Raw genomic sequence first — 56,991 nt, 5'->3', positions numbered from 1 at the left:
GGTGGTACTGGTGTGGTCAGAATTGCATGAATCGGTCAATATTATGCCGCGGCGTGAATTTCGCGGCTAATGCGTCAGGCGGCAATTCGTGGTAACAATGCTCATCGCCGGACTTCACAGGGAGCGCTGTTATGTCAGCCAGGCATCCAGTCATAGCCGTTACCGGTTCCAGCGGCGCCGGAACCACCACCACCAGTCTCGCCTTCCGTAAAATTTTCCAGCAGCTGGATCTGCACGCGGCGGAAGTAGAAGGCGACAGTTTCCATCGCTATACCCGTCCGGAAATGGACATGGCGATTCGTAAGGCGCGCGACCTCGGGCGTCACATCAGCTACTTTGGCCCGGAAGCCAACGACTTCGGCCTGCTGGAGCAGACTTTCCGCGACTATGGCCAGAGCGGACTCGGCCAGTCGCGCAAATATCTGCACACCTACGATGAAGCGGTGCCGTGGAATCAGGTGCCGGGCACGTTTACACCCTGGCAGCCGCTGCCGGAAAACACCGATGTGCTGTTCTATGAAGGCCTGCACGGCGGCGTGGTGACACAGCAACATAACGTGGCGGAACACGTCGATCTGCTGGTTGGCGTGGTACCGATTGTTAATCTGGAGTGGATTCAGAAACTGGTGCGCGACACCAGTGAGCGCGGCCATTCGCGCGAAGCGGTGATGGATTCGGTGGTGCGTTCGATGGAAGACTACATCAACTACATCACGCCGCAGTTTTCCCGCACGCACCTCAACTTCCAGCGCGTGCCGACCGTGGATACCTCGAACCCGTTTGCCGCGCGTGAGATCCCGTCGCTGGATGAGAGCTTTGTGGTGATCCATTTTCGCGGCCTGGAGGGCATCGCTTTTCCTTATCTACTGGCGATGATCCAGGGCTCGTTTATTTCCCACATGAATACGCTGGTGGTGCCGGGCGGCAAGATGGGACTGGCGATGGAGTTGATCATGACGCCGCTGGTGCAGCGGTTGATTGAAGGAAAACGTATTGAATAGCGCAGGCTAACGCGCCAGTTTCGCCGGGAGGAGCTGAGATCGGGAGCGCAGGGCCGCGCTCCCGGCTGGATTACAGCTCCACCACTTCGTAGCTGTGCGTTATCTCGACGCCCTTGCCCAACATGATCGCGACCGAGCAGTACTTCTCCGCGGACAGATCCACCGCGCGCGCCACCGCTTTATCGCTCAGCGCTTTGCCGCTGACAATAAAATGCAGATTGATATGCGTAAAAATGCGTGGCGCTTCTTCGCGGCGTTCTGAGGTCAGTTTGACTTCACAATCGGCGACATCGTTGCGCCCCTTTTGCAGAATCGACACCACGTCAATCGCGCTGCAGCCGCCCGCAGCCATCAACACCATCTCCATCGGGCTGGGCGCTTTATCACCGGAATTGCCGTCCATTAATACCTGATGACCGGATGAGGATTCTCCGAGAAAGGTCAGCCCTTCCACCCATTTCACTCGTGCCTGCATTATTCTTTCTCCTGAAGCGGCGGTTTTGCCGCCAGAGTACGCTTTCACCTGACAAACAGCAATGCAGACGCATCCCTCACCTGCTGAAGCGAGACAACAGGAGACAGGTTGCAAAAGCTATGCTACAAACAGTGCTGAAAATATTTTCGTCACGAAAGACGAAAGCGGGACGAATCAAAAGCATCGCTTACGAATCCACCCCCGAATAACTGTCCCTCACGGGAAACGCTGGACGATTTCACCGCCTGACAGGGAAAACTGCCCCCTGTATTTTGGGCACGATTACAACAGAGGATAATAGCGAATGGTTCTCGGCAAACCGCAAACAGACCCTACACTCGAATGGTTCCTGTCCCATTGCCATATTCACAAATATCCATCCAAAAGCACCCTCATCCATCAGGGTGAGAAAGCGGAAACGCTGTACTACATCGTGAAAGGTTCCGTCGCGGTACTGATTAAAGATGAAGAAGGCAAAGAGATGATTCTCTCCTACCTCAATCAGGGGGATTTCATCGGTGAGCTCGGCCTGTTTGAAGAGGGCCAGGAGCGTAGCGCCTGGGTACGTGCGAAAACCGCCTGCGAAGTGGCTGAAATTTCCTACAAAAAATTCCGTCAGCTGATTCAGGTCAATCCGGATATTTTAATGCGCCTGTCGGCGCAGATGGCGCGTCGCCTGCAGGTTACATCTGAAAAAGTCGGCAACCTTGCCTTCCTCGATGTGACCGGCCGTATCGCGCAAACGCTGCTCAACCTGGCGAAACAGCCTGATGCCATGACGCACCCGGACGGTATGCAGATCAAAATCACCCGTCAGGAGATTGGTCAGATCGTGGGCTGCTCACGCGAAACCGTGGGTCGTATCCTGAAAATGCTGGAAGATCAGAACCTGATCTCCGCACACGGCAAAACCATCGTCGTTTACGGCACCCGCTGATTTCTTCTCACCCACGGCGTGATGGCAACATCACGCCGTTTCTGTTTACGATGAGCTGATGTGGCGTCGAATCATCTATCATCCGGAAGTTAACTATGCGCTGCGGCAAACGCTGGTGCTGTGCCTGCCTGTGGCGCTCGGCTGGCTGTTTGGCGATCTGCAAAAAGGGCTGCTGTTCTCCCTGGTGCCGGCCTGCTGCAACATCGCCGGTCTGGATACGCCACACAAGCGGTTCTTCAAACGGCTGATTGTCGGCGGCGCACTGTTCGCCAGCGGCAGTTTTCTGATTCAGTACCTCACGGCTTACGCTGTGCCGCTGCCGCTGATTCTGCTGGTGTTGCCGCTGCTGGTGGGCGTGACCGGTGAAATCAGCCCGCTGCATGGTCGTTTGCTGCCCGGCACGCTGATCGCCGCCATCTTTACCTTAAGCCTCGTCGGCCGTATGCCGATGTGGGTCCCGCCGCTGCTGTATATCGGCGGGACGCTGTGGTACGGGCTGTTTAACTGGTTCTGGTTCTGGCTGTGGAAAGAGCAGCCGATGCGCGAGACCCTCAGCCTGCTGTACCGCGAGCTGGCCGATTACTGCGACGCCAAATACACCCTGCTGACGCAGCTGACCGATCCGGAAAAAGCGCTGCCGCCGCTACTGGCGCGCCAGCAGAAAGCGGTCGATCTGATCACCACCTGCTACCAGCAAATGCATATGCTGTCCGCCAGCCGTGATAACAGTCATAAACGCCTGACGCGCGCCTTTCAGGTTGCGCTCGATCTGCAGGAGCACATCTCGGTCAGCCTGCACCAGCCGGAAGAGGTGCAAAAGCTGGTGGAGCAGAGCCACGCCGAGGCGGTGATCCGCTGGAACGCGAAAATCATTTCGGCACGGCTGCGCGTGTTGGCCGATGCCATTCTCTATCACCAGCTGCCGGAACGCTTCCACATGGAGAAGCCGCTCGGCGCGCTGGAGAAAATTGCCCGGCAGCATCCGGATAATCCGGTCGGTAATTTCTGCCTCTACCATTTCAGCCGCATTGCGCGCGTGCTGCGCACGCAGAAGCCGCTATACACCCGCGACCTGATGGCCGATCGCCAGCGCCGCCTGCCGCTGTTGCCGGCGCTGCGCAGCTACCTGTCGCTGAAATCTGCCGCGCTGCGGACGGCGGCGCGCTTCGCGGTAATGCTGATGTTCGGCAGCGCGCTGGCGCTGTTTTTCAATATTCCCAAGCCTTACTGGATTCTGATGACCATCATGTTTGTCAGCCAGAACGGCTACAGCGCCACGCGCGTGCGCATTCAGCACCGCGCGCTCGGCACTTTCGCCGGCTTGCTGATCGCCGCGGCGTCGCTGCGCTTTGCCGTACCGGAGTCGATTGCCCTGCTGACCATGCTGGTCATCACGCTCGCCAGCTATCTGATCACGCGTAAATATTATGGCTGGTCGATGATTGGCTTTACGGTGACGGCGGTGTATTCGCTGCAGCTGCTGTCGCTGAACGGCGCGCAGTTTCTGCTGCCGCGCATGATGGATACGCTGATGGGCTGCCTGATTGCCTTCGCGGGCATGATCTGGCTATGGCCGCAGTGGCAGAGCGGGCTGCTGCGCAATAACGCGCACGACGCGCTGGAGGCGTATCAGGAGGCGCTGCGCCTGCTGCTCGGTCCGGAGCAGGCGCCGGAGAAGCTGGCGTATCAGCGCGTCAAGGTTAACCAGGCGCACAACGCGCTGTTTAACTCGCTCAACCAGGCGTCTACCGAACCGGGCTTTAACTTCCAGTATCTGAAAGATATGCGCCTGTGGGTGACTCACAGCCAGTTTATCGTCGAGCACATCAACGCCATGACCATTCTGGCGCGCGAGCACACCATGCTGACGCCAAAGCTGGCAGAGCGCTATTTGCAGTCCTGTGAAATTGCGCTGCAGCGCTGTCAGCAGCGGCTGGCTTACGACGGGCCGGGCAACGACAGCAATATTCTGGAAGCGCCGGAGAATCTGAATGAGGGGCCGGTGACGATTGTCGAACAGCATGTGAAGCGCATTCTGCAGCACCTCAATGTGATGCACACCATTTCTTCACTGGCGTGGAGCCAGCGCCCACATCACGGCCGCTGGCTCAGCGTGCTGAAGCCGAAAGGTTAGTTCAGGACTTTCGCGATCGCCCGGGCGAAGCGCGCCATGCCTTCTGCGATATCGGTCGGCTCAATCACCAGCGACGGCACAAAGCGAATCACATTGCTGCCGGCGGTCAGTACCATCAGGCCTTCAGCGGCGGAAGCGTTGAGGATATCGCGCGCTTTGCTGGCGTGCTGCGCGTTGAGTACGGCACCCAGCAGCAGCCCTTTGCCCCGAATTTCACTGAAGATGTCAAACTGCTCATTGATTTTCTGCAGCGCCGAGACAAACTGCTCACGGCGCGCGTCGACGCCGTTCAGTACCTCGGGCGTATTGATGATATCCAGCGCGGTTTCGGCAATCGCACAGGCCAGCGGGTTGCCGCCGTAGGTGGTGCCGTGCACGCCCGGCGCCATCACCGAGGCGATTTCATGGGTGGTCAGCATCGCGCTCACCGGGAAACCGCCGCCCAGCGCTTTAGCGGTGGTGATGATATCTGGCTTGATACCATAGTGTTCGTAAGCAAACAGCTTACCGCTGCGGCCCATGCCGCTCTGCACTTCATCCAGCACCAGCAGCGCGTTGTGCTGATCGCACAGCGCACGCAATCCCTGCATGAATTCCGGCGTTGCTGGCATCACGCCGCCTTCCCCCTGAATCGGCTCCACCACAATCGCGCAGGTGTGGTCGTCAATCACCGCTTTCACCGCTGCCAGATCGTTAAACGGCACATGGACGATATCCGCCGGCTTCGGACCAAAGCCATCGGAGTATTTCGGCTGACCGCCCACCGAGACGGTGAACAGCGTGCGGCCGTGGAAGGCGTTGTGGAAAGCGATAATTTTGCTTTTGAACGGGCTGTGCTTTTTGCAGGCGTAGTAGCGCGCCAGTTTGAACGCCGCTTCGTTCGCTTCGGCACCGGAGTTACCGAAGAATACCCGCTCGGCGAAGGTCGCCGCGATCAGTTTACTGGCGAGGCGCAGTGCCGGCTCATTGGTGAACACGTTACTGGTGTGCCACAGGGTTTCGCCCTGACTTTTCAGCGTTTCCACCAGCGCCGGATGGCAATGGCCAAGCGCGGTGACCGCGATACCACCGGAGAAGTCGATATACTCTTTGCCCTGTTGATCCCACACGCGGCTGCCTTTGCCTTTGACCGGCACAAACTGCGCAGGTGCATAAACAGGCAAAATAACGTTATCGAACGTTTCCCGGCTTACCGCTAGATTTTCCGCTGCCATTGATGACCTCATCGGGTTATTTGTTGAGCTGACGTGAAATTATAATCACAAAATATGCATAAAAAATCATGCAATGGCAAACGGAAGTTACATATTGAGGAAATTCGCCAGCAGCTGATGCCCCTGCTCGCTGAGAATGCTCTCCGGATGGAACTGCACGCCCTCGAGCGGCAGCGTACGATGGCGGAAGCCCATGATCTCATCGGCAACGCCATCGCGCAGGCTCCAGGCGGTGACTTCAAACTCCGGCGGCAGCGTGTCGCGCGCCACAATCAGCGAGTGATAGCGCGTGACGGTTAGCGGATTATTCAGGTTGCGGAACACGCCCTGGCCGGTGTGCTGCACCGCAGAGGTTTTGCCGTGCATCACCTGGCGCGCGCGCACCACCTGTGCGCCGAAGGCCTGGGCGATGGCCTGATGGCCCAGGCATACCCCGAGAACCGGCAACCGTCCGGCAAAGTGGCGAATGGCTTCGAGCGAAATGCCGGACTGATCCGGCGTACAGGGGCCCGGCGAGATCACCAGATGACTCAGCGGCAGCGCCGTCATCTCTTCCAGCGTCATCGCATCGTTGCGCACCACGCGCACCTGCGCGCCCAGTTCACAGAAGTACTGGTAGAGATTCCAGGTAAAGGAGTCGTAGTTATCAATTAGCAGCAGCATAATGCCCTCAGGCCAGTAAAACCGCCGCTATTCTACGCATTTTAACGCGCCGGACTCACCACTTTCGCAAACTGCGCATTGAGCGGCGCGAGATCGCCGCCGACGCCGGCGATGATGGCCTGGTGCCAGCTTTCAGGCTCCAGCGTATCCCAGTTCAGCAGATAGCCCGCGTGCAGCGCCAGCTGTTCGAAAAAGATGCGCTGTGCCCGCCCGTTACCGGCACGGAACGGATGCAGGACGTAGATTTCACAGTAGTAATGCGCGATGCGTGCCACGAAGGTCTGCGGGTCGAGGTCGCACAGGCCCTCTTCCTCTTCCAGTGCGCTCATCAGCGCATTGCCCTCGTTCTCGATGTACTCGCAGTGGCAATAGGGCGTGTCGTCGCGCCAGATGTCGATGGTACGCAGTTCGCCGGCCCAGCTGTAGATATCCTGAAACAGCGTGCGGTGAATATGGCGCAGGTGCGGCAGGCCAGGCGTGGCCGGTCCGAGCGCCAGCGTGGCCAGCCGCGCCGCGCTGAATGCCAGCTCGGCTTTACGCAATTGCGCCACGTCGTGAATTTCCAGCAGGTTTTTCAGCACGTCATCGTTGTGCCACAAATAGGGATCGCGCACCGCCAGGCTGTTATCCGCCATATTGCCTCCTCAGCGATGCCAGACGATCGTCCGCCTGGGCGCTCTCGACGGCAGGTTCATTCAGCGTATAACCGGCCAGTTTGCAGCTGGCCTGATAATTGGCCGCACGGGTTTGCTGCCACAACGTGATTTTCTGTTTTTCGGTGAGTTTGCTGCTCATAGCGCCTCCGGCAAGCAGGATGTGCCCTAAGTATAAGAGCAAATTTCAGCTTTGCCGGAGCGCGGCAGACGGCGCCACCCAGGGGTGGCGCGCAGAGGGATTACGGCAGGACTTTCGCGGAAGTGATAACAATCGGTTTTGACGGCACATTCTGGTATGGCCCGACATCTTTGGTCGGCACCTGGGCGATCTTGTCGATCACATCCATGCCTTTCACTACTTTACCAAACACCGCATAGCCGAAGTCGCGCTGGCCATGGTCAAGAAAAGCGTTGTCCGCCACGTTCAGGAAGAACTGGCTGGTGGCACTGTCTTTCTCAGCGGTACGCGCCATGGAAATGGTGCCACGCAGGTTGCGCAGGCCGTTATCCGCTTCGTTTTTGATCGGCGCGTTGGTCTGCTTCTGCTGCATATCCGCAGTGAAGCCGCCGCCCTGAATCATGAAACCCGGGATCACACGATGGAAAATGGTGTTGTTGTAGAAGCCGTTATTCACGTAATCCACAAAGTTTTTTACTGAAACCGGGGCTTTCTGATTATCCAGTTCAAGTTCGATATTGCCCGCAGAGGTGGTGAGCAGCACGTGCGTATCCCCTTTCGCCGCCAGAGCCGAAGCAGATACAGAAGAGAGCGCTAACAGGGCAACCGCCGCTGTCAAAGTACGTTTAAGCATGAAAGATTCCTTACCTTGGAGAGCAAGCTCAAAAACGAGATTGATTGTAAAGAGCATGTAATACAAGAGCCAGCGTTTTACCTATATTTACGCTGATGTTGCTATCGTCATACTTTTCCCGTCGCGCAATCATTTGCGTGACGAAAATCACACTATTAATGAAATATTTCTCGCACGTTTCACTGCTTGTTTATTACGATCACAGATCCATTTACAATTCATGACACTTTTTGCCACGTCGGCGCATCACAGGTTCAGAACATGACAAACCGTAATCGCATTGGCCTTACCTGGATCAGCTTTTTCTCCTATGCGCTCACCGGCGCACTGGTGATCGTTACCGGTATGGTGCTGGATAATATTGCCCAGTATTTCCAGCTGCCCATCTCAGAGATGAGCAACACCTTCACTTTCCTTAACGCCGGTATTCTGGCGGCGGTGTTCCTGAACGCCTGGCTGATGGTGATTGTGCCACTCAAGCGCCAGCTGATCTTTGGCTTTGTGCTGATGATCCTCGCCGTGGCCGGGCTGATGACCAGCCATAACCTCACGGTGTTCTCGCTGTGCATGTTCGTGCTCGGCGTGGTCAGCGGTATCACCATGTCGATCGGCACCTTCCTGATTACCCATCTGTACGATGGTCGCCAGCGCGGTTCCCGTCTGCTGTTTACCGACTCGTTCTTTAGCATGGCCGGCACCATCTTCCCGATTATCGCGGGCATTCTGCTGGCGCGCGCGCTGCCGTGGTACTGGGTTTACGCCTGCATTGGCGTGATCTATGTGGCGATCTTCATCCTGACGCTGATGGTCGAGTTCCCGGTACTGAAGAGCGAAGCCGCGGTGCAGGGCGGCGAAAAAGAGAAGTGGGGCATCGGCGTGCTGTTCCTGTCGATCGCGGCACTGTGTTACATCCTCGGCCAGCTCGGCTTCATCTCCTGGGTACCGGAATACGCCACCAAATCAATGGGCATGGATATCGCCGCCGCCGGTCAGCTGGTCGGTAACTTCTGGACCGCCTATATGGTCGGCATGTGGGCGTTCAGCTTCCTGCTGCGCTTCTTCGACCTGCAACGCATTCTGGTGGTGCTGGCGCTGCTGGCCACCGGCCTGATGTTCTGGTTCGTGAAAACCACTGATGCCAGCATGCTGCACTGGATCATTATGTCGCTTGGCTTCTTCTCCAGCGCCATTTACACCACCATCATCACGCTGGGCTCGCTGCAGACCAAAGCGTCATCGCCGAAGCTGGTGAACTTCATCCTCACCTGCGGCACCGTCGGCACCATGCTGACCTTTGTGGTCACCGGCCCGATCGTGGCCAAAGGCGGTGCGCACGCGGCGCTGTCCACCGCGAACGCGCTGTACGCGGTGGTGTTTGTGATGTGTGTGCTGCTCGGCTTTGTCACCAAACATCGCCAGCACGCTCACCAGACTGCCTGATCCCCAAGCGGCGCGAAGCCTCGCGCCGCTATTCCCCTTCCCGCTCCCTTAACGCCGGAATGTCACCGCTTCGCTAGCACCGAGATAAATTTCACTGCTTGCCGGCTGTGTGGCCGCCACCAGCACGCCCTTACGCAGCGAATAGCGCACCGGCACCTGACGGCGCAGCGCATCGAACCCGTTATCGGCAGGCAGAATGATCAGGCTGGCCGCGTTGCCCACCTGCACGCCATAATCCGCCAGCTGCATGGTTTTGGCACTGTTGTGCGTGATGAGTTGCAGACCGCTGTCGATCTGCTCATAGCCCATCAGCTGACAAACGTGCAGCCCCATATGTAGCACCTGCAGCATGCTGGCGGTGCCGAGCGGATACCAGGGATCGAACACATCATCATGGCCGAAGCAGACGTTGATACCCGCCTCCAGCAGCTCTTTCACCCGCGTCACGCCGCGCCGTTTCGGGTAGCTGTCAAAGCGTCCCTGCAGATGAATATTCACCAGCGGATTGGCGACAAAGTTAATCTGCGACAGCTTCAGCAGGCGGAACAGCCGCGAGGTATACGCGTTATTATACGAATGCATCGCCGTGGTGTGGCTGGCGGTAACGCGCGCGCCCATGCCCTCGCGGTGCGCCAGCGCCGCCACGGTTTCGACAAAGCGTGACTGCTCATCATCAATCTCGTCACAGTGCACGTCCACCAGCCGGTCATAGCGCTGCGCCAGCGCAAACGCCTTGTGCAGCGATTCGACGCCATATTCGCGGGTAAATTCATAATGCGGGATCGCGCCCACCACGTCAGCACCGAGGCGCAGCGCCTCTTCCAGCAGCGCTTCGCCGTTGGGATAAGAGAGAATGCCCTCCTGCGGAAAGGCCACGATCTGGATATCGATCCACGGCGCCATCTCCGCTTTCACCTCCAGCATCGCGGTTAAGGCGGTCAGCGTGGGATCGGACACATCCACGTGGGTACGCACGTGCTGAATGCCGTTGGCAATTTGCCACTTCAGCGTCTGCCGCGCGCGCTGCTTCACATCCTCATGGCTGAGCAGTGCCTTGCGTTCAGCCCAGCGCTCAATGCCTTCAAACAGCGTGCCGGACTGATTCCACGCCGGTTCGCCAGCGGTTTGCGTGGTGTCGAGATGAATATGCGGCTCGATAAACGGCGCGCTCGCCAGGCCACCGGCGGCATCCAGCGCATCCGGCTGGGCGGCCGCGTGCGGCGGCTGCGGAATAATGGCGCTGATGTTGCCGTGGCGAATTTCGATCTGCCATAAACCCGGTTGGCCTGCCAGGCGCAGGTTGTTTATCCACTTAAACGCTTGCTGGGTCATATCCTTCTCCGCTGAAAACGCAACATCTTAAGCTAGCACGAAAAACGGCCGCGCCGCTGGCAACTTTTCTGCCGCCATTGGGTAATTTTCAACCAAATAAAAGACTTAGATAAAAACGCGTAAAATCAGCAACATACCTCTAAATGGGTATATAAAGCCGCAGTTGATGTACGTCAATAAGCGCCAGAAACAGCGCGCTAAGGTAGGCGCAGATCCCGCAAATTTTGAGGCAAGCATGAGCAAGCACAGTGTCGTTATTATTGGCAACGGCATGGTTGGCCACCGCTTTATCGAAGAACTGATCGACAAAGCCGCCCCTGAGCAGTTCGCAATAACCGTTTTCTGTGAAGAGCCCCGCGTCGCCTATGACCGCGTCCATCTCTCCGCCTATTTTTCCCACCACACCGCCGAAGAACTCTCACTGGTGCGCGAAGGCTACTACGAAAAGCATCAGGTCAATCTGCTGCTCGGCGAGCGCGCCATTACCCTCAACCGTGAGGAAAAGCTGATTCACTCCAACACCGGTCGTGCGGTGCATTACGACACGCTGATTCTGGCCACCGGTTCTTATCCGTGGATCCCGCCGATCGCCGGCGCGGAGGGCAGCGACTGCTTTGTCTATCGCACCATCGAAGATCTCAACGCCATTGAAGCCTGCGCGCGCCGCAGCAAACGCGGTGCGGTGATTGGCGGCGGTCTGCTCGGACTGGAAGCGGCGGGCGCGCTGAAAAATCTCGGCATTGAAACGCACGTGATTGAGTTTGCGCCGGTGCTGATGGCGGAACAACTGGATACGCAGGGCGGCGAACAGCTGCGGCGTAAGATCGAACAGATGGGCGTGCAGGTCCATACCGGCAAAAATACCCGGCAGATTGTGCATCACGCTAAGGGCGGTAAAACGCTGGAGTTCGCCGATGGCAGCGCGCTCGACGTCGACTTCATCGTGTTCTCCACCGGCATTCGTCCGCAGGATAAGCTGGCGCAACAATGCGGCCTGGCGCTCGGCCAGCGCGGTGGCGTTGCCATCAACGATCGCTGCCAGACCAGCGATGCGGCGATCTACGCGATTGGGGAATGCGCCGCCTGGCAGGATCGGATTTACGGTCTGGTGGCGCCGGGCTACAAAATGGCGCAGGTCGCCAGCGATGCGCTGGTCGGGCGTGACAGCGTCTTTGCCGGTGCCGATATGAGCGCCAAACTCAAGCTGCTGGGCGTGGACGTCGGCGGCATTGGCGATGCGCACGGCCGCACGCCGGGCGCGCGCAGTTACATCTGGCTCGATGAACAGCAGCACGTGTATAAGCGCCTGATCGTCAGCGAAGACAACAAAACTCTGCTCGGCGCGGTGCTGGTGGGCGACACCAGCGACTACGGCAATCTGCTGCAGCTGGCGCTCAATCACATCGCCTTACCGGAAAACCCGGCGCTGCTGATTCTGCCGGCGGGCAGCGGCGAAAAACCGGCGCTGGGCGTCGATTCGCTGCCGGACAGCGCGCAAATCTGCTCCTGCTTTGACGTCAGCAAAGGCGATATCGTTAACGCGGTGCAGGCGGGTTGCCACACCGTGGCGGCGCTGAAAGCCGAAACCCGCGCCGGTACCGGCTGCGGCGGCTGTATCCCGTTGATTACGCAAGTGCTGAACGCTGAGCTGAGCCGTCAGGGCATCGAAGTCAATCATCACCTGTGCGAGCATTTCGCCTATTCACGCCAGGAGCTGTATCACCTGATCCGCGTGGAGGAGATCAAGTCGTTTGACGCGCTGCTGGCGAAGTATGGCCAGGGTTACGGCTGTGAAGTGTGTAAACCGACCGTCGGATCGCTGCTGGCCTCCTGCTGGAACGAATACATCCTCAAGCCGCAGCACACGCCGCTGCAGGACAGTAACGATCTCTATCTCGGCAACATCCAGAAAGATGGCACCTACTCGGTGATTCCGCGCACCGCCGGCGGTGAAATCACGCCGCAGGGGCTGATGACGCTGGGCGAAGTGGCGCGGCAGTACAACCTTTACACCAAAATCACCGGCTCACAGCGCATCGGCCTGTTTGGGGCGCAGCGCGACGACCTGCCGGCCATCTGGTCACAACTTATTGCCGCCGGCTTTGAAACCGGACAGGCTTATGCCAAAGCGCTGCGCATGGCGAAAACCTGCGTCGGCAGCAGCTGGTGCCGCTATGGCGTTGGCGACAGCCTCGGCTTCGGCATTGAGCTGGAAAACCGCTACAAAGGCATCCGCACGCCGCACAAGATGAAGTTTGGCGTCTCTGGCTGTACCCGTGAATGCGCCGAAGCGCAGGGCAAAGATGTCGGCGTCATCGCCACCGAAAAAGGCTGGAACCTGTACGTGTGCGGCAACGGCGGCATGAAACCGCGCCACGCCGATCTGCTGGCAGCTGACCTCGACCGCGACACGCTGCTGCAGTATCTCGACCGCTTCATGATGTTTTACATCCGCACCGGCGACCGCCTGCAGCGCACTTCGCTGTGGCTGGAGAGCATGGACGGCGGCATCGACTATCTGCGCAGCGTAATTATCGACGATCGGCTCGGCCTTAACGCGCAGCTGGAGCAGGAGCTGACGCGTCTGCGCGCTGACGTCCGCTGTGAATGGACCGCCACGGTTAACGACCCGCAGCAGCAGGCGCACTTCGCCACGTTTGTTAACAGCCCGCAGCGCGACCCGCTGGTGCAGCACGTCAGTGAACGCGAGCAGCATCGCCCGGCGCGTCCGGCGGAGCGCATCGCTATTACCCTGATCGAGGAGGCTGACGCATGAGCCAGTGGTACACCGTGTGTGAACTCACACAAATCCTGCCCGCTACCGGCGTGTGCGCGCTGGTTAACGGCCAGCAGATCGCCATCTTTCGCCCGCGCGACGATGCGCAGCTGTACGCTCTGAGCAACATCGACCCGTTTGCTGAAGCCAGCGTGTTATCGCGCGGCCTGATCGCCGAACACCAGCACACGCTGTGGGTCGCCAGCCCACTGAAAAAACAGCGCTTTCGCCTGAGCGATGGCGTTTGTCTGGAAGATGAAAGCCGCTCGGTGGCGAGCTATGCGGTGCGCGTCAGCAACGGCCAGGTCGAAGTCTGCGCCTGACAGAATTCCTTCACTTTATGAGACGTCACTATGTTTTCTGACACCCTGAACACCTGCGCCGCCAATGCGGCGCGCATTGTACGCACCGCGCAGCACAGCCCGCTGGCCTTCTGGATTGGATCGGCGATGGCCGGCGCTTATGTTGGCCTGGCGATCATCCTGATCTTCACCCTCGGCAACCTGGCGGACCCGGCGTATCGTCCACTGCTGATGGGCGCCACCTTTGGTATTGCCCTGACGCTGGTGATCATCGCCGGTTCCGAGCTGTTTACCGGTCACACCATGTTCCTCACCGTGGGCGTCAAAGCCGGCACCATCAGCCACGGTCAGATGTGGTGTGTGCTGCCGCAAACCTGGCTGGGCAACCTGATCGGCTCAGTGTTTGTCGCCCTGCTCTACTACTACGCCGCTGGTGCGCTGCTGCCGAACGCCGGCTCGCTGATCCACAGCGTAGCGCTGGCAAAAACCACGCAGACGGCGATGGCGCTGTTCTTTAAAGGCGCGCTGTGCAACTGGCTGGTGTGTCTGGCGATCTGGATGGCGGTGCGCAGCGAAGGTGCCGCGAAGTTCATCGCTATCTGGTGGTGCCTGCTGGCGTTTATCGCCTCCGGCTACGAGCACTCCATCGCCAACATGACGGTATTTGCGCTGTCGTGGTTTGGCCAGCACAGCGCCGACCTGACGCTGAGCGGCATCGGCCACAACCTGCTGTGGGTGACGCTCGGCAATATGTTCTCCGGCATGGTGCTGATGGGCCTCGGCTACTGGTATGCCACGCCGCAGGCGCAGCGCCCGCAGACGCAAGCCCAGGCTTCGCCGCTGAAATCGGTATAATCCCTTCCACAGCCCGCACCGTGCGGGCTTTTTTTCAGGATTCGTTATGGATTACTTTCCGCTGTTTTGTCGGCTGCAAGGCAAGCGTTGTTTACTGGTTGGCGCAGGCGATGTGGCTGAACGCAAAGCGCGTTTGCTGCTGGAGGCCGGCGCAGAGCTGTACGTCGGCGCGCGGGATTTTTCCCCGGCATTTCAGCTGTGGGCTCAACAGGGAAAAATGACGTTACTGCACGGCGCCTTTGCCGATGACTGGCTGGATGAATGCTGGCTGGCGATTGCGGCCACCAACGATGATGCCGTCAATCAGCAGGTGGCTGACGCCGCCGAACAGCGCCGCCTCTTCTGTAACCTGGTGGATGCGCCGCAGCAGGCCAGCGCCATTATGCCGTCGATCGTCGACCGCTCGCCGCTGATGATCGCCGTCTCTTCCGGTGGCCGCGCGCCGGTGCTGGCGCGTCTGCTACGCGAGAAGCTGGAGGCAATGCTGCCCCAGCATCTCGGCGAACTGGCTGCGCTGGCGGGCTCACTGCGCGAGCGCGTGAAGCAGCATTTTAGCGCCATGGCGCCACGCCGCGCCTTCTGGGAGCGCTTCTTTGCCAGCGATCGGCTGGCCCAAACGCTGGCCAACGGCGATCGGGCACGCGCTGCCGCGCAGGTCGATGCCTTGTTTGCGGCGCCGCTGACGCAGCAGGGCGAAGTGGTGCTGGTCGGCGCCGGGCCGGGCGATGCCGGTCTGCTGACGCTGAAAGGGTTGCAGGCTATCCAGCAGGCTGATGTGGTGGTGTATGACCGGCTGGTGTCGGAGCCGATTCTTAATCTGGTGCGGCGCGATGCCGAACGCCTCTTCGTGGGTAAACAGGCGGGCCATCACTGCGTGCCGCAGGAACAAATCAACCAGCTGCTGCTGGAGCAGGCGCAGCGCGGCAGGCGTGTGGTGCGCCTCAAAGGCGGCGATCCCTTTATTTTTGGCCGCGGCGGCGAAGAGCTGGAGGTGCTGGCGCAGCATAACATCCCGTTCAGCGTGGTGCCGGGCATCACCGCCGCCTCCGGCTGTGCCGCCTACAGCGGTATTCCCCTCACCCACCGCGACCATGCCCAGAGCGTGCGCTTCGTCACCGGCCATCTGCAGCAGCACGGCGAAATGGAGTGGGGCAAACTGGCGGCGGAGCAGCAGACGCTGGTGTTTTATATGGGCCTCAGCCAGGCGGCCGACATTCAGCAGCAGCTGTTACGGCACGGGATGGACGCAGCGATGCCGGTGGCTATCGTGCAGCACGGCACCACGCCGCAGCAGCGCGTCGCCTGCGCCACGCTGCAGGAGCTGGCGACGCTGGCACAGCAGTTTGCCAGTCCGGCGCTGATCATTGTGGGCCGCGTGGTCAGCCTGCGCACGCAGCTGCGCTGGTTCTGATGCGGTAAAATACTGTACAGCGCTGCGCTTTGCCGCCAGACTGAGCAGCCAAATCAATCACAAGGAGTTTCCATGCGCATTATTTCTCTGGCCGCGGCGCTGCTGATGCCGCTGAGCGTGGCGGTGAGTGCCGCCCCGGTAACGTGGTCATCGGTCACGGGCGAATGGCAGGTGGTTGCCGTGACGCCGAAAAAGGAGAACGGCCAGATTTACATCAAAAACGATCCGCAGTTTATGGGCGCGCGTGGCGTTTAAACCCAATGCGATCAGCTGGACGCGCGGCACTGCCGAACGCGGCATCAATCCGGCGACCGACAATTGCCAGGGAAAACCGCGCCTGAGCGCCGCCAGCGGGGCCGGACAGGATCGTGATTTCAGCTTTCGCTATGGCTTCAACGTGCACTGTGGCAATCAGGCGTGGGGACCGGCACCGGGCGCGGTACTGAGCGTGCTGGCCGACGGCAATGCGCGGCTATTCTGGGATGGCGCAGAGCTGACGCTGCATCGGGTGAAGTAAAGCCTGCGGGGCGCGTTGTGCTGCGCCCCGGCAAACCGGCTTATGGCTGCGCCACGAAGCCTACGGCGTCATACACTTTCTTCAGCGTTTCCTGGGCATGCGCACGGGCTTTCGCTGCGCCATCGCGCATTACCTGGTTGAGGAACGCTTCGTCATTGCGGAAACGATGATAACGCTCCTGCAGCTCAGTCAGCATCTCAGACACAGCATCTGCCACCGCGCCTTTCAGGTGACCATACATTTTGCCTTCGAACTCCTGCTCCAGCTGCGCAATCGACTTACCGGTCACGCCTGACAGGATATCCAGCAGGTTAGACACGCCCGCTTTCTCTTTGATGTCGTAACGCACCACCGGCGGCTCTTCCGAGTCGGTCACTGCACGCTTAATCTTCTTCACCACCGATTTGGTGTCTTCCAGCAGACCAATCACGTTGTTGCGGTTGTCATCGGATTTCGACATCTTCTTCGTCGGCTCCAGCAGTGACATCACGCGCGCGCCGGACTTCGGAATAAACGGTTCAGGAATTTTAAACACGTCGCCATACAGCGCATTGAAGCGCGCGGCGATATCGCGGCTCAGCTCAAGGTGCTGCTTCTGGTCTTCGCCGACCGGCACCTGGTTAGTCTGATACAGCAGAATATCGGCCGCCATCAGCACCGGATAATCGAACAGGCCGGCGTTGATGTTCTCTTCGTAACGTGCCGATTTGTCCTTGAACTGCGTCATGCGGCTCAGTTCGCCGAAGTAGGCGTAGCAGTTCAGTACCCAGCTCAGCTGGGCGTGCTCCGGTACATGCGACTGCACGAAGATGGTGCTTTTTTCCGGATCGATACCGCAGGCAAGGTACAGCGCCAGCGTATCCAGCGTGGCTTTGCGCAGCGCGGCCGGGTCCTGACGAACGGTGATGGCGTGCAGATCGACGATGCAGTAAATGCAGTGGAAATCATCCTGCATCTGCACCCACTGACGCAGCGCACCCATGTAGTTGCCAATGGTCAGTTCACCGGAAGGCTGGGCGCCGCTGAAAACGATGGGTTTGCTCATGTTATGTCCTGATAATCACAGCCCGAGAACGGGCAAAAGTTCGCTAAAAGTATCGAGAGTTAAATCGGGCTGGCTGGTGGCAATCGGCTCACCGTAGTTGTAGCCGAAGGTCATCGCAACGTTTGGCACGCCCGCCGCCTGGGCAGCGAGAATATCATTGCGCGAATCACCGACAAACAGCAATTGTCCTGGAAGCACGCCGAAACGGCAGAGAACGAGGAAAATCGCCGCCGGATGTGGTTTTTTCACCACCACATCGTCGCCGCCGATGATCAGAGAAAAGTAGTCGGCAATGCCGAGCGACTGCAGCAGCGGAGCAACAAACGGTGTGGGTTTGTTGGTGACGATGGCCAGCGGCAGACCGCTGGCATGCAGCGCAGCCAGCGTTTCCTGCACCTGTGGAAACAGCGTACTGCCGGCTTCCACCGTTGCGGCGTAATGTTTGTCGAACAACGCACGCGCGTCGCGCTGCTCGTCGGCCTGCGGCTCACGGCCCAGCGCCCAGCTGAGCGCCCGCGCCATCATGATGTCCGCACCGTTGCCAATCCAGGTCGAGACGCGCTCAACGCCCGCGGGCGGCAGCTGCAAATCGGCCAGCGCCAGATCGATCGCCTGTGCCAGGCCTGGCGCGCTGTGCACCAGCGTGCCATCGAGATCGAACGCCAGCGCGCGGATATCAGTGAAATGAGCCATTAACTTTCTCCAGTTCGCTGCGCATCTCATCGATCACCTTCTTGTAATCCGGATGACCGAAGATCGCCGAGCCGGCAACAAACATATCAGCCCCGGCCGCCGCGATCTGACCGATGTTATCGATCTTCACGCCGCCATCCACTTCCAGACGGATTTGATAACCGCTCTGGTCAATGCGACGACGCGCTTCGCGCAGTTTATCCAGCGTGCCCGGAATAAAGGACTGGCCGCCGAAGCCTGGGTTGACCGACATCAGCAGAATGATGTCGAGCTTATCCATCACGTAATCGAGATAGCTGAGCGGCGTTGCCGGATTGAACACCAGACCGGCTTTACAGCCGTGCTCTTTGATCAGTTGCAGCGTACGGTCAACGTGCTCGCTGGCTTCGGGATGGAAAGTAATGAAGCTGGCACCCGCTTTGGCGAATTCCGGAATCAGCGCATCGACCGGTTTGACCATCAGATGCACATCGATGGGCGCGGTGATGCCGTAATCGCGCAGCGCTTTCAGCACCATTGGCCCCATGGTCAGATTGGGAACATAGTGGTTATCCATCACATCGAAATGCACCACGTCGCCACCCGCTTCCAGCGCTTTAGCGGTATCTTCGCCCAGGCGGGCAAAATCAGCGGCAAGGATTGATGGGGCCAGTAAAAATTGTTTCATCCGAATCTCCCAATTTTGTGCGCCAGCCGGAGCTGGCGTGATGCGTTGGTCGCGGACGAAACGGGCTAGCGGAAAAGCGCCAGCAGTTCGTCAACCTGAGTGCGACCACTTATGCTTCGGCTGATGGAACGCCGGGCTTTAACTACGTGTAAATCCGCATGCTGATACCACTCGCGCGTCAGCAGGGTATCGTGGTTTGAAATCAGTACCGGGATGCGGCTCTCCTGCGCCAGCTTACTGGCCAGTTCCGCCAGATGCTGCTGCTCGCGCAGGCTAAAGCTGTTGGTGTGGTAAGCGGTAAAATTAGCCGTCGCCGACAGCGGCGCGTACGGCGGATCGCAATAAACCACTGAGCCTGCAGGGGCGTTGCCCAGAGTAACATCGTACGATTCACAGACAAAGGTGGCTTTTTGCGCGCGCTCGGCGAACCATAACAGTTCGGCTTCCGGGAAGTACGGCTTACGATAGCGACCAAAGGGCACATTAAATTCACCGCGCAGATTGTAACGGCACAGGCCGTTGTAACCGTGGCGGTTGAGATAAAGAAACAACACGGCACGCTGATAGGTATCCGTGCTGGCGTTGAACGCCGTACGCTGAGCGTAATAGGTTTCCGCCGTATTGCCGCTGGCGCTGAACAGCTGGCGCGCGTCTTCAATAAACGAGGCGGTGCGCGTTTTAACGATATTGTAGAGATTGATCAGATCACCGTTGATGTCCGCCAGGTGATAACGGTCATAATCGGTGTTGAGGAATACGGAACCGGCGCCGACAAAAGGTTCGATTAAACAATCACCTTGTGGCAGATGACGACGGATATCGTCAAGCAGCGGGTATTTCCCTCCGGCCCATTTCAGGAAAGCGCGATTTTTCTTCATGCTGTCGTGGCTATTACATCTTAATTATTGGCTGTGGCGAAACCGACAGCAGATCTGCGCTTAGAACGGGGCCGCAGCAACGCGGCCCCACATCACTTACTGGCTCTCTTTCTTCACCTGGCTGAGCGGCTTAACCCACGGGTTTGCCGCACGCACTTCCGCCGGCAGTGAAGCTACTGCACGTTTGGCTTCGGCCGGTGTGGCATAAGCGCCGCTCACCAGCACGTACCACGGCTGGCCGTTACGCGTGGTTTTATACACGTGATAACCGCTCAGATTCTGTTTCTTCGCCCAGGCGTTCAGGCTCGCTTCTTTCGACGCCCCGCTCAGCTGCAGCGTGTAGTTGCCGCCCGATGGCAGCGACTTGCTGGCACCGCCACTGCTGGCCGGTGCGCTGTTGTGCGCGGTGGTGGTGTGCGTTTTGTTCTCTTTTACTGCGGCCGGTTTGCTGGCAGCCGGGGTTTTGTGGCTGCTGCCGCTGCTGGCACCAGGGCTGCGTGGTGGCGTCTCAGCGCTTACCGCCGGCGGCGTGACCGCTTTGCCGGCGCTGCCGCTGACCGTTGCCGGTGCGGTAGGCAGCGAACTGTTGCCCTGTGCGCCCTGCGCCGCGGCATCAACGGAACCCTGCTGATTATTCAGCGCGGTATTGAGATCGCCCGGCAGCGTTACGCGCTGCTGGTTGGCCGGTGTGTCAACCGGTGCTGCCTGAGTCGGCGTGGAGGAGACAGACGGCATGGAGATTGACTGACCGTCACTGCCGGCGGGTGCGGCGTTACCGGCGGTATTCTGCGGCGCACTGCCCTCAGCCGACGGCGTGGCATTCTGCTGGCCGCTCATGGCGGTTGAACCTGACAGGTCGATATTCTTTTCACTGCCGCCGCCAGCTGGTGCCGCGCTACCGGTGCTGGCGCTGTTGCTGGCCGGTTTTTTCTCGTCCGGGCCGGTCAGCGCGGAGCCAATGCCCAGCACCAGAATCAGCAGCACCAGAATGCCGATACCCATCATCATATGCTGACGGGAAACCGGTACTTTCGCTTTCGGCGCAGAAGACGATTTGCGAGGCCGCGTGGGACGGCGGTCACTGGCGTCAGGTTTTAACTCGTCTTCCGGTTTGAACTCATCCATTTAGCCTCCTCCGTAAAACGGCACGCTTCCCACGTGCCGCATCACTGCTCACTGTTCCCCCGCCGGACGGCAGCCCGACGTAGTCCGGGGATAATCAAGATACTTTGCAATCGTTAATCGCAGCCAGCACCATATCATGCGCCACGCCGCCGCGCACTTCGGAGCGGCCAATAGCGAGAGGCAGCACCAGACGCAGCTCGCCGCCGAGCACTTTTTTATCGCGCATCATGTGCGGCAGATAAGCTTCTGCCGTCATGCTGGCCGGGCCGTTAACCGGCAGGCCAGCACGCTGCAGCAGCGCAATAATGCGGTCAGTGTCGGCAGCGCTGAACTGACCCAGACGCTCAGCAGTGCGCGCCGCCATTACCATGCCCGCCGCAACCGCTTCACCGTGCAACCAGTTGCCGTAACCCATATGCGCTTCAATCGCATGGCCAAAAGTATGACCGAGATTGAGCAGCGCACGCAGGCCGGTTTCACGCTCGTCGGCTGCCACCACTTCGGCTTTCAGCTCGCAGCAGCGGCGAATGCAGTAAGCCATGGCTGTGTTATCCAGCGCCAGCAGCGCATCAAGATTCTGCTCCAGCCACTGGAAAAATTCACCGTCGAGAATGATGCCGTATTTGATCACTTCCGCCAGACCGGAGGCCAGCTCGCGCGGCGGCAGCGTGGTGAGGCAGTCGGTATCGACCACCACCGAAGCCGGCTGGTAGAAAGCACCGATCATGTTTTTACCGAGGGGATGGTTCACCGCGGTTTTGCCCCCGACCGAGGAGTCAACCTGCGACAGTAAGGTGGTCGGCACCTGAATAAAGCGTACGCCGCGCTGGTAGCTGGCGGCCGCAAAACCGGTCAGATCGCCAATCACGCCACCGCCCAGCGCAATCAGCGTGGTATCACGGCCGTGCGGCTTCTGCAGTAGCGCGGTGAAAACCTCGTCCATCACCGCCAGCGTTTTGTACTGCTCACCGTCGGGCAGAATCACCTGATCCACTTTCACCCCGGCGTTGCTCAGCAGCGTCGCGAGTTTGTCCAGATAGATCGGTGCCAGCGTCTGATTCGTCACCAGCATGGCATTGTCGCCGGCTTTCAGCGGCCAAAAAGAAGCCGGATCGTTAAACAGTCCGGCAGCGATGGTGATGGGGTAACTGCGATCCCCCAGTGAGACAGTGATCTTCTCCATGATGACCGATACCTATTGCTGAGCCCTCAGGGTGCTGGATTAATTTTTTTCCAGCATGTTGATGATCTGATTGGCGACAACTTTTGCACTTTGATCGTCAGTGCGAATGGTGACGTCAGCGATCTCTTCATAAAGCGGATTACGTTCGCCAGCCAGCGCTTCCAGTACTTCGCGCGGCGGTTCGTCAACCTGCAGCAGCGGACGCTTTTTATCACGCTGAGTGCGGGCAAGTTGCTTTTCGATGGTGGTTTCGAGGTAGACGACCACACCGCGGGCGGAGAGACGATTACGGGTTTCACGGGATTTGACGGAGCCGCCACCGGTCGCCAGGACAATGCCCTGTTTCTCGGTCAGCTCGTTGATGATTTTCTCTTCACGATCGCGAAAACCGGCTTCGCCTTCCACATCAAATACCCAGCCTACATCCGCTCCGGTACGTCGCTCAATTTCCTGATCGGAATCGAAAAATTCCATATTGAGTTGCTGAGCTAACTGACGACCAATAGTGCTTTTGCCGGCACCCATCGGCCCAACCAGAAAGATATTGCGTTTCTCTGCCATTTTGTCGGTATTACTAAGAATTCGTTGATGATACCCCGCGTTCAGCACATTGCTGGCGGGACAGGAACTGAGACCTCATGAGCGTTAGCAAGAGTCAGACGGAAAATTATCTCAACACTCATGGCCGTTTGGCAACCGAATAAATTGCCCCCGGCGACCTTCAAACAGGACCGGTCTGTGGTTCGCGAGACGGTAACGCTCTTCCTTTTTTGCCATCCTTGTGCGCGCTACAGGTGCGCTGGCTGGGCCTGTCGCTCCCGACAGCTTACCTGCGTAAACTGTGGAATTGGTGCCGTTGCTGACGTCCTGTACCACCCAAAATTCGGGCATATTTCTTTCGATGTCAGTATCGCTTGTCACTGACACCCGCCGGAAGGTTATCCTGCCGCGTTCCGTTACACCGTTTTAAAATCGCTAAACCTTGTATGCTAATTCCTGCCCTGCGTCAACGCAGTTGGTCATATGGAGCGAATTTTCCGCTTTATCCGGCGGTAAGCGCTGCTTCCCTGACCAGTCGCGGCGTGATGAAGATCACCAGCTCACGTTTTTTGCGCTCGTCGGTCTGCTGACGAAACAGACTGCCGAACAGCGGCACCTCGCCCAGCCACGGCACGCGCTTTTCGCCCTGGGTGCGCTGCTGCTGGAAAATACCGCCCAGCGCCAGCGTTTCACCGTCGCGCAGCGTCACCTGAGTGGCGATTTCCTGCTTATCGATGCTCAGCACCTGACTTTCCCCCATCGTCAGGCTGCGACCCGGCATGTTCTGGCTCAGCCGCAGCGTGAGCTGAATACGCCCGTTGCCCAATACTACTGGCGTCACCTCCATGCCCAGCACCGCCTCTTTGAACTCAATCGCCGTCGCACCGCTGTTACCGGATTTCACCTCGTAGGGAATTTCGGTGCCCTGCTTGATGGTGGCGGTCTGCTGGTGTGAGGTAAACAGCCGCGGGCTGGCGATGATTTCGATCTGGTTCTCCTGCTCCAGCGCGCTCAGCTCCAGGTTAAGCAGTTCGCCGCTCATCGGTCCGAGCGTGACGCCGGCGCGTATCGCCGGATTGCTCACCGCCAGCGGCACCAGCAGCTGCGGATTGCGCAGCGCCCCGGTGACGACATCGCCGGGTGCGGTGCTCCAGCTGACGCCGAGCTCGCGCAGATGTTCTTCATTGATGGTAACAATGTGCGCTGACAGCTCAACCTGCTCCAGCGGCAGATCCAGCGCCTGCAGCCAGCGCTCGGTGTCGCGCAGCGCCTGCGCGCTGTCCCGCAGCAACAGGCTGTTGGTACGGCTATCCACCGTCACGCTGCCGCGCGGCGTCATCAGCGAGCGTTCCGCCTGCAGGCTGCGGTAGACATCGCTGGCGCTGGCGTAGTGCAGCGTGACAGTGCGCTGCTCAAGCGGCGCCTGCAGCTGCTTCTCTTCACGCTCCGCCTGTGCCTGCTGTGCCTGTCGCTGCTGCCAGCTCTCCGGATAGACCAGCAGCACACCCTCCTCCTGGATCACGGTGAGTTTCGCCAGCCGCGTGACCAGCGCCAGTGCGCGCTCCCAGCCGACGTTATCCAGCCGCAGCGACAGCCGCCCCTCCACGCCCGGCGCGATCAGCAGGTTGGTTTGCTGATAGTCAGCCAGCGCCTGCAGAATGCGCTCGACCGGCGCATCATCAAATACCAGGCTCAGGGGCTGATCAGCGGCGTGCAGCGGACTGCTCAGCGCCAGCCACAGCAGCAGCGTCATCCTTTTCATAAAATCCTCCTTTTATTACCCATGTGATGTGCTGCGGCGGACAGCTCTGCGTGGCGCTCAGTACCAGCGTATGTGCGCTGAGCTGGGTCACCTGCCACGGTGCCAGCGGAAAAGCAGCCGGTGCGCTCAGCCGCTGACGTTTGCCCTGCGGTGAAACCAGCCAGGCCACAAAGTGCGGCGCGCGACCAATGATGCCCTGTAAGCGCCAGCCCTGCGGTACGGCAGCGGGCGCCTGACACTGGCTGGCAGCCAGCGGCTGGAACGGATCGCGCGCCAGCGCCCAGCTGCTGCACAGCAGTAACACCAGTGCGCTACTCCGCATCGTCACTCTCCAGCCAGAATTCGCTGTGTAACACGCCCTGCTCCGCCTGCAGCTGAAAACGCTGTGGCACCGCTAACGCCGTCGCAGCCAGCCCGCTGAACAGCGGCAGAAACTGCGGCCAGCTCAGGCGCAGCGCCAGCTGCTGTGGCTGATTGTCCGGATGCCAGGCCTCGAGCTGATTGCCGCGCGCTGCCACCAGTTGCTCTAACGATACGGACGCCGCCGTTGCCGCTGGCTGCAGCGTTGCGATCTCCGCCTGGAGCTGTTCGATGGCCGGTCGCTCGTCCAGCTGCTGTTGACGTTGCTGGTGCTGCTGCGCCAGTTGTGACAGCTGCTGTTGCAGCGTGCTGAACTGCTGCTGCTGCGGACGCAGCAGCAGTAGCCACGCCAGCCCGAATAGCAGCAGCGCCAGCAGTTGCAGGCTGGCTATTCGCCACGTCAGTGCCAGCTGCAGCCAGCGCTGGATGAGTTCATTCATTGGTCGCCTCCTGCAGCCGGGCACGCAGCGCGAAGCGGTAATCCCCCTGCGCCTGACGCTGTACGCTGCCCTGCTTCACCGCCGCAAATAGCGGTTGCGTCTGCAGCTGCTGGCGGAACGCGCTGACATCAGCCAGGCTCTGCGCCAGACCGTCCAGCACCAGTTGCCCCTGTCGCCGCTCCACGCGACTCAGCCACAGCGTCTCCGGCATCAGTGCGGGCAGTTGCTGCCAGAACTGCTGCCAGCGTTGATGCTGCTGCAGCCGCTGTTGCTGCGCCTGCTGCCTGCGTAACAGATCATCCCGCTGCGCCATCAGCGTTTGCTGTTGCGCCAGCCGCTGCTGTATCTGCTGGAGCTGCATGGTCATATCGGCCTGCTGCCGGGCTGCCTGCTGGAGCCGCTGTTCAGCGCGCCACCACAGCAGCAGCGTGAGTAACAGCGTTACCAGCAGCACGACAACCAGCAACGCCACGCTGTGCTGGCGGCGTAGCAGCAACTGCTGTGCCCGCCACGGGAGCAAATTGACCGCCAGCATCAGTAATCCTCCGGACGTAGCGCCAGGCCTAGCGCAATCGCCAGCGCGCCCGCCTCTGCCGGTAGTGGCGGTTGCAGATAATGCAGCAGCGCCAGCGGCTTGCAGCGCTGCACTTCCGCCTCCGGCAACGCCTGCGGTGAGGTGCAGAACACCGTTTGTGCCTGGGGAAAGGTGTCACGCAGATGGGCGAGCGTCAGAGATTCGGTCGCCGCGCCGCAGGCGCTATTTTCGCCGGCCAGCGTCCACAGCCAGTGGTCGCTGAGCGGATGGATCAGCAGCTGATGCGGGCGCAGCGGAACGCGCATGGCGATCTGCGTCAGCGCCAGACTGCTCAGCTCAAACACGTCGGGGCGCAGTCCGGCCTGCTGCAGCGGCGCCAGCCACTGGGCGATGACGTCACGGCGCGCAGCGGTGACGTGCAGCTGGCTGGCGCTGCCGCCCAGCCGGTAATCCAGCGACAGCGAGGCGGCTTCGACCGGGAACAGGCGTGATGCGGACGCGTTAACGTAGCGGCTGAGCGCCGGCTCGCGCAGTGAGGTTTGCGGCAACGGCAGCGTACGCTGCAGCACCAGCTGCGGCGGCAGGCCAACGCGCAGTGAGTAGCGCCTGGGTAAATGACGCTGCCAGCGCACCAACATCTCCTGTAACACTGGCGAGGTTTGCAACACGCCGTTGCGTAACGTATCGTGCGGCAGCGGCTGCTGCCACCAGTGTCGCAGCTGCCATCCGTGACGGCGTCGTTCAATGCCAAGGGCGCAGAGTTGCCCGTTCTGGATGTCCAGTCCAATTTGCCAGCGCTGAAAAGCCATGCGCGCGATCTCCTTATCGTTACAGGAAAAAGGATGATTACCCGCATTGCATGAAGATTGACGGGTATATCAAAGCGTCAGGCTTGCCTTTATACTACCGCGCGATTGTTTATAAACTGCCCAAACGCCAACAGATGGGAATTCTCAGGTGAAGTTCGTAAAGTATTTATTGATCCTTGCAGTGTGTTGCATTTTGCTGGGAGCCGGCACGGTTTATGGTTTGTACAAATACATAGAGCCGCAGCTGCCTGATGTGAACACATTGAAAGATGTGCGCCTGCAAACCCCGATGCAGGTTTACAGCGCGGATGGCGAGCTGATCGCCCAGTACGGTGAAAAGCGCCGTATCCCGCTCACCCTGCAACAGATGCCGCCTGAGCTAATCAAAGCGTTTATCGCTACCGAAGACAGCCGCTTTTATGAGCATCACGGCGTCGACCCGGTGGGGATTTTCCGCGCCGCCAGCATCGCGCTGGTCTCCGGCCACGCCTCGCAGGGCGCCAGTACCATTACGCAGCAGCTGGCGCGTAACTTCTTCCTCAGCCCTGAACGCACGCTGATGCGTAAAATCAAGGAAGCCTTCCTGGCGATTCGCATCGAGCAGTTGCTGAGTAAGGATGAAATCCTTGAGCTGTATCTGAATAAAATCTATCTCGGCTATCGCGCTTACGGCGTCGGTGCGGCGGCGCAGGTGTACTTCGGTAAACCGGTCGATCAGCTGTCGCTGAGTGAGATGGCGATGATCGCCGGCCTGCCGAAAGCGCCGTCGACCTTTAACCCGCTCTATTCACACGCCCGTGCGCTGGCGCGCCGTAATGTGGTGCTGGCTCGCATGCTGGATCAGAACTACATCACGCAGCAGCAGTATAACGACGCGCGCAACACGCCGCTGACCGCCAGCTATCACGGCCCGGAAATTGCCTTCTCTGCACCGTATCTCACCGAGTTAGTGCGTCAGGAGATGGTGAAACGCTACGGCGACAGCGCCTATGACGATGGCTACAAGGTGTATACCACCGTGACCCGCCATCTGCAGGAAGCCGCACAGCAGGCGGTGCGTAACAACGTGATGGCGTACGATATGCGTCACGGCTATCGCGGTCCGACCAACGTGCTGTGGAAAGTGGGTGAAGCCAGCTGGGATCACACCCGCATCGTCAATACGCTGAAAAATCTGCCGGTCTACGGTCCGCTGAATGCCGCCGTGGTCACCAGCGCCAGCGCCGACGAAGCCACCGCCATGCTGAAAGATGGCAGCAGCGTTTCGCTGACTTTAGCCGGCGTGCGCTGGGCGCGTCCGTATAAATCTGACACCCTGCAGGGCCCGACGCCGCGCAGCGTCACTCAGGTGCTGCAGGCTGGCCAGCAGATTTGGGTACGCAAAGTCGGTGACGCGTGGTGGCTGGGACAGGTACCGCTGGTGAATTCGGCGCTGGTGTCGCTTAATCCGGAAGACGGTGCGGTACGCGCGCTGGTGGGCGGTTTTGACTTCAACCAGAGTATGTTCAACCGCGCCACCCAGGCGCTGCGTCAGGTCGGCTCGAACATCAAGCCGTTCCTGTATACCGCCGCCATGGACCGCGGCCTGACGCTGGCCTCCATCCTCAACGACGTGCCGATTTCACGCTGGGATGCCGGTGCCGGCGCAGACTGGCGACCAAAGAACTCGCCGCCGACCTATGCGGGTCCGATTCGTTTACGCCAGGGGCTGGGTGAGTCGAAAAACGTGGTGATGGTGCGCGCGATGCGTGCTATGGGCGTTGATTACGCCGCTGAGTATCTGCAGCGCTTTGGCTTCCCGGCGCAGAACATTATCCATACCGAGTCGCTGGCACTGGGCGCCGCATCCTTCACGCCAATGCAGGTGGCGCGCGGCTATGCGGTGATGGCCAACGGCGGCTTCCTGGTCGATCCTTACTTCATCGCGAAGATTGAGAACGAACAGGGCGGCGTAATTTTCCAGGCGCAGCCGAAGATCGCCTGCCCGCAGTGCAATCTGCCGGTGATCTATGGCGACACCAAAAAGTCGGTGGCGCTGAATGAAGAGAGCGTGGAAAACGTTGCCACCTCGAATCAGCAGCAGAATCAGACCGTGCCGCAGCCCGAGCTGGAGCAGGTACCGGCGCAGCCGCAGCCCGCCGGCGATCAGCAGTATGCGCCGCACGTGATCAACACGCCGCTGGCGTTCCTGATTAAGAGCGCGCTGAACTCCAACATCTTCGGTGAACCGGGCTGGATGGGAACCGGCTGGCGTGCCGGTCGCGATCTGAAGCGTAACGATATCGGCGGCAAAACCGGTACCACCAACAGTTCCAAAGATGCCTGGTTCTCCGGTTATGGTCCGGGCGTGGTGACGTCGGTGTGGATTGGCTTTGATGATTCGCGCGCGCTGGGTCGCACCACGGTATCGGGTGCGATTCCGGATCAGATCTCCGGCTACGAAGGCGGCGCGAAGAGTGCGCAGCCGGCATGGGATGATTACATGAAAGTGGCGCTGGATGGTGTGCCGGTGCAGCCGCTGACACCGCCGGACGGCGTGGTGACGGTGACCATTGACCGCAGCACCGGCAAGCTGGCCAACGGTGGCGGCAACACCCGTCAGGAGTACTTCATCAACGGCACCCAGCCGACCGAGTATTCGGTGCATGATGTGGGCACCACCATCATGGACAACGGTGAAAGCCACGAACTGTTTTGATCAAAAAAGCCGGGGGAAATCCCCGGCTTATTGTTTTTGCCCCGTGCGACTCTCCGCGCCTTTTATTGCGCCGCCAGGTGTCCTCAATAACTCAACCGCCCCTGCTTCACCAGCCACTCACGCACCATAAAAAGCGCGCTGACGTTACGCGCCTCGCGAAAATCCGGCTCTTCCAGCAGCGCCAGCAGATTGCTGAGCGGCCAGCGGCGTACAATCAGCGGCTCCGGCTCATCCCCTTCCAGCTTCTCTTCGTACAACCCTTCAGCTACCACGATATTCATCTTGCTGGAGAAATAGGACGGCGCCATGGTGAGTTTGCCCAGCGCGTCCAGCTGGTGCGCGCCAAAGCCCACTTCTTCTTTCAGCTCACGGTTGGCGGCTTCAAAAACGCTTTCACCCGGATCGATTAAACCTTTCGGGAAGCCCAGCTCATAGGTTTCCAGTCCGACGGCGTACTCCTGGATCAGGATCACGTCATCGCCAATGATCGGCACAATCATCACCGCTTCACGATCGGAGGGCTTCATGCGCTCATAGACGCGACGCGCACCGTTGCTGAAGGCGAGATCAACCGCTTCGATGGTAAACAGGCGGGAGCGGGCCACCGCTTCCACGTTGAGGATGTCAGGTTTTTTCAGGGGAGTGGTCATATCAGCCTCAAACTTAGCACAGCCTTGTGAAACGCGATGACGTCAGCATACCGAAGCCCGCAGCATTGTGCGACACGCAGCGCGGTTCAATCATGGTGACATACATTTGCCCGCTGCCGCTAACAACTTCTTGTTATCTGCACAGTAAGATTTTCACAATAAGTCAACGGGGTAGCAGCAAATTCGGATAATACCGATGTTTAATTGAGGGGCTTGTGAGTACCATTCCGTTAAGGAATAATCTAACAAATTTATAATACAATGATTTTGCGCGGTATTTTGTTTCATTTGCCTCTTGTCAGAATGACTTCTGCTCGCCAAAATTGACTCGTATTGCAGGTTTTACCGGGAGCACATCGTAAACGTGACGGCAGTTTTTTGGCTGGATTGAGCAAAGCATGAGCACTCTTATCGTCATTCTGGCTGTCATGCTGGCCTGTTCGTTAGTGGCCGGAATCGGCTACTGGTACGCTATGCGGCATCGTCCGCCGTTGGCGAAACCACTGCCGTTTATCAGTCCGCCCTGCCGTAAACTCACCGATGAAGAACGCGCTGCCGTTGAGAAGTATATTGCGTCGCTGGGTAAAGCGCGTCAGCACAGCGGCGGGCGATCGACCCGATCGTCACGGGAACCCGAAGCGCTGGCGCTGACCGCACAGAGCAATAATGTTTATCCCGTTACCCGCTCCATCACCCGTTACGGCCTCTCCACTGACGATCCCCACAAATGGCGCTACTACCTGGATGAAGTCGAGGTGCATCTGCCGCCGCTGTGGGAGCAGTACATCGCTGAAGAAAACTACGTCGAGCTGATCCGTACCCAGACCCTGCCGCTGGTGATCTCGCTCAACGGCCACTCGCTGGTGAACTATGCGGTAGAACAACCGGCGCTACCGCCGCTGGTGCGGCCGATGTCGACCAACGCTTCGATTCGTAAAGAGGAGAGCGAAAACGTCGAGCTGCTGCAGGTGCGCAAAGAGTCGCCGGAAGAGTATCAGCTGTCGCGCGCCGACGGCACGCGTGAAGCGAGCGCCATTTGCTGCGCCTTCCTGCTGTTTTTCCTCAGCCTGGTACTGCCCGGCAGCCTGATGCTGTGGATTGCGCTGCCCGCCGGCGCGATCGTCGCTGTCAGCCTGTGGTTTATGTATCGATTCCCCGGTGAAAAAGGGCTGCGCGATGTGCACTGTCTGCGCGGCGCACCGAAGCGCTGGGGCCTGTTTGGCGAATCCAATCAGGAGCAGAGCAACATCTCGCTCGGCATCATCGACTTAATCTATCCGGCACACTGGCAGCCTTATGTGGCGCACGACCTGGGCCAGGTGACAGATGTGGATATCTACCTGAATCGTCAGGTGGTACGCCAGGGGCGCTTCCTGTCGCTGCAGGATGAAGTCCGCAACTTCCCGGTACAGCGCTGGCGTAAAAACCTGGTGCTGGCGTGCGGTTCGCTGCTGGTGCTGGTGATGCTGGTGAGCTGGATTCCACTCAGCATGCCGATCAAACTCAGCCTCGCCTGGTTAAAAGGCACCGAAAGTGTGGAAGTGAACAGCGTCGATAAACTCACTGCCCTGCCGCTGCACATTGGCGATAGCCTGAAAGTGAGCGGCACCGGCATGTGCTCGGTTCCGGGCAATTACCAGAGCAACCGCAGCTACGGCTACATGCCGTTCGACTGCTCGGCGATTTACTGGAACAACGCTGCGCCGCTGCCGCTGCCGCAGTCCGACATCATCGACAAAGCCGCCGCGCTGCTGGAGACCACCACGCAGCAGCTGCATCCGGAAACCAACACCGACCCGAAACTTAACCCGCAGCTGGCGTCGGCGATTCAGAAATCAGGCATGATTCTGCTGGATGATTTCTCCGATCTGGTGCTGAAAACCCAGCAGCTGTGCAGCCAGCAGCAGGACTGCGTGCGCCTGAAAAATGCGCTGGTCAACCTCGGTAACGCCAAAGACTGGGATACGCTGATTCACCGTGCGGATTCCGGCAAGCTCAACGGCATGAACGTGCTGCTGCGCCCGGTTAGCGCCGAAGCGCTGGAGAATCTGGTGAATACCGCCACCTCGACCTTCTTCTCGCGGGAGACGCGTCGCGCGGCGGAAACCCTTAACAGCCCGCCGCCGGGCGGATTCCTGATCATTAGCGATGAAGGCCGGCAGATGGTGAACCAGCCGCAGCCGTCGGTGGCGCTGTTCGATCTCGACGCCCCTTCACAGTGGCACGAACTGCAGCGCCTGTCCGGCATGCTGCTGCACACGCCGTTTGCCGCCAGCGGTATCATTACCAGCATTACCACCGATGCCAATGGCACGCGCCACATCGCCCTGCACAACGAGCCCGACGCCATGGCGCAATGGCGCTATCTGGGCACCGCGCTGCTGATGCTGGTGCTGATTGTCAGCGCCGTCAGCAACGGCCTGCTGGCGCTGCGCCGCATCCACCGCAACCGCCTGCGTATGGCGCAGATTCAGCAGTATTACGACAAGTGCTTTAACCACAACCTCAGCACTATGCAGAGCGTGCGCTCGCTGTTCTGACCCTCCGCCTTCTGTGCTACCCTGTCGCCCTGTTTTTCAGGGCGGAAAACAAAATGCCGATTACGCTTAAGGGATTGGCGATGGATCGGCAGCCCGCAACGGCACCTCGCCCTTGATTTATCACGTTGTACCCATACCTTTGGGTATCCGGCACCGGCCCGATCCATCTTTCCGGCGTCATGCGACCATGTGCGACCGATCGCCACACGGCGCGACGCAGCGTAACAGCAGGAGCCGCAATGAAAGAGAAAACCAGTGAAGGCGTCCGCCTTGATAAATGGCTGTGGGCCGCGCGCTTCTATAAAACCCGCGCGCTGGCTCGCGACATGATTGAAGGCGGCAAAGTGCATTACAACGGCCAGCGCAGCAAACCGGGCAAAGTGGTCGAACTGCAGGCCGAGCTGACGCTGCGTCAGGGCAACGATGAGCGCACGGTGATCATCACCGCCATCGGCGACCAGCGGCGTCCGGCCAGCGAAGCGCAGCAGATGTACGCGGAGACGGCCGCCAGCATCGAAAAGCGCGAAAAGAACGCGCTGGCGCGCAAAATGAATGCCCTGACCATGCCGCATCCCGATCGTCGCCCGGATAAAAAAGAGCGCCGCGATCTGCTGAAATTTAAATTGTCGGGCGATGAATAACTCGCGCCCCCACGAGAGAAACCTTATGTCTGTTCAAGATCAACTGCATCGTTACCTGTTTGAAAACGTCGCCGTGCGCGGCGAGCTGGTCAACGCATCTCAAACCTGGCGCGACATCGTGCAGAACCACGACTACGCCGAGCCGGTCAAAACGCTGCTGGGCGAACTGCTGGTCGCCACCAGCCTGCTCACCGCTACGCTGAAATTTGACGGCGACATCACCGTGCAGCTGCAGGGCGATGGCCCGCTGAGCATGGCGGTGATCAACGGAAATAACCGCCAGGAGCTGCGCGGCGTGGCGCGGCTGAAAGAGGATGCGGAGATCGCTGCCGGCAGCAGCCTGAAGCAGATGGTGGGTAACGGCTATCTGGTGATCACCATTTCGCCTGAGAAAGGCGAGCGCTATCAGGGCGTGGTCGGCCTGGAAGCCGATACGCTGGCGGGCTGTCTGGAAGATTACTTCATGCGTTCCGAGCAGCTGCCAACCCGCCTGTTCATTCGCACCAGCGAGAAAGGCGCAGCCGGTATTCTGCTGCAGGTGCTGCCCGCGCAGGAGCCCAACCTGGATGACTTTAACCATCTGGCCACGTTAACCGAAACTGTGAAGAGCGAAGAGCTGATTGAGCTGCCCGCTACTGACGTACTGTGGCGTCTCTATCATCAGGAAGAAGCCACGGTTTACGATCCGGCGCCGGTCAGCTTCAAATGCACCTGCTCGCGCGAACGCTGCGGTGAAGTGCTGAAAACGCTGCCGCCAGAGGAAGTGGATGAGATTCTGGCCGAAGACGGCAAAATTGATATGCACTGCGACTACTGCGGCACGCACTATGTGTACGACGCCGTGGATATTGCTGCTATTCGTAACGCTCCCTCCGGCAATAGCGATCAACTGCATTAATCAGCAAACGGGCGGTGACGCCGCCCGTATTTTCCGCCGGCGTAGCGCTATGATTTTTCACGGAAATTAACTAATTTACGCTAACTTTAGTTTCATAAGTGGCAGATTTCTCTACTTGTCACGTTCCAGCTCGCATTTTTAACTCTCTTCACTTTTCCACCTCGCTCAGACGTGTACACTGCGCGCGATCTGCCCTGTGCGGCTATGCGCAGCAGGACGCAGAAACCCTCATAAAAAATGCCATGAAGTACCGATTTAAGGAGCAGTCACATGCGCGTTAACGGCCTGACATCGCAAGACCTCGAAACGCTCGGAATTAGCGGCACCACAGAGGTGGTGTACAACCCTGATTACGCCACGTTATTTCAGGAAGAAACCCGCCCGGAGCTGGAAGGTTACGCGCGCGGCACCCTGACGCAGAGCGGTGCCATTGCCGTGGATACCGGCATCTTCACCGGACGTTCGCCGAAAGATAAATACATCGTGCGGGATGACACCACGCGTGACACGCTGTGGTGGAACGATGTTGGCAACGGCAAGAACGACAACCAGCCGCTGTCACAGGAAACCTGGCAGGCGCTCAAAGATCGCTGCACGCAACAGCTTTCCGGCAAGCGTCTGTTTGTGATTGACGCCTTCTGCGGCGCCAACCCGGACACCCGCCTCAGCGTGCGTTTCGTGATGGAAGTGGCGTGGCAGGCGCATTTCGTCAAAAACATGTTTATCCGTCCGACTGAAGCCGAACTGGCTGAGTTTACGCCGGATTTCGTGGTGATGAACGCGGCGCAGTGCACCAATCCGGACTGGCAGGCGCAGGGGCTGCATTCCGAGAATTTTGTTGCCTTTAACCTGACTGAACGCATGCAGCTGATCGGCGGTACCTGGTACGGCGGCGAGATGAAAAAAGGCCTGTTCGCCATCATGAACTATCTGCTGCCGCTGAAGGGTATCGCCTCGATGCACTGCTCGGCCAACGTCGGCAAAGCGGGCGACGTGGCGGTGTTCTTTGGTCTGTCCGGTACCGGTAAAACCACGCTCTCTACCGACCCGGATCGTCAGCTGATCGGCGATGATGAGCACGGCTGGGACGACGACGGCGTCTTTAACTTCGAAGGCGGCTGCTACGCCAAAACCATCAATCTGTCAGAGCAGGCCGAGCCGGAGATTTACCGCGCGATTCGCCGTGATGCGCTGCTGGAGAACGTGGTGGTGCGCGCCGACGGCACGGTCGATTACGCCGACGCCAGCAAGACGGAAAACACCCGCGTGTCTTACCCGATCGAGCACATCGAAAACATCGTGCAGCCGGTATCGAAAGCCGGCCACGCGAAGAAGGTCATCTTCCTGACCGCCGATGCCTTTGGCGTACTGCCACCGGTTTCGCGTCTGACGCCGGAGCAAACCCAGTACCACTTCCTGTCCGGCTTTACCGCCAAGCTGGCCGGCACCGAGCGCGGTGTGACGCAGCCCACCCCAACCTTCTCCGCCTGTTTTGGCGCGGCGTTCCTGACGCTGCATCCAACGCAGTACTCGGATGTGCTGGTGAAACGTATGCAGGCGTCCGGCGCGCAGGCCTATCTGGTGAATACCGGCTGGAACGGCAGCGGCAAGCGCATTTCGCTGAAAGACACGCGCGCTATCATCAACGCGATTCTGGCCGGTGAGCTGGATGAAGCGGAGACCGTGACGCTGCCGGTGTTTAATCTGCAGGTGCCCACCACGCTGGCACAGGTGGACGATGCCATTCTCGATCCGCGCCGCAGCTGGTCTGACGCCGCCGCCTGGCAGCAGGCTGCCGAAGCGCTGGCGCAGCGCTTTATCACCAATTTCGAGAAGTACACCGACAACGATGCCGGCAAAGCGCTGGTGCAGGCCGGCCCTCAGCTGTGAAGTAGCCCAGCCGCCACAACGGCGGCTTAGCGATGGCACATTTCGTCGCGGCGCGATTTATCGCGCATGCCTGCAGCGGCAATATCGCTGATGGATGCGTAATAGATTGCGCCGCGACGGTTGGTGCGGAAATTTAACTAACGTTACTGCTAACTGCCGTCGTGGCGCTGTTTTCCGGAATCGGTAACCACGCACGGATACGTAATCCGCCGCGTTCACTGTCGCCAATCTCCAGCGATCCGTCATGCGCATCGATAATACGCTGCACAATCGCCAGACCCAGACCGGTGCCGCTGGTGCTGCGCGCGCTATCGCCACGCACAAACGGCTGGAACAGATGCTGTAACTGATCCGGCTTAATGCCCGGACCATCATCCTCCACCTGGAACCACGCGCGATTCAATTCCTGACCGCTGCTGACTTTGATCCAGCCGTTACCGTAACGCGCCGCGTTAACCACCAGATTCGCTACCGCGCGTTTAATCGACAGCGGGTTAATATCCAGCATCAGCTCCGCGTCCATCACCGCATTCTCAATCTCGCGCTCGTAGCCGCTCTCCGCCGCCACCACTTCGCCCAGCACGCTATTCAGATCGGCGCGCTCGGTTTGCATCTCCTGCCCGGTGCGCAGGTAATCGATGAACTGCTCGATGATGGCGTTACACTCTTCGATGTCTTTGTTGATCGACTCGGCCAGGTAGCCATCTTCCTCGCCCATCATCTCGGTGGCGAGACGGATGCGCGTCAGCGGCGTGCGTAAATCATGGCTGACGCCGGCCATCAGCAGCGTACGGTCATCGGCCAGCTGCTTCACGCCCGCCGCCATCTGGTTGAAGGCACGCGTCACCGAACGCACTTCCGAAGCACCGTATTCGCGCAGCGGTGGCGGAATAATGCCTTTCCCCACCTGCAACGCAGCGTGTTCGAGATCGACCAGGGGTCGGTTTTGTATACGGATAAACAGCCAGGCGCCGCCAATCGCCAGCAGCATAATCGCCAGGGTATAGCGGAACAGCGGTGAGAAGTCGCCCTGATGGATTTCGGTCAGCGGTACGCGCACCCAGATATCCGGCGACAGCCAGGTTTTCAGCCAGACCACCGGCGAGTTTTTGTTAACCTCAACCCGCACGTCGGTCGGCCCGCCCAGCTGCTGCGCCATCTGTTCACTGAGGAATTCATAATGCTGCGCCCAGCGCAGCCCGCTCTCTTCCGCCGCCGCGTTGGTGTACAACGAGATGCCCAGCTCACGATAAATTTCGCGCCGGAAGGCCGGCGGCACTTCCAGCTGCGTACCATCCTCCAGCTGCAGCCGATCGGTCATCAGCATACGCACTTCGTAGGCGAGGACTTTGTTGAACTGCTGCAGACTGGGAAGAATGGCGAAATTGAGCACCACCAGGTAGGTCGTTACCAGGCTGACGAACAGCAAGGTAACGATCAACAACAGGGTGCGGGCAAACGAACTGCGGGGTGAGAAGCGCAATCGCCTCATGCTTTACTGCCGTCCGGAACGAAAACGTAGCCAAGGCCCCAGACGGTCTGGATGTAGCGCGGATGCGCCGGATCTTCTTCGACCATGCGGCGCAGACGAGAGATCTGCACGTCGATAGAACGCTCCATCGCACTGTACTCACGCCCGCGCGCCAGGTTCATCAGCTTATCGCGCGATAGCGGCTCACGCGGATGGCTCACCAGCGCTTTCAGCACGGCGAACTCTCCGCTGGTCAGCGGCATCGGCTCATCTTCACGGAACATTTCACGCGTGCCGAGGTTCAGTTTGAACTTACCGAAGGCGATGACCGCTTCTTCCTGCGACGGCGCGCCCGGCAGCTCATTGGCCTGACGACGCAGCACGGCACGAATTCGCGCCAGCAGCTCACGCGGGTTGAACGGTTTTGGAATGTAGTCATCGGCGCCGATTTCCAGCCCCACGATACGATCGACCTCTTCACCTTTCGCGGTGACCATAATGATCGGCATCGGGTTACTCTGGCTACGCAGACGACGGCAAATTGACAGGCCATCTTCGCCCGGCAGCATTAAATCCAGCACCATTAAATGGAATGATTCGCGGGTCAGCAGACGATCCATCTGCTCGGCGTTGGCGACGCTGCGCACCTGAAAGCCCTGTTCGGTGAGATAGCGTTCGAGCAGTGCGCGCAGACGCATATCATCATCGACGACCAGAATTTTGTAGTTCTCTTGCATGTTCAACTCCCAAAGGCGCCATTGCCTGAGCCGATATTGTGTAAAAAAGATGCCTGTCTGTGACAGTCATTAATGGTTTATATTCTAGCCGAAATTGTTACAAAGCATATTAAACAGCAGCTTATCTTTAATTTTAACCGCGAACTGCGGCTCCGCTCGCGCTTTTCTGACTGATTTTGACGCCGTTTAGCGCTTGTCTGAAAATCAGCGCCGTTTTCTGCCGGTGAGTGGTCCAGCCGGGCCGTCCCGCTTTCGCCGTCAGGCGGGGCGCGCCATTTGGCTTAAGTTTCACCTGCAGGATAAGCCAGCGGCCGCGCTCAGTAGCATAAAATATCGCGTTTTCGCCGCTGACTGCGTATCCGCGCTCGGAACAGTGCCAGTGCGCGAGCAAAATAAGGCCAGCGTTAAATAAAGTGATTTAAATCAGTCAGTAAACTCCCCTTTCCTCTGCGCAAATGATCTCCGACACTGCATCGGTACCTGCTTACTGAGTTCATGTGGAGAAGAAAGATGAAAAAAACCGTTGTTCTGCTGAGCGCTCTGGTACTCACCAGCCTCACACAGGTTCAGGCCGCTACGCCAGCGGGCGAAGCCGCCGGCGCACAGGCGTCGACCACGGCCAAAGGTAATTCCGATGCTATCGGCATCGGTGCGGTGGGAGCCCTGCTCGGCGTCGCGCTGGCCACCATGGGCGGCGGCGATCACGGCGGTAGCAGCACCTCAACGACCACGGCGACCACGCCGGGCAAATAACGCTTATCTGGCGCGGCAAGGCTGCGGCGCTTCCCCCTCTTATACTGCCAGCCCTTTCGCCAGCGGAGAATAAGTTGCGCCCCGGCTTGTTTCACCAGGCCATTACTCTCCGCCTCTTTTTTCCTCACTTTCCGTCACGTACTCAATGCGGTTCACAAACCACACCTTCTGTCCTTCCGGCGTGTTTACCGTCACCTCGTCATCCACCTCTTTTTTGATCAGCGCGCGCGCCATCGGCGAGTCGATGGAGATGTACTCTTTCACCGTATCGCCATAGATCTCGTCCGGTCCGACGATGCGAAAACGCTTCACGTCGCCCTGCTCATTCTCTACTTCCACCCAGGCACCGAAGAACACTTTGCCCTCCTGCTGCGGCGCATAATCAACGATTTTCAGCTCGGCGAGGCATTTACGCAGATAGCGCACGCGCCGATCGATCTGGCGCAGCAGGCGCTTGTTATAGGTGTAATCGGCGTTTTCAGAGCGATCGCCCAGGCTGGCGGCCCAGGAGACAATGCGGGTGATTTCCGGCCGCTTCTCATTCCACAGATGGTCGTGCTCAGCACGCAGCTTGTTATAGCCTTCGCGGGTAATCAGTTGGGTTTTCATCGCTTCACTCGTGGTTACAGCCCTGTTCACTGCACAGAGGCTATCACAAAGCCTTACCTGCCCGGACAGGCACCCAGCGTCTTTTTCATCAGGCGCACATAATCGGCGACCAGGCCGGGCGTCCAGGTCATGATTTCTGCCCGTTCGCGCAGCACGCAGGCGCCCCAGAATGCCGGCTGCAACAGCAGCGCAAACACCTGCTGCAGCCGCTGGCCGTAATAGCCTTCAAACGCCACGTCCAGCGCATCCACCACGGTGGTCGAACAGTTTTTTGCCGTCAGATTATACAGGCTGTCACCACGGTTGGCCTGCCAGTAGCTGGCGAGCGCCTGCCCGTTGTAGTGCTGAAAACTGAAGGTTAAATCCGGGCTGCGCCAGTCGGCAATCTCTGCCGCCAGCGAGGGGAGAAAACGGCCGGGGCGATCGTTAATCTGTCCGGCCAGCAGCAGACGCGGTAGCTCGTGCGGTTGCGGATCGATCTCCTGCTGCGGATAAAGGCTGATGTAGCCGCGCTCACCAAAGCTCAGTGCCGCATGGCCGGTACAAAAGTGCCCTTCACCGTTAATCACGCCGATGTAACGGTCAATCACATAGCGCTTCGGCTGTTGACTGGCTTCAGACTGCGCCTGCCAGACGTGGACACAGAGAGGAAATGCCGCAGCGTCCGGCGGAAAGCGGGCCTGCTGCCACGGCCGGAGCCGCGCGATATGACGATGGCCGCGACAAAACCACGGCAGCAGCGTAACGGACTGACCCGCCGGCAGGCGCTGCCACTGGCGCCAGACGCGCCATACCGTCAGGCTGAACGACAGCAGCAACAGTACCAGCCAGCTGCCCAGCAACACGCAGGTATGCAGGTTGTCATTGAAAAACAGCACCACGCTCAGCACCATCTCGCCGCAGCCCAGCATAAAATGTCGCACCCAGCGCTGACGCTGAATCAGCGCCGCGCTCAGGCAGCGAAACAGGCCGTTAAACAACAGGCAGATTTCCATCACCGTCAGCAGCAGTTTCTTCAGTTGCCTCTCGTCACCGTGCCACAGCGCGCCGGCCAGCAGCGTGCCAACAAAAATCAGGGAAAACAGCAGATTGAGCCAGCGCTGCAGCGACACCTCGCCGCTCAGCAGGTTAAACAGCAGCGACAGCGACAGTAAGAGCGCCAGCACCTGTAGCGACAGATTGATATGCCCATCGACCAGCACGTCCGCCACAATCATGCCGGCCAGCAGCACACCGCACAGCGCCAGGCCATAAATCAGCAGACGATAACGCACCAGCAGCTCGCGTCCGGCCAGCAGCAGCAGTAATTTGATCATTGCTTCACCCTCCTTCCGTGGTTTGCCGCGGATTATAGGGCAGAGACGGGGCGAGCCTGGCTGCAACCGGCACGCCATTGCGCTGGGGTTTAACACATAGGTGGCTAAGTTTCTCTGAGTTGCGCGCTGCATTCAGAAAAAGACGGATTCACCGGTCAGCGGCTGGCAATTTGCGGCCTCAGTCCGTATAACTGTCCCCTATTTCTAACCCTGTGTAAGCAAGACCGTTACTGATGATGAAAGATTCGCTGAGCCAGATTATCGCAGGTGAGCTGAAGGCACGCGCCGACCAGGTTGACGCCGCCATTCGCTTGCTGGACGAAGGGAACACCGTGCCGTTTATCGCACGTTACCGTAAGGAAGTGACCGGCGGGCTGGATGATACCCAGCTGCGTACGCTGGAGAGCCGTCTCGGCTATCTGCGTGAGCTGGAGGAACGCCGCCAGTCGATTCTGAAATCCATTGATGACCAGGGCAAACTGACGCCGGAATTAGCCACTGCCATCAACGGCACGCTGAACAAAACCGAGCTGGAAGATCTCTATCTGCCTTATAAGCAGAAGCGCCGCATGCGCGGGCAGATCGCTATCGAAGCCGGGCTGGAACCGCTGGCAGAGACGCTGTGGAACGACGCGTCTCAGGATCCCGAGCAGCTGGCAGCGCGTTATGTCGACGCGGACAAAGGCGTTGCCGATGTGCGTGCCGCGCTGGATGGCGCACGCTATATCCTGATGGAGCGCTTCGCCGAAGACGCCACGCTGCTGGCGAAAGTGCGTGATTACCTGTGGAAGAACGCCCATCTGGTTGCACGCGTGGTGGAAGGCAAAGAGGAAGAAGGCGCTAAATTCCGCGACTACTTCGATCATCACGAAGCGCTGAGCAGCGTGCCGTCGCACCGCGCGCTGGCCATGTTCCGTGGCCGTAACGAAGGCATTTTACAGCTGTCGCTCAACGCCGATCCGCAGTTTGATGAAGCGCCGCGCGAAAGCTACGGTGAAACGCTGATCGCCGACCACCTTGGCCTGCGCCTGAACAACGCACCGGCCGACAGCTGGCGCAAAGCCGTGGTCAGCTGGACCTGGCGCATCAAGGTCCTGCTGCACCTCGAAACCGAACTGATGGGCACCATCCGCGAACGGGCAGAAGACGAAGCGATCAACGTGTTTGCCCGTAATCTGCACGATCTGCTGATGGCGGCACCCGCCGGCATGCGCGCCACCATGGGCCTCGATCCTGGCCTGCGCACCGGGGTCAAAGTGGCGGTGGTCGATGCCACCGGCAAGCTGGTCGCGACCGATACCATCTATCCGCATACCGGCCAGGCGGCCAAAGCCGCGACCTCGGTGGCGGCGCTGTGCGCCAGGCATCAGGTTGAACTGGTGGCGATCGGCAACGGCACCGCTTCACGTGAAACCGAGCGTTTCTTCCTCGACGTACAGAAGCAGTTCCCGCAAATCAAAGCGCAAAAAGTGATTGTCAGTGAGGCCGGAGCATCGGTCTATTCCGCTTCCGAACTGGCGGCGCAGGAGTTCCCCGATCTCGACGTTTCGCTGCGCGGTGCGGTGTCTATCGCCCGTCGTCTGCAGGATCCGCTGGCAGAGCTGGTCAAAATTGACCCGAAATCGATTGGCGTTGGCCAGTATCAGCATGATGTCAGCCAGAGCCAGCTGGCGAAAAAACTCGATGCGGTGGTAGAAGACTGCGTGAACGCCGTGGGCGTTGACCTGAATACCGCCTCGGTGGCGCTGCTGACGCGCGTCGCCGGCCTGACGCGCATGATGGCGCAGAATATTGTCAGCTGGCGTGACGAAAACGGCCGTTTCCAGAACCGTCAGCAGCTGCTCAAGGTGAGCCGCCTCGGCCCGAAAGCCTTTGAACAGTGCGCCGGCTTCCTGCGCATTAACCACGGTGATAACCCGCTGGATGCGTCAACGGTGCATCCGGAAGCCTATCCGCTGGTGGAGCGCATTCTCGCCGCCACGGAACAGGCGCTGAATGAGCTGATGGGCAATCCGGGCAGCCTGCGCGACCTGAATGCGCGCGACTTCACCGATGAGCGTTTCGGGCTGCCGACCGTCTCCGACATCATCAAAGAGCTGGAGAAACCGGGCCGCGATCCGCGTCCGGAGTTCAAAACCGCGCAGTTTGCTGAAGGCGTGGAGACGCTCAACGACCTGCTGCCGGGCATGGTGCTGGAAGGCGCGGTGACTAACGTGACCAACTTCGGCGCGTTCGTCGATATCGGCGTGCACCAGGATGGTCTGGTGCATATCTCTTCGCTGTCTGACAAATTCGTTGACGATCCGCATCAGGTGGTGAAAGCCGGCGATATCGTCAAAGTGAAGGTGATGGAAGTCGATCTGCAGCGTAAGCGTATCGCGCTGACCATGCGTCTGGATGAGCAGCCGGGTGAAAGCAACGCGCGCAGCGGCGGCAACCGTGGCGCGGGCAAAGAGGCCGCGCGGCCGGCAGCCGGTGCCAAAGGCCGCGGCAAACCTGCCAGCAGCAGCGTCGGTAACAGTGCGATGGGCGATGCGCTGGCGGCCGCCTTTGGGAAGAAACGCTAAGCGGCGCGCGAGTACAGGAGGTTGATAAATTGTCCTGGCGGACTACGCTGAAAAAACCGTGTGAAAAAATGACCTTCCGCGTAACCCGGCGATCCGATGGACATTATCAACTTCCTGCTCGATGAGATTTATGAAGGTAGCTTCCCCGTCGCGGCGCGCGAGCGCCTGCTTTCGCACATCCGCGCGGCGCGCGACACGGTAAAGCTGCCGCGTAAAGCGCACTGGGATGAAAAAGACGTGGTGCTGATCAGTTACGCCGACCAGTTCCGCGAACCCGAGCAGCCCACGCTCGCCAGCTTTACGCGCTTTTATCAGCAGCATCTGCAGTCCACCTTCAGCCTGGTGCATCTGCTGCCATTTTTCCCCTACTCGTCCGACGATGGCTTCTCGGTTATCGATTACCACAAAGTGAACCCGATTTGCGGTGACTGGCAGCACATCACGGCGCTGCACAGCGAAACCCGGCTGATGTTCGATTTCGTCTGTAACCACATGTCGGCGCACAGCGCGTGGTTTCGCCACTTTCTGGCGCAGGATGCCGGCTGGGACGACTTCTTTATCAGCATGCCGCCCGCCACCGATCTCAGTGCCGTGACGCGCCCGCGCACCTCACCGCTGCTGACGCCGTTTACCCTCGCTAACGGCGACACGCGCTTTATCTGGACCACCTTCAGCGCCGACCAAATCGATCTCAACTTCGCTAATCCGCAGGTGCTGATCCGCATGGTGGGCGTGCTGCTGGATTATCTCAACAAAGGCGCGGATTACGTGCGGCTGGACGCGGTGGGCTACATGTGGAAAACGCCGGGCACACGCTGTATCCATCTGACCAAAACCCATCAGCTGGTGAAGCTGTTTCGCGCCATCGCCAACGAAGTCGCGCCTGGTACGGTGATCGTGACCGAAACCAACGTGCCGCATCAGGATAACATCAGCTATTTCGGCAACGGCCACGACGAAGCGCAGATGGTTTACCAGTTTTCGCTGCCACCGCTGGTGCTGCACGCCATTCACTCCGGCTCGGCGCGCGCGCTGCGCCAGTGGGCCAGCACGCTTGAGCCCGGTGATGGCGGCACCACCTTCTTCAATTTTCTCGCCTCGCACGACGGCATTGGCCTCAATCCGGCACGCGGAATTTTGTCAGAAGTCGAGATTGTGGCGCTGGTGCGTGAACTGGCGCTGGAGGGCGCGCTGGTGTCCTATAAAAACAACCCGGACGGCAGCACCAGCCCGTATGAAATCAACGTAACGTATCTGGATGCGCTCAATCACCAGACCGACGATGACGAGACGCGCCTGCGTCGCTTCCTGCTGGCGCACGCGATTCTGCTGGCCTTTCCCGGCGTGCCCGCCATCTATATTCAAAGTATTCTCGGCTCGCGCAATGACAACGAGGGCGTGCGCGCTGCCGGGCACAACCGCGCCATCAACCGTGAGAAGTACAGCCTGCGCGATATCGAACAGCAAATCAGCGGCGGCAACCCGCTGCGTCAGCAGGTGTTTGAGCGGCTTAGCGCGCTGATTCAGCTGCGCACCCGGCAGCCGGCGTTCCATCCGGACAATCCGATGACGCTGCTGGAGAGCGACAACGCGGTGCTGCTGCTGCGCCGTCACGCCGCGGACAGCGACGAAGGGTTACTGTGCGTGTTCAATCTCAGCAGCCGCGAGATCAGCACTACGCTGCCGCAGGCGCGCCCTTTTCAGGATGTGATCAGCGGGCAGCGCGTGGATGGCAGCCAGCCGCTGGTGCTGGCCGCCTGGCAGTTTATGTGGCTGCGTGGATGAACTGCTGCACCTGCTGGCAGAACGCCTCCGGGTGCGAAATAAACGGCGCGTGCGCGGCCTTCGCGATGACAACCGACTGCGAATGCGGCCAGCGTGCATCCAGCTGCGGCGCAATGCGGCGCGGCACCAGGCCATCCAGCGCGCCATAGATACGCAGGAACGGCAGCGTCAGCCCATCCAGTGCGCTGCGCAAATCATCGTGGCGCAGAATGTTCAATCCCCCTTCCAGTACCGCCACTGACGGCATCGGCTGCGACAGCACTACCTCTTTCAGCTGGCGCGCATCCTGACGCGCATTTTCCGTCCCCATGGTTTGCAGCGCGAGAAAACGCTCCACCGTGCGCTGGAAATCGCTGCTCAATTGCTGCTGGAACGTCGCCAGCGTCTCAGGCTGAATGCCGGGCCATTCATCCCGGGCGGTAAAGCACGGCGACGAGGCCACGCTAATTAATGCCGCCACGCGATCGGGCTGGCTCAGCGCCAGCTGGCTGGCCACTAAGCCGCCCAGCGACCAGCCAAGCAGCACAGCGCGCGCTGGCAACTGCGGTAGTAGCTGCTGCGCCATCTGCGCCAGGCTCAGCGGCCCAAATCCCTGGCTGCGGCCAAATCCCGGCAGGTCCACCAGGTGCAGACGAAAATGCGGGCTGAGTCGCGGAACAATGTGTTGCCACACTTCGGCGTTTAGTCCCCAGCCGTGCAGCAGCACAAGATCGCGATCGCCTGTGCCTGTGGTGTGCCAGTAAAGCGAACTCATCGGTTACACTCCCGAAAAGTGAAAAGGAGGTCGCTATGCTAGCAATCCCTGCCCTGTGTTGGCTATGCCGTCTGCCGCTGCGTATCGCCCGGCACGGCCTGTGCAGCGTATGTCTGCGCCAGCTACCGGCGCTGCCGGCGCTCTGTCCCTGCTGCGGACTGCCGGCCAGCGGCGATCAAGCGTGCGGACGCTGCCTGCGCCGGCCGCCGCCGTGGCACGCTCTCACTTGCGTGAGTGATTATGTGCCGCCGCTGAGCGAATGGGTGCAGCGGCTCAAATTCTCGCGCGCAACCGCACTCAGGGTGATGCTGGCACGGCTGCTTTTGTTAAAATTATTAACAAAGCGCCGCCAGCAGCCGTTGCCGCGTATCGATCTGGTGCTGAGCGTGCCGCTGCATCGCCGCCGCGCCTGGCAGCGCGGGTATAATCAGGCCGCGCTGCTGGCTAAACCGCTGGCGCGCTGGCTCGGTTGTGAATACCGCGAAGGTCTGCGCCGGGTGCGACACGGTGCGGTGCAGCATGTGCTCAGCGCCCGCGCCCGGAAAAGCAATCTGCGTGGCGCGTTTCGCCTTGAAATGGCGGTGCGCGGACGCCACATCCTGCTTATCGATGATGTGGTGACCACCGGCAGCACGGTGGGGGAAATCAGCCGCTTATTACTGGCGCAGGGCGCGGCCAGCGTACACATAGGATGCCTGTGCCGTACCTTGTAGAGCGTCGGCGTTGGGCGTATTATAACCAGGTATTTTAGTCAACTATTGAGCAATCGCCATGATCCGTATTACTGATACTGCGCAAGAGCACTTCGCAAAACTGCTGTCAAAACAGGAAGATGGCACCCAGATTCGCGTATTCGTTATTAACCCGGGTACGCCAACCGCCGAGTGCGGCGTCTCCTACTGCCCGCCGGACGCGGTCGAAGCCACCGATACCGAACTGAAGTTCGACAAGCTGTCTGCGTATGTCGATGAGCTGAGCGCGCCGTACCTCGAAGATGCGGAAATCGACTTCGTGACCGATAACCTCGGCTCACAGCTGACGCTGAAAGCGCCGAACGCCAAGATGCGTAAAGTGTCGGACGATGCACCGATGGTTGAGCGCGTGGAGTATCTGCTGCAGGCGCAGATCAACCCGCAGCTGGCCAGCCACGGCGGTCGCGTCTCGCTGATGGAGATCACCGACGAAGGCTATGCCATTCTGCAGTTCGGCGGCGGCTGTAACGGTTGCTCGATGATTGACGTGACGCTGAAAGACGGCATCGAGAAAGAGCTGCTGGCCGCCTTCCCGGAACTGAAAGGCGTGCGCGATCTCACCGAGCATCAGCGCGGCGAGCACTCCTACTACTGATAGAAGATGCGGCAGCCACCCCGGCTGCCGCGTGTTTTACGGCTTCTTACGCCCTTCATTGACGATCGCCAGCAGCTGCTGCACTTTCCGGTAACTAAACAACTTCTCCAATGGTACGCGCAGTTTGCGCCGCCAGTTGGGGTATTCGGCTACCGTGCCCGGCACGTTGACCGGCGTCTCCATTCCCAGCCAGTCCTCCGGCTGCAGCCCCAGCAGGGCGCTGTCGGTAAATGCCAGAAAGCGGTGCACGCTCTGATTCAGCGCGGGCGTCAGCCGCTGACCCGCACTGTTTTTGCTGCGTGCGTCAATCGCCTGCGCCTCGCTCATCGCCTTCAGCAGCGCTTTTCTCTGCCCATCGCGTTCGGCGATGGCCGCTTTCAGCATGCTGCGTCTGGCGAACAGTCCCAGCTGATTGCGCAATTGCAGATCGGCGGCATGCCAGAATCCACTCAGCGTCGGTAAATCATGGGTACTGGCACTGGCAATCGACTGGCGCGGATAAGCTGCCGGTGGCCGGAACTGCCCCTCCTCCCCGCACTCGAACATCAGCACCTTCCACGAAAAAATGCCGCGGTCGCGCAGCAGGCTGACGATCTCCTGCGGCACGGTGCCGAGATCTTCACCGATCACCATGCAGCGCTGACGCTGACTTTCCAGCGCGAGGATCGCCAGCAGGTCGTGCACCGGATAGGCGACATACGCGCCTTTATCGGCACTTTCGCCATAGGGAATCCACCACAAACGCAGTAGCGCCATAACGTGATCGATGCGCAGCGCCCCGCAATCGCGCATATTGGCGCGCAGCAGATCGATAAACGGCTGATAGCCCCGCGCGCGCAGTACATGTGGATCGAGCGGCGGCAGCGCCCAGTTCTGCCCGAGCGGGCCAAGCGGATCCGGCGGTGCGCCCACCGACGCGCCCAGCTTATACAGCTGCGGATCCTGCCAGGTTTCCGCGCTGTGCTGTGCCACGCCAACCGCCAAATCGCGATATAACCCGACCGCCATCCCCAGCTGCTGGCTACGCTGCCAGCAGGCGGCGAACTGCTGCTGCGCCAGCCACTGCAGCCAGCTCCAGAACAGAATGTCGTCCTCATGCTGCGCGCACCATTGCTGCACCTCCGGCTGCTGCGCCTGCTGCCAGCCTGACGGCCACTTTTCCCAGCCCCACTCATCGGGATGCTGCTGGCTGCGCGCCGCTACGATGGCGTCAAACGCCGCCTGATAGCGCAGCGCATCGCCGCCTTCAGCCAGAAACTGCTGAAACGCCGGCTGCCGGGTCAGCTGCGGCTGTGCGTGCTGCCAGGCAAAACGCAGCGCAGTCAGCTTGAGCGTCGTCACCGCGCGATAATCGACAAACGCTGCGCTGCGCGCCTGTTTTAGCGCTTTGCGCGTTGGCGCGCTGTGCCACCAGCGCTGGGCGGCGTCACTTTGGGTGAATTCGTCGATTTGATTGATGTCGATGTACAGCACGTTGAGCCAGCGGCGCGAGCTCGGGCTGTACGGGCTGACGTGATCCGGCTGCGCCGGATAGAGCGCATGCAGCGGGTTGAGACCGATGAAATCTCCGCCGTGAGCGGCGACCTGCTCCAGCATCTGCATCAGATCGCCAAAGTCGCCGATGCCCCAGTTACGCGCCGAGCGCAGCGTATAGAGCTGCACCAGCGCGCCCCAGCGCTTCTCCCCCTGCGCCAGCGCTGGCGGCAGATAACAGCGCGCCGGTGCGATGATAATGCGCGTCTGCCACTGCTGGCGTGAAGTGCTCAGCGTGAGCTGATGGTAGCCCTCGGGCAGTTCTGCCGGCAGCGCCAGGCTTTCTCCCGCGCTCAGCGTGCCGTCATAGTGCTGCCCCTGCTCGCTCACCAGCTGCCAGCGGTAGTCGTCGCTGCCCTGCGGCGTCAGTTCAGGCAGTCCGGGCGGCGTTAACACCAGCACCGGCGGCAGCGGTGGCGCGCTGCCCGTCGGGGCGTCCATCAGCGCCATCAGCGCGCGTTTGGTGTCGTCGCTGATGGTCTGTGACTCACCTTTATTGTTGATAAAACTCAGTGCGATACCGGCATCCCGTGCAGCCTGATCCAGTTTCTTCATGGCCATGTTGTCTCCTTCGTTGCCGTGCGCACATTACGCATGCAGCGTCATTTTCCGGCGGCTCAGCGCGCCGCCTGCCAGATACGCTGTTGATAATCGCGAATCGAACGATCGGCACTGAAGCGGCCGGTATGCGCCGTGTTGAGAATCGCCGCTTTGGTCCACGCTTCCGGATCGCGCCACAGCGCTTCGACGCGCTGCTGCGCCGCGATATAAGCGGCGAAATCGGCCAGCACCAGCCACGGATCGCCCTGTTTGCTCAGGCTCTCCAGCAGCGGCGCAAATACCTGCCGGTCGCCGTCGCTGAATTTGCCCTTTTCCAGCTCCTTCAGCAAACCGTCGAGATAGCGATCGTGCTTACGCAGTTTCTTCGGACTGTAACCGTCGGCCTTCAGTGCTTTTACCTCATCCACCGTGTTGCCAAAGATAAAGATATTTTTCTCACCGACCGCCTCGGCAATCTCCACGTTAGCCCCGTCCAGCGTGCCAATGGTCAGCGCGCCGTTGAGCGCCAGCTTCATGTTGCCGGTACCGGAGGCTTCGTAACCGGCCGTGGAGATCTGCTCCGAGAGATCGGCTGCCGGAATCATCAGCTCGGCGGCGGTAATCCGGTAATCCGGCACAAACACCACCTTCAGGCGATCGCCCACCAGCGGGTCGTTGTTGATCACCTCCGCGACTTTATTGATGGCACAGATGATGTTTTTTGCCAGCAAATAGCCGGGCGCCGCCTTAGCGCCAAACAAAAATACGCGCGGCACGAAGTCGGGATTGTCCGGGTTATCGCGCAGCTGGCGATAGCAGTGCAGGATGTGCAGCAGACTGAGATGCTGGCGTTTGTATTCATGCAGGCGCTTGATCTGCACATCAAACAGCGCGTCAGGATTGATATCGATGCCGGTCACGCGTTTGATGTACACCGTCAGCCGCAGTTTGTTTTGCTGCTTGATGGTGCGGAACTGCTGGCGAAAGCTTTTCTTCTTCGCCAGCGGCGCCAGCCATTCCAGCGCGTCGAGATCGTTGGCCCACTCCACCTGCAGGCTGTCGTCAATCAGCGCGGACAGCAGGGGGTTGCACTGCTTCAGCCAGCGGCGCGGCGTAATGCCGTTGGTGACGTTATGAAACTTGTGTGGCCACAGCTGGTGATATTCCGGGAACAGATCGTTAACCACCAGCTGCGAGTGCAGCGCTGCCACACCGTTGACGGCGAAACAGCTCACCACGCACAGATTGGCCATGCGCACTTCGCCGTCGCTCACCACCGCCAGCTTGTGCCAGAGGGCACTGTCGTTCGGCCAGCGCTGTTTGACCTGCTGCTTCAGCTGGCGATTGATCTGTTTGATGATTTGCAGATGGCGCGGCAGCAGTTCGCGCAGCAGGCTCGCCGGCCAGCGCTCCAGCGCCTCCGGCATCAGCGTATGGTTGGTATAGGCAAAGGTGCGGCTGGTAATGTGCCAGGCGTCGTCCCAGCTCAGGCCATGCTCATCCAGCAGCAGACGCAGCAGCTCCGGAATAGCGATGGTGGGATGGGTATCGTTGAGCTGAATCACTTCGAAATCCGGCAGCGTATGCAGCGCACGGCCCGCCAGCCGGTGACGACGCAGTATGTCGCTCACCGCGCAGGCGCACTGGAAATACTGCTGCATCAGCCGCAGACGTTTACCTGGCGCATGGTTGTCATTGGGATAGAGCACTTTGGTCAGCTTGTCGGCTTCAATGCCCGGCTGTTCCGCCTGCAGGAACTTCCCGGCGTTAAACAGCGTCAGGTCAAACGGCTGCGCGCTGGTGGCTTGCCACAGGCGCAGCGGCAGCGTGATGCCGTTGCGATAGCCGATTACCGGCAGATCCCAGGCCTGGCCGATCAGCTGCTGTGCCGGACGCCACTCGACGCTGCCGTCGTCGCGCTTTTTGACCTTACCGCCCAGCCCCACCGTCACATCCAGCGCAGCGTTGTGGCGGAACCACGGATAGCGATCGCGCTGCCAGTCATCCGGCGCTTCGTGCTGCTGTCCGGCCACAAACGACTGACGAAACAGGCCGTACTGATAGTTGAGGCCGTGCCCCATCGCCGGCTGGCCGACCGTCGCCATCGCATCCATGTAGCAGGCCGCGAGCCGTCCCAGACCGCCGTTGCCCAGCGCCGGATCGACCTCCTCCTCCAGTAGTTCATTCAGCTCTACCTGGTGCTCTGCCAGCGCGGCGGCCACCTCGTTATACCAGCCAAGATTGAGCAGGTTATTGCCGGTCAGCCGGCCGGGCAGAAACTCCATTGAGAGATAATTAACGTGGCGCTGAGCGCTTTTCGGCGGCACGGGCGGCTGTGCGGCAAGCAGTTCCATCAGCGCCCGGCTGAGCGCCTGCCACCACTGATGCGGCGTCATCTGCCGGGCGGAAGTCAGTCCGAGCTGCTGCCACTGGCGGGTCAGCGCGGCGTCAAAGCGGGTTTTATTGAATTTTAGCGGCGACATAGTGCATCCCTTTGCATCCGAAACGGTAAACACGGGCAAGCGCAAATCTGAAAGAGTAAGTTAAGCCGGGGACGCTGAAAAAAGCGACAGGGAAATGAAGATGCAGTGAAAAAAGGCGTGCCGCTGCGGCCTGGTCGCCATCAATGGCGACCCTACAATACGGCACAATGCACTAAGGGTGCGGTTTGGTAAGCATGGCCTGCTGCATCACAGGGTGCGCATTGATGCGCACCTGGGAAATCAGCACAGCTCCAGATGCACTTCGTGCTGTTCAATCACCTTCAGTACGCTTAATGGTGGGGTTTGATCGGTATACAGATAATCAATCAGGCTCATGTTGCCAAGGTTAACCATGGCGTTACGGCCAAACTTCGAGTGATCCACCACCAGCATCACGCAGCGCGAGTTCTCGATAATAGCGCGTTTGGTGCGCACTTCGTGATAGTCGAACTCCAGCAGCGAACCGTCCATATCAATACCGCTGATGCCGAGAATGCCGTAATCGAGCCGGAACTGAGAGATAAAATCGAGCGTGGCTTCCCCCATAATCCCGCCGTCGCGCGTGCGCACTTCACCGCCGGCGATGATCACGCGGAAATCCGGCTTGCCCATCAGCAAAATCGCCACGTTGAGGTTGTTGGTGACAATACGCAGATTGTTGTGGTTGAGCAGCGCATGCGCCACCGCTTCCGGCGTGGTGCCGATATCAATAAACAGCGTGGCGCCGTCCGGGATCTGGCTCGCCACGCGCTCGGCGATGCGTGCCTTTTCCGCCGACCACATCATTTTGCGATCCTGCCACGCGGTGTTTTCCGAGCTGGAAGGCAGCGCTGCGCCGCCGTGATGACGCTGAATTTTGTTTTGATCGGCCAGATCGTTCAGATCGCGCCGGATAGTCTGCGGGCTGACCTCAAAATGATCCACCAGCTCTTCCGTACTGACATACCCCTGACGCCGGACCAGATCGATAATGGCGTCATGACGTTGCGTCTGCTTCACATCTCTCTCCTCGGCTCAAGGCCGTGTTCTTTTTATCCTGCTACTAGCGACGTGCGCGTTTGCGCGTATCAACGAACGCCATCGCCAGCCCCACCAGCAAACCGGTGACGTGCGCAGCGTTCGCGATCGACAGGCCAAAGGCGCCGTACCAGCCAATCACCAGCCATACAATAGCGAAGCCAATCAGGCCGCGCTCGAGATAAATGCCACTTTCGGGATCGCGCTCGCCGCGCAGCCAGCAGTAGCCCATCAGCGCATAAACCACGCCGGACAGCCCGCCAAACAGCACACCGCTGAATTTCGCCTGCATCCAGCCGCTCAGCAGTGCTGAAATCAGCATGATAACGAACAGCTTGCCGCTGCCGAGGCGCTTCTCTACCGCACCACCGAGATACCACCACCACATCAGGTTGAACAGAATGTGCAGCAGCGAGAAGTGCAGCAGCGCGTGGCTGAACCAGCGCCACACCTGAAAATACTGGGAGGAATCCGCTGGCCAGGCCAGCCAGCTGAGTACCACATCGTCGCCGACAATCTGCATCAGAATAAACACCGCCACGCAGGCGATCATGATGGTCAGCGTGAGCGGGCCCGCGCGTTCGCGAATGTTTGCCCAGATATTGCCACGCTCATAACGCAGACCGCTGTCGGTGGTACCGCTGTGCCAGCTCGCCGCCTGATAGCGTGGATGGTTGGGATCGCGCACGAACTGCGCGAGTTCGTTTTCGACCATCTCCAGCTTGCTGTCGTCATCCAGCACAATGACATAGTGGCTTTCGCGCTCAATACGCAGCGTGACGCCGCGCGTCGCCATGTAATCGACAAACGCCTGCGCCATACGCGGCTGGTTAAACTGGGTGATGCGCATCATGCGGTGCTCTCCTTCCTTTAATCGGTCAATCAGAGGCTGCCGATGGCGACCTGCGTCGGAAACGCCGCGCGCCAGGCATCAAAACCGCCGTCGATGCTGTAGACGTCGCTAAAGCCCTGGCTTAACAGGAACTGCGCCGCGCCTTTACTGCTGTTGCCGTGATAGCACATCACCAGCACCGGCTGGTCGTGCCGGGCGCCGGCAATGAACGTCGCCAGGTTGTCATTGGTCAGATGTTGGGCACCGGTGGCGTGGCCCATGGCGAAGCTTTGCGGATCGCGGATGTCTACCAGTTGCGCTCCCTGTGCCAGATGCTCGTTAGCCTGCAGGACGTTAATACACTCGAAGGTTTCCATGGGTCTCTCATTACCTCGTCATCAATTGGCGTTAGTTTACCCTGATAAGCCGCCGCCATAACCTGACAAATCCTGTGGGTATGTGATTTTTTTCCTGCCGAAATGTTAGCTATATCACGCAAGAATGTTTTTATTGAGTTAAGCGCTGGCGTCAATGTTGGTTTCCGATTATTATTACGCTCGAAAACGAACATTTTAGAACTATTCCGAACATCGGAGGAGATGACGTGGAAACCAAAGACCTGATCGTGATCGGCGGCGGCATCAACGGTGCCGGCATTGCAGTGGATGCTGCAGGACGCGGCCTGTCAGTGCTGATGCTGGAGGCGCGGGATTTGGCCTGTGCAACCTCCTCTGCCAGTTCCAAGCTGATTCACGGTGGCCTGCGCTATCTGGAACATTACGAATTCCGTCTGGTGGGCGAAGCGCTGGCCGAACGTGAAGTGCTGCTGAAAATGGCGCCACACATCGCCTTCCCGATGCGTTTCCGTCTGCCACACCGCCCGCATCTGCGTCCGGCGTGGATGATCCGCATGGGCCTGTTTATGTACGATCGCCTCGGTAAGCGCACTACGCTGCCAGGCAGTAAAGGTCTGCGTTTTGGCGCGGAATCGGCCCTGAAGCCTGAAATTACGCGCGGTTTCGAATATTCCGACTGCTGGGTAGACGATGCGCGCATGGTGGTGCTTAACGCGCAGGAAGTGGTGAAACAGGGCGGCGAAGTGCGCACCCGCACCCGCGTAACCCGCGCCTGGCGTGAAGCTGGCCTGTGGATGGTGGAAGCGGAAGACGTCGATACCGGCAAAACCTACACCTGGCGCGCCAAAGGGCTGGTTAACGCCGCCGGTCCCTGGGTGAAACAGTTCTTTGACGATGGCCTGAAGCTGAAATCGCCGTACGGTATTCGCCTTATCAAAGGCAGCCATATCGTAGTGCCGCGCGTGCACACCGAGAAGCAGGCTTACATTCTGCAGAACGAAGATAACCGCATCGTGTTTGTAATTCCGTGGATGGATGAGTTTTCAATCATCGGTACCACCGACGTCGAATACAAAGGCGATCCGAAAAATGTCAAAATCGATGACAATGAAATCAGCTACCTGCTGAAGGTGTATAACGCGCACTTTAAAAAGCAACTGACCAGCGACGATATCGTCTGGACCTACTCCGGCGTGCGTCCGCTGTGCGATGATGAATCCGATTCACCGCAGGCGATCACCCGTGATTACACGCTGGACGTGCACGATGACAACGGTCAGGCACCGCTGCTGTCTGTGTTCGGCGGCAAGCTGACCACCTATCGCAAGCTGGCGGAGCATGCGCTGGAGAAACTGGCGAAATACTACCCCGATGCCGGTCCGGCGTGGACCAAAAACGCCGTGCTGCCAGGCGGTGATTTCTCCGGTACGCGTGAAGATTACGCTGCCAGCCTGCGCCGTCGCTATCCGTTCATCAGCGAAGGCATGGCGCGTCACTTCGCCCGCACCTACGGCAGCCGTACTGAAGTGCTGCTGGAAGGCGCGAAGAGCCGTGAAGATCTGGGTGAAAACTTTGGCCACGAATTCTATGAAGCCGAACTGCGTTACCTGGTGAAGCACGAGTGGGTGCGCGAGCTGGACGACGCCATCTGGCGCCGTACCAAGCAGGGTATGTGGCTGAGCGAAGCCGAACAGGCGCGCATCCGCGACTGGCTGGCAGAAAACGGCCAGAAACCGGCGCTGTCGCTGGCTTCGTAATTGCCTTCAGCATTATCCTCAACCCCGCCACCGCGCGGGGTTTTTGTTTTTTCTCTTTTTGTGTCGGCGAGAGGTTATTCACACAAGGCACTGCACCAGATCAATTCTCACCGCTCCACTTACTGACTAAATAATCCGCGACCGGATTAACGGACTCGTCAGTGACAGGGAGTATCACGCATGGCTTTAGCCACTTTTCCGCTCAATATCTTCACCACACAGCGCATGTTTAATGACTATGGCGCTGACGATATGCGCTACGGCGATATCTGTGAACGCCGGATGAAAAACGAATTCGGCCTCACCCACATTTCCAATGTGGTCGACCCATGGAGCATGACGCGGCTGCATCCCTTCCATAATCCCCAGTCGCGCTTTGCTGGTGCTTATGCGAAACCTGGCGAAAAGCTTTCACCGCTGGAGTGCGCCAGGCTGCTGTTTGCTGAGATGCAAACCACGTCATTACCTTTCGCGCTTGTTGGCCCGCAACGTTTCCTGATAAATAAGATGCTGGAGCATTTTATGCGCTCCAGCGGCCTGCCGTTTCGGGATTTGTCGCTGGATATGCCATATCGGGACAAAATTATGAACGACAGAAGCATAAACAGTACACACAAAGCCATAATTGATACGCTCAATGTTAATATTGATTATGGTATCAAAGGCCTGCCATTGAAAAATATAGGTGATATTAATTCTGCCATTAATAACTCGATCCTGCCAAAGTTCGATTCATTAATTATGGATAAAATAAATGGTTTAGGCATTACTGTTCATGATGTTTATGCTACCAAAATTGACATATTGAGTCTTGACGTTAATGGTGCGCGCTGGAGGGCAAAAATGCGCTTCAGCGGACAGGATCATTTCGGTCTGGATACGCATGATATTCACAAGCATAAATTCAGACAATTTCAGTTTTTTAAGATATGGTTCACCTTACAACGTTATGATAAATTTGGCTTTCGTCCTTTTCTGACGAACATGGATGCTGTGATAGATATTGAAGGCGGCCGTTAATGAACAGGAAGACATGGGCAGGATTAATTCTGCTTGTTGCATTAGCCAGTGGCATATACTGCTACCTGAACTTCAGGGAAGTTAACGTTATTGACGTTCACCAGGATTACTATTCTGCATCAATTATCGTCGATCACCTGCCTTACTCTGACGATAAAAAAATAAGGTGGTGGTTGATTCACCAGCCGCAAATAACGTCAAAATACAATATTAAAGCCTTTAATGATAATGGCCC

General features: G+C 59.2%; 54 protein-coding genes (2 of these 54 running past the window's edge). 24 read left to right on the top strand and 30 right to left on the bottom strand.

From position 1 onward, the window contains the following. Nucleotides 1-70, top strand: the end of a protein-coding gene (locus tag AC6I8F_RS01515) for a YheU family protein (RefSeq protein WP_021507442.1). Its footprint begins 149 nt before the window's first position; the window shows 70 of its 219 coding nt (coding positions 150-219); the start codon falls outside the window, past its left edge; it ends in the stop codon at nt 68-70. A gap of 61 nt (nt 71-131) precedes the next feature. Next, nucleotides 132-1,001, top strand: a complete 870-nt coding sequence (locus AC6I8F_RS01510; RefSeq protein WP_021507441.1) for a phosphoribulokinase — start codon at nt 132-134, stop codon at nt 999-1,001. Nucleotides 1,002-1,071: 70 nt separating this feature from the next. Here AC6I8F_RS01510 and AC6I8F_RS01505 read toward each other — a convergent pair whose 3' ends face one another. After that, the gene (locus AC6I8F_RS01505; RefSeq protein ID WP_021507440.1) at nt 1,072-1,476 is read right to left on the bottom strand and encodes an OsmC family protein; all 405 of its coding nucleotides are present in this window, start codon (nt 1,474-1,476) and stop codon (nt 1,072-1,074) included. Nucleotides 1,477-1,780: 304 nt separating this feature from the next. Between AC6I8F_RS01505 and crp the strand changes: the two genes are divergently transcribed. Both crp and AC6I8F_RS01495 read left to right on the top strand, forming a co-directional pair. Beyond that, the gene (crp, locus tag AC6I8F_RS01500; protein WP_000242755.1) at nt 1,781-2,413 is read left to right on the top strand and encodes a cAMP-activated global transcriptional regulator CRP; all 633 of its coding nucleotides are present in this window, start codon (nt 1,781-1,783) and stop codon (nt 2,411-2,413) included. A gap of 58 nt (nt 2,414-2,471) precedes the next feature. Then, complete coding sequence (locus AC6I8F_RS01495) at nt 2,472-4,547, top strand: YccS/YhfK family putative transporter (RefSeq protein ID WP_021507439.1); 2,076 nt, start codon at nt 2,472-2,474, stop codon at nt 4,545-4,547. Here the strand turns inward: AC6I8F_RS01495 and argD are convergent. From argD to ppiA, 5 genes are all read right to left on the bottom strand, one after another. Continuing rightward, a complete protein-coding gene (gene argD, locus AC6I8F_RS01490; RefSeq protein WP_498028419.1) occupies nt 4,544-5,761 on the bottom strand; it encodes a bifunctional acetylornithine/succinyldiaminopimelate transaminase in 1,218 nt (405 codons plus the stop codon). The genes AC6I8F_RS01495 and argD overlap by 4 nt on opposite strands. 87 nt (nt 5,762-5,848) lie before the next feature. Then, nucleotides 5,849-6,424: an aminodeoxychorismate synthase component II gene (locus tag AC6I8F_RS01485; RefSeq protein ID WP_278709008.1), complete on the bottom strand. Its 576-nt coding sequence runs from the start codon at nt 6,422-6,424 to the stop codon at nt 5,849-5,851. 41 nt (nt 6,425-6,465) lie between these two features. Next, a complete protein-coding gene (locus AC6I8F_RS01480; protein ID WP_211727100.1) occupies nt 6,466-7,059 on the bottom strand; it encodes a putative adenosine monophosphate-protein transferase Fic in 594 nt (197 codons plus the stop codon). Next, the gene (locus AC6I8F_RS01475) at nt 7,049-7,219 is read right to left on the bottom strand and encodes a YhfG family protein (RefSeq protein ID WP_021507436.1); all 171 of its coding nucleotides are present in this window, start codon (nt 7,217-7,219) and stop codon (nt 7,049-7,051) included. Before AC6I8F_RS01475 ends, AC6I8F_RS01480 begins: the two co-directional genes overlap by 11 nt. 100 nt (nt 7,220-7,319) lie before the next feature. Then, entirely contained in the window at nt 7,320-7,892 is a 573-nt protein-coding gene (ppiA, locus tag AC6I8F_RS01470; RefSeq protein ID WP_021507435.1) for a peptidylprolyl isomerase A, read from the bottom strand. 261 nt (nt 7,893-8,153) lie between these two features. On the opposite strand from ppiA, the gene tsgA reads away from it, so the two are divergent. Next, nucleotides 8,154-9,332: an MFS transporter TsgA gene (gene tsgA / locus AC6I8F_RS01465; RefSeq protein ID WP_021507434.1), complete on the top strand. Its 1,179-nt coding sequence runs from the start codon at nt 8,154-8,156 to the stop codon at nt 9,330-9,332. Nucleotides 9,333-9,380: 48 nt separating this feature from the next. Here tsgA and AC6I8F_RS01460 read toward each other — a convergent pair whose 3' ends face one another. Beyond that, the gene (locus AC6I8F_RS01460) at nt 9,381-10,664 is read right to left on the bottom strand and encodes a cytosine deaminase (RefSeq protein ID WP_021507433.1); all 1,284 of its coding nucleotides are present in this window, start codon (nt 10,662-10,664) and stop codon (nt 9,381-9,383) included. Nucleotides 10,665-10,899: 235 nt separating this feature from the next. Here AC6I8F_RS01460 and nirB point away from each other — a divergent pair, with 235 nt between their 5' ends. The 6 genes from nirB (at nt 10,900) to AC6I8F_RS01430 (ending at nt 16,525) form a co-directional block, all read left to right on the top strand. Next, the gene (gene nirB, locus AC6I8F_RS01455) at nt 10,900-13,440 is read left to right on the top strand and encodes a nitrite reductase large subunit NirB (protein ID WP_498028418.1); all 2,541 of its coding nucleotides are present in this window, start codon (nt 10,900-10,902) and stop codon (nt 13,438-13,440) included. Next, nucleotides 13,437-13,763 (top strand): nitrite reductase small subunit NirD, encoded by a 327-nt coding sequence (gene nirD, locus AC6I8F_RS01450; RefSeq protein WP_021507431.1) that lies wholly within the window; start codon nt 13,437-13,439, stop codon nt 13,761-13,763. The genes nirB and nirD overlap by 4 nt, the downstream gene beginning before the upstream one ends. 30 nt (nt 13,764-13,793) lie before the next feature. After that, nucleotides 13,794-14,597 (top strand): nitrite transporter NirC, encoded by an 804-nt coding sequence (gene nirC / locus AC6I8F_RS01445; protein WP_058780172.1) that lies wholly within the window; start codon nt 13,794-13,796, stop codon nt 14,595-14,597. Between the two features lie 46 nt (nt 14,598-14,643). Continuing rightward, complete coding sequence (cysG, locus tag AC6I8F_RS01440; RefSeq protein ID WP_498028417.1) at nt 14,644-16,008, top strand: siroheme synthase CysG; 1,365 nt, start codon at nt 14,644-14,646, stop codon at nt 16,006-16,008. A 72-nt stretch (nt 16,009-16,080) separates the two neighbouring features. Further along, complete coding sequence (locus AC6I8F_RS01435; protein ID WP_498028416.1) at nt 16,081-16,263, top strand: hypothetical protein; 183 nt, start codon at nt 16,081-16,083, stop codon at nt 16,261-16,263. Further along, nucleotides 16,253-16,525, top strand: a complete 273-nt coding sequence (locus AC6I8F_RS01430) for a hypothetical protein (RefSeq protein WP_498028415.1) — start codon at nt 16,253-16,255, stop codon at nt 16,523-16,525. Before AC6I8F_RS01435 ends, AC6I8F_RS01430 begins: the two co-directional genes overlap by 11 nt. Nucleotides 16,526-16,565: 40 nt before the next feature. On the opposite strand, the gene trpS is transcribed toward AC6I8F_RS01430, so the two are convergent. The 12 genes from trpS to pilM form a co-directional block, all read right to left on the bottom strand. Further along, entirely contained in the window at nt 16,566-17,570 is a 1,005-nt protein-coding gene (trpS, locus tag AC6I8F_RS01425; protein WP_058770971.1) for a tryptophan--tRNA ligase, read from the bottom strand. A gap of 15 nt (nt 17,571-17,585) precedes the next feature. Next, nucleotides 17,586-18,263, bottom strand: a complete 678-nt coding sequence (locus AC6I8F_RS01420; protein WP_498028414.1) for a phosphoglycolate phosphatase — start codon at nt 18,261-18,263, stop codon at nt 17,586-17,588. Next, complete coding sequence (gene rpe / locus AC6I8F_RS01415; protein ID WP_021507425.1) at nt 18,247-18,930, bottom strand: ribulose-phosphate 3-epimerase; 684 nt, start codon at nt 18,928-18,930, stop codon at nt 18,247-18,249. Before rpe ends, AC6I8F_RS01420 begins: the two co-directional genes overlap by 17 nt. A 65-nt stretch (nt 18,931-18,995) precedes the next feature. Continuing rightward, nucleotides 18,996-19,808, bottom strand: a complete 813-nt coding sequence (gene dam, locus AC6I8F_RS01410; protein WP_021507424.1) for an adenine-specific DNA-methyltransferase — start codon at nt 19,806-19,808, stop codon at nt 18,996-18,998. A 96-nt stretch (nt 19,809-19,904) separates the two neighbouring features. Next, a complete protein-coding gene (locus tag AC6I8F_RS01405) occupies nt 19,905-20,933 on the bottom strand; it encodes an SPOR domain-containing protein (protein ID WP_498028413.1) in 1,029 nt (342 codons plus the stop codon). 94 nt (nt 20,934-21,027) lie between these two features. After that, nucleotides 21,028-22,116: a 3-dehydroquinate synthase gene (aroB, locus tag AC6I8F_RS01400; RefSeq protein ID WP_498028412.1), complete on the bottom strand. Its 1,089-nt coding sequence runs from the start codon at nt 22,114-22,116 to the stop codon at nt 21,028-21,030. Nucleotides 22,117-22,155: 39 nt separating this feature from the next. Next, the gene (gene aroK, locus AC6I8F_RS01395; protein WP_010617392.1) at nt 22,156-22,677 is read right to left on the bottom strand and encodes a shikimate kinase AroK; all 522 of its coding nucleotides are present in this window, start codon (nt 22,675-22,677) and stop codon (nt 22,156-22,158) included. 481 nt (nt 22,678-23,158) lie between these two features. Continuing rightward, nucleotides 23,159-24,418: a DNA uptake porin HofQ gene (hofQ, locus tag AC6I8F_RS01390; protein ID WP_498028411.1), complete on the bottom strand. Its 1,260-nt coding sequence runs from the start codon at nt 24,416-24,418 to the stop codon at nt 23,159-23,161. Beyond that, a complete protein-coding gene (locus AC6I8F_RS01385; protein WP_222951537.1) occupies nt 24,360-24,740 on the bottom strand; it encodes a HofP DNA utilization family protein in 381 nt (126 codons plus the stop codon). Before AC6I8F_RS01385 ends, hofQ begins: the two co-directional genes overlap by 59 nt. Next, the gene (locus tag AC6I8F_RS01380; protein ID WP_132466609.1) at nt 24,730-25,218 is read right to left on the bottom strand and encodes a HofO family protein; all 489 of its coding nucleotides are present in this window, start codon (nt 25,216-25,218) and stop codon (nt 24,730-24,732) included. The genes AC6I8F_RS01385 and AC6I8F_RS01380 overlap by 11 nt, the downstream gene beginning before the upstream one ends. After that, nucleotides 25,211-25,753 carry a PilN domain-containing protein gene (locus AC6I8F_RS01375; protein ID WP_241798839.1) on the bottom strand — a complete coding sequence of 181 codons (543 nt, stop codon included), beginning with the start codon at nt 25,751-25,753 and terminating at the stop codon, nt 25,211-25,213. Before AC6I8F_RS01375 ends, AC6I8F_RS01380 begins: the two co-directional genes overlap by 8 nt. Then, complete coding sequence (gene pilM / locus AC6I8F_RS01370) at nt 25,753-26,562, bottom strand: type IV pilus biogenesis protein PilM (RefSeq protein ID WP_282954959.1); 810 nt, start codon at nt 26,560-26,562, stop codon at nt 25,753-25,755. Before pilM ends, AC6I8F_RS01375 begins: the two co-directional genes overlap by 1 nt. Before the next feature lie 148 nt (nt 26,563-26,710). Here pilM and mrcA point away from each other — a divergent pair, with 148 nt between their 5' ends. Next, on the top strand, nt 26,711-29,260 hold the full coding sequence (gene mrcA, locus AC6I8F_RS01365) for a peptidoglycan glycosyltransferase/peptidoglycan DD-transpeptidase MrcA (RefSeq protein ID WP_031279687.1): 2,550 nt from the start codon (nt 26,711-26,713) through the stop codon (nt 29,258-29,260). 83 nt (nt 29,261-29,343) lie between these two features. Here the strand turns inward: mrcA and nudE are convergent, their stop codons facing one another. After that, nucleotides 29,344-29,910: an ADP compounds hydrolase NudE gene (gene nudE, locus AC6I8F_RS01360; protein WP_058774993.1), complete on the bottom strand. Its 567-nt coding sequence runs from the start codon at nt 29,908-29,910 to the stop codon at nt 29,344-29,346. Nucleotides 29,911-30,308: 398 nt separating this feature from the next. On the opposite strand from nudE, the gene AC6I8F_RS01355 reads away from it, so the two are divergent. From AC6I8F_RS01355 to pckA, 4 genes are all read left to right on the top strand, one after another. After that, entirely contained in the window at nt 30,309-32,450 is a 2,142-nt protein-coding gene (locus AC6I8F_RS01355) for an intracellular growth attenuator family protein (protein WP_058770964.1), read from the top strand. A gap of 239 nt (nt 32,451-32,689) precedes the next feature. Further along, a complete protein-coding gene (hslR, locus tag AC6I8F_RS01350) occupies nt 32,690-33,091 on the top strand; it encodes a ribosome-associated heat shock protein Hsp15 (RefSeq protein WP_021507413.1) in 402 nt (133 codons plus the stop codon). Between the two features lie 25 nt (nt 33,092-33,116). Continuing rightward, a complete protein-coding gene (gene hslO, locus AC6I8F_RS01345; protein ID WP_125309867.1) occupies nt 33,117-33,989 on the top strand; it encodes an Hsp33 family molecular chaperone HslO in 873 nt (290 codons plus the stop codon). A gap of 270 nt (nt 33,990-34,259) precedes the next feature. Beyond that, nucleotides 34,260-35,879: a phosphoenolpyruvate carboxykinase (ATP) gene (pckA, locus tag AC6I8F_RS01340; RefSeq protein WP_215787033.1), complete on the top strand. Its 1,620-nt coding sequence runs from the start codon at nt 34,260-34,262 to the stop codon at nt 35,877-35,879. A gap of 133 nt (nt 35,880-36,012) precedes the next feature. Here pckA and envZ read toward each other — a convergent pair whose 3' ends face one another. Further along, nucleotides 36,013-37,371 (bottom strand): two-component system sensor histidine kinase EnvZ, encoded by a 1,359-nt coding sequence (gene envZ, locus AC6I8F_RS01335; protein WP_031279686.1) that lies wholly within the window; start codon nt 37,369-37,371, stop codon nt 36,013-36,015. Further along, nucleotides 37,368-38,087, bottom strand: a complete 720-nt coding sequence (gene ompR, locus AC6I8F_RS01330) for an osmolarity response regulator transcription factor OmpR (RefSeq protein ID WP_001157751.1) — start codon at nt 38,085-38,087, stop codon at nt 37,368-37,370. Before ompR ends, envZ begins: the two co-directional genes overlap by 4 nt. A gap of 510 nt (nt 38,088-38,597) precedes the next feature. On the opposite strand from ompR, the gene yjbE reads away from it, so the two are divergent. Continuing rightward, the gene (yjbE, locus tag AC6I8F_RS01325) at nt 38,598-38,840 is read left to right on the top strand and encodes an exopolysaccharide production protein YjbE (RefSeq protein WP_021507409.1); all 243 of its coding nucleotides are present in this window, start codon (nt 38,598-38,600) and stop codon (nt 38,838-38,840) included. A gap of 102 nt (nt 38,841-38,942) precedes the next feature. Here yjbE and greB read toward each other — a convergent pair whose 3' ends face one another. After that, on the bottom strand, nt 38,943-39,449 hold the full coding sequence (gene greB / locus AC6I8F_RS01320; protein ID WP_021507408.1) for a transcription elongation factor GreB: 507 nt from the start codon (nt 39,447-39,449) through the stop codon (nt 38,943-38,945). Between the two features lie 53 nt (nt 39,450-39,502). Further along, nucleotides 39,503-40,765, bottom strand: coding sequence for a hypothetical protein (locus AC6I8F_RS01315; RefSeq protein WP_215800575.1), 1,263 nt, complete (start codon nt 40,763-40,765; stop codon nt 39,503-39,505). Between the two features lie 236 nt (nt 40,766-41,001). Between AC6I8F_RS01315 and AC6I8F_RS01310 the strand changes: the two genes are divergently transcribed. After that, nucleotides 41,002-43,332 (top strand): Tex family protein, encoded by a 2,331-nt coding sequence (locus AC6I8F_RS01310; protein WP_498028775.1) that lies wholly within the window; start codon nt 41,002-41,004, stop codon nt 43,330-43,332. Nucleotides 43,333-43,428: 96 nt separating this feature from the next. Continuing rightward, a complete protein-coding gene (locus AC6I8F_RS01305; protein ID WP_059011199.1) occupies nt 43,429-45,117 on the top strand; it encodes an alpha-amylase family glycosyl hydrolase in 1,689 nt (562 codons plus the stop codon). Here AC6I8F_RS01305 and bioH read toward each other — a convergent pair. Then, nucleotides 45,098-45,871: a pimeloyl-ACP methyl ester esterase BioH gene (bioH, locus tag AC6I8F_RS01300; protein ID WP_021507404.1), complete on the bottom strand. Its 774-nt coding sequence runs from the start codon at nt 45,869-45,871 to the stop codon at nt 45,098-45,100. The genes AC6I8F_RS01305 and bioH overlap by 20 nt on opposite strands. A 35-nt stretch (nt 45,872-45,906) precedes the next feature. Between bioH and gntX the strand changes: the two genes are divergently transcribed. Both gntX and nfuA read left to right on the top strand, forming a co-directional pair. Further along, nucleotides 45,907-46,584 carry a DNA utilization protein GntX gene (gene gntX / locus AC6I8F_RS01295; protein ID WP_021507403.1) on the top strand — a complete coding sequence of 226 codons (678 nt, stop codon included), beginning with the start codon at nt 45,907-45,909 and terminating at the stop codon, nt 46,582-46,584. 58 nt (nt 46,585-46,642) lie between these two features. Continuing rightward, complete coding sequence (gene nfuA / locus AC6I8F_RS01290) at nt 46,643-47,218, top strand: Fe-S biogenesis protein NfuA (protein ID WP_021507402.1); 576 nt, start codon at nt 46,643-46,645, stop codon at nt 47,216-47,218. Nucleotides 47,219-47,254: 36 nt separating this feature from the next. Here the strand turns inward: nfuA and malQ are convergent, their stop codons facing one another. The 5 genes from malQ to glpE all read right to left on the bottom strand — a co-directional run bounded on the left by malQ (nt 47,255) and on the right by glpE (nt 54,000). Then, nucleotides 47,255-49,312: a 4-alpha-glucanotransferase gene (malQ, locus tag AC6I8F_RS01285; protein ID WP_498028410.1), complete on the bottom strand. Its 2,058-nt coding sequence runs from the start codon at nt 49,310-49,312 to the stop codon at nt 47,255-47,257. A gap of 56 nt (nt 49,313-49,368) precedes the next feature. Then, nucleotides 49,369-51,774, bottom strand: a complete 2,406-nt coding sequence (gene malP, locus AC6I8F_RS01280; RefSeq protein WP_498028409.1) for a maltodextrin phosphorylase — start codon at nt 51,772-51,774, stop codon at nt 49,369-49,371. A 240-nt stretch (nt 51,775-52,014) separates the two neighbouring features. After that, a complete protein-coding gene (locus AC6I8F_RS01275; RefSeq protein WP_058759319.1) occupies nt 52,015-52,773 on the bottom strand; it encodes a DeoR/GlpR family transcriptional regulator in 759 nt (252 codons plus the stop codon). Nucleotides 52,774-52,816: 43 nt separating this feature from the next. Further along, entirely contained in the window at nt 52,817-53,641 is an 825-nt protein-coding gene (gene glpG, locus AC6I8F_RS01270; RefSeq protein WP_481658051.1) for a rhomboid family intramembrane serine protease GlpG, read from the bottom strand. A gap of 32 nt (nt 53,642-53,673) precedes the next feature. After that, nucleotides 53,674-54,000, bottom strand: coding sequence for a thiosulfate sulfurtransferase GlpE (gene glpE, locus AC6I8F_RS01265; protein ID WP_058759320.1), 327 nt, complete (start codon nt 53,998-54,000; stop codon nt 53,674-53,676). Between the two features lie 227 nt (nt 54,001-54,227). Here glpE and glpD point away from each other — a divergent pair, with 227 nt between their 5' ends. The 3 genes from glpD to AC6I8F_RS01250 form a co-directional block, all read left to right on the top strand. Then, nucleotides 54,228-55,736 carry a glycerol-3-phosphate dehydrogenase gene (gene glpD / locus AC6I8F_RS01260; RefSeq protein ID WP_058759321.1) on the top strand — a complete coding sequence of 503 codons (1,509 nt, stop codon included), beginning with the start codon at nt 54,228-54,230 and terminating at the stop codon, nt 55,734-55,736. Nucleotides 55,737-55,916: 180 nt separating this feature from the next. Then, nucleotides 55,917-56,756 carry a DUF3289 family protein gene (locus AC6I8F_RS01255; RefSeq protein ID WP_498028408.1) on the top strand — a complete coding sequence of 280 codons (840 nt, stop codon included), beginning with the start codon at nt 55,917-55,919 and terminating at the stop codon, nt 56,754-56,756. Continuing rightward, nucleotides 56,756-56,991, top strand: the 5' portion of a protein-coding gene (locus AC6I8F_RS01250; protein ID WP_058770956.1) for a DUF943 family protein. It continues 223 nt past the right edge of the window; only the first 236 of its 459 coding nucleotides appear in the window; its start codon is at nt 56,756-56,758; the stop codon falls past the right edge of the window. Before AC6I8F_RS01255 ends, AC6I8F_RS01250 begins: the two co-directional genes overlap by 1 nt.

The sequence above is a fragment of the gamma proteobacterium symbiont of Axiagastus rosmarus genome (genome assembly GCF_059730925.1).
The sequence above is the reverse complement of the archived record's forward strand: the minus strand, read 5'-3'. Positions and strand labels throughout refer to the sequence as shown.

Coding starts and splice junctions, on each gene's coding strand:
- AC6I8F_RS01510 (WP_021507441.1), top strand. CDS start 132: ATGTCAGCCAGGCATCCAGTCATAGCCGTTACCGGTTCCAGCGGCGCC.
- AC6I8F_RS01505 (WP_021507440.1), bottom strand. CDS start 1,476: ATGCAGGCACGAGTGAAATGGGTGGAAGGGCTGACCTTTCTCGGAGAA.
- crp (WP_000242755.1), top strand. CDS start 1,781: ATGGTTCTCGGCAAACCGCAAACAGACCCTACACTCGAATGGTTCCTG.
- AC6I8F_RS01495 (WP_021507439.1), top strand. CDS start 2,472: ATGTGGCGTCGAATCATCTATCATCCGGAAGTTAACTATGCGCTGCGG.
- argD (WP_498028419.1), bottom strand. CDS start 5,761: ATGGCAGCGGAAAATCTAGCGGTAAGCCGGGAAACGTTCGATAACGTT.
- AC6I8F_RS01485 (WP_278709008.1), bottom strand. CDS start 6,424: ATGCTGCTGCTAATTGATAACTACGACTCCTTTACCTGGAATCTCTAC.
- AC6I8F_RS01480 (WP_211727100.1), bottom strand. CDS start 7,059: ATGGCGGATAACAGCCTGGCGGTGCGCGATCCCTATTTGTGGCACAAC.
- AC6I8F_RS01475 (WP_021507436.1), bottom strand. CDS start 7,219: ATGAGCAGCAAACTCACCGAAAAACAGAAAATCACGTTGTGGCAGCAA.
- ppiA (WP_021507435.1), bottom strand. CDS start 7,892: ATGCTTAAACGTACTTTGACAGCGGCGGTTGCCCTGTTAGCGCTCTCT.
- tsgA (WP_021507434.1), top strand. CDS start 8,154: ATGACAAACCGTAATCGCATTGGCCTTACCTGGATCAGCTTTTTCTCC.
- AC6I8F_RS01460 (WP_021507433.1), bottom strand. CDS start 10,664: ATGACCCAGCAAGCGTTTAAGTGGATAAACAACCTGCGCCTGGCAGGC.
- nirB (WP_498028418.1), top strand. CDS start 10,900: ATGAGCAAGCACAGTGTCGTTATTATTGGCAACGGCATGGTTGGCCAC.
- nirD (WP_021507431.1), top strand. CDS start 13,437: ATGAGCCAGTGGTACACCGTGTGTGAACTCACACAAATCCTGCCCGCT.
- nirC (WP_058780172.1), top strand. CDS start 13,794: ATGTTTTCTGACACCCTGAACACCTGCGCCGCCAATGCGGCGCGCATT.
- cysG (WP_498028417.1), top strand. CDS start 14,644: ATGGATTACTTTCCGCTGTTTTGTCGGCTGCAAGGCAAGCGTTGTTTA.
- AC6I8F_RS01435 (WP_498028416.1), top strand. CDS start 16,081: ATGCGCATTATTTCTCTGGCCGCGGCGCTGCTGATGCCGCTGAGCGTG.
- trpS (WP_058770971.1), bottom strand. CDS start 17,570: ATGAGCAAACCCATCGTTTTCAGCGGCGCCCAGCCTTCCGGTGAACTG.
- AC6I8F_RS01420 (WP_498028414.1), bottom strand. CDS start 18,263: ATGGCTCATTTCACTGATATCCGCGCGCTGGCGTTCGATCTCGATGGC.
- rpe (WP_021507425.1), bottom strand. CDS start 18,930: ATGAAACAATTTTTACTGGCCCCATCAATCCTTGCCGCTGATTTTGCC.
- dam (WP_021507424.1), bottom strand. CDS start 19,808: ATGAAGAAAAATCGCGCTTTCCTGAAATGGGCCGGAGGGAAATACCCG.
- AC6I8F_RS01405 (WP_498028413.1), bottom strand. CDS start 20,933: ATGGATGAGTTCAAACCGGAAGACGAGTTAAAACCTGACGCCAGTGAC.
- aroB (WP_498028412.1), bottom strand. CDS start 22,116: ATGGAGAAGATCACTGTCTCACTGGGGGATCGCAGTTACCCCATCACC.
- aroK (WP_010617392.1), bottom strand. CDS start 22,677: ATGGCAGAGAAACGCAATATCTTTCTGGTTGGGCCGATGGGTGCCGGC.
- hofQ (WP_498028411.1), bottom strand. CDS start 24,418: ATGAAAAGGATGACGCTGCTGCTGTGGCTGGCGCTGAGCAGTCCGCTG.
- AC6I8F_RS01385 (WP_222951537.1), bottom strand. CDS start 24,740: ATGCGGAGTAGCGCACTGGTGTTACTGCTGTGCAGCAGCTGGGCGCTG.
- AC6I8F_RS01380 (WP_132466609.1), bottom strand. CDS start 25,218: ATGAATGAACTCATCCAGCGCTGGCTGCAGCTGGCACTGACGTGGCGA.
- AC6I8F_RS01375 (WP_241798839.1), bottom strand. CDS start 25,753: ATGCTGGCGGTCAATTTGCTCCCGTGGCGGGCACAGCAGTTGCTGCTA.
- pilM (WP_282954959.1), bottom strand. CDS start 26,562: ATGGCTTTTCAGCGCTGGCAAATTGGACTGGACATCCAGAACGGGCAA.
- nudE (WP_058774993.1), bottom strand. CDS start 29,910: ATGACCACTCCCCTGAAAAAACCTGACATCCTCAACGTGGAAGCGGTG.
- AC6I8F_RS01355 (WP_058770964.1), top strand. CDS start 30,309: ATGAGCACTCTTATCGTCATTCTGGCTGTCATGCTGGCCTGTTCGTTA.
- hslR (WP_021507413.1), top strand. CDS start 32,690: ATGAAAGAGAAAACCAGTGAAGGCGTCCGCCTTGATAAATGGCTGTGG.
- hslO (WP_125309867.1), top strand. CDS start 33,117: ATGTCTGTTCAAGATCAACTGCATCGTTACCTGTTTGAAAACGTCGCC.
- pckA (WP_215787033.1), top strand. CDS start 34,260: ATGCGCGTTAACGGCCTGACATCGCAAGACCTCGAAACGCTCGGAATT.
- envZ (WP_031279686.1), bottom strand. CDS start 37,371: ATGAGGCGATTGCGCTTCTCACCCCGCAGTTCGTTTGCCCGCACCCTG.
- ompR (WP_001157751.1), bottom strand. CDS start 38,087: ATGCAAGAGAACTACAAAATTCTGGTCGTCGATGATGATATGCGTCTG.
- yjbE (WP_021507409.1), top strand. CDS start 38,598: ATGAAAAAAACCGTTGTTCTGCTGAGCGCTCTGGTACTCACCAGCCTC.
- greB (WP_021507408.1), bottom strand. CDS start 39,449: ATGAAAACCCAACTGATTACCCGCGAAGGCTATAACAAGCTGCGTGCT.
- AC6I8F_RS01315 (WP_215800575.1), bottom strand. CDS start 40,765: ATGATCAAATTACTGCTGCTGCTGGCCGGACGCGAGCTGCTGGTGCGT.
- AC6I8F_RS01310 (WP_498028775.1), top strand. CDS start 41,002: ATGAAAGATTCGCTGAGCCAGATTATCGCAGGTGAGCTGAAGGCACGC.
- AC6I8F_RS01305 (WP_059011199.1), top strand. CDS start 43,429: ATGGACATTATCAACTTCCTGCTCGATGAGATTTATGAAGGTAGCTTC.
- bioH (WP_021507404.1), bottom strand. CDS start 45,871: ATGAGTTCGCTTTACTGGCACACCACAGGCACAGGCGATCGCGATCTT.
- gntX (WP_021507403.1), top strand. CDS start 45,907: ATGCTAGCAATCCCTGCCCTGTGTTGGCTATGCCGTCTGCCGCTGCGT.
- nfuA (WP_021507402.1), top strand. CDS start 46,643: ATGATCCGTATTACTGATACTGCGCAAGAGCACTTCGCAAAACTGCTG.
- malQ (WP_498028410.1), bottom strand. CDS start 49,312: ATGGCCATGAAGAAACTGGATCAGGCTGCACGGGATGCCGGTATCGCA.
- malP (WP_498028409.1), bottom strand. CDS start 51,774: ATGTCGCCGCTAAAATTCAATAAAACCCGCTTTGACGCCGCGCTGACC.
- glpG (WP_481658051.1), bottom strand. CDS start 53,641: ATGCGCATCACCCAGTTTAACCAGCCGCGTATGGCGCAGGCGTTTGTC.
- glpE (WP_058759320.1), bottom strand. CDS start 54,000: ATGGAAACCTTCGAGTGTATTAACGTCCTGCAGGCTAACGAGCATCTG.
- AC6I8F_RS01255 (WP_498028408.1), top strand. CDS start 55,917: ATGGCTTTAGCCACTTTTCCGCTCAATATCTTCACCACACAGCGCATG.